Genomic DNA, 57,333 nt, shown 5'->3' on the forward strand with positions numbered 1-57,333 from the left:
GCCGCTCCCCTCGCCGGCGCAGGGCGGCCTCCAGGCCACGGGTGGCACGGGACATACCGGGATCGGCGGCGCCTCCGGGGACGGCCACCGCCGAAGGCCGAGGCCCATCGACTCCGCCGGCACTCGTGGCTTCACCCTCGACCGTCCCGGCCGATGTGTCCGATGCCGAGTCCGAGTCCAGGTCCGGGTCCGGGTCCGGGTCCGGGTCCGGGTCCGGGTCCGGGTCCGGGTCCGTCCGCCTCGCCCGCAGGGAGCGCCGCACGGGCTCGGGGTCGAGTCCGTCGGCCCGTGCTTCGTTGAGCAGGCGGGCGAACGTGTAGCGAGGGTCCGCGCCGAGGGCCATCTCCAGCGCCTGGTCCGCCTCAACGGTGTCGCCGAGCGACCAGGCCACCCAACCCACGAGTGCCAACGGCGCGGCGGCGTGTTCCCCGTAGGGACCGACGCACCGGCGTGCCAGCGCCCGCCACAGGCGCAGGGCGTGGACGGCCTCCTCGCCCTCCATCCACTCCGCCGCACGGTCTCTGGTCAGCCGGTCCTGGAGGCCAAGGATCAGCGACGCGGCCTCGTCGTGCGCCAGCAGCTCGTCGTCCTTGAGATCGGCCGCGAGCGCGTCGGCCGCCCCCGGCGCGTCCGCGAGGCGCCGCATGACCAGGTGGGCCAGATCCAGCGTCGCCGCCTCCACCTCCTTGCGGGGAGTCCCGGCGAGGATCCTCGGCACGAGGTCCATCGCGGCCGCGTCGAGGGCGCGCGTCTGGTCCGTGACGAGCGCTGTCTCCAAGGGGGCCAGACGCGCCCTCAACCTCCCCAGGGACCCGCGTACCTGAATGCCCGCGAAGGCTGCCGTGGCCGCCATCACCGAGGTGCCGTCGGTCTCGATCACATTGCCCTCCGCCGGGCAGCACTTCGCGCGGGCGCAGCAGTAGGACCAGTACCTTCCTTCCGAGAGGCACAGCGCTTCCGTGACCGGCACGTCGAGGGCGCCGCACTCGGTGCGCAGCAGCTGGGCCAGCGGCCTGAGCCACTGCATGATCCGCGGCCCCGCGTCGGGGCCCGGGGCCGAGGCGTCCTGGCAGAGGAACGCGACGACGCTGTCGGGGTGGCCGTCCCTGCGCTCGCACTCGCCGATCAGGCACTGGGCCATCTGTCGCGCCACGGCCTCCCAGTCCTCGGTGCGCTCGGGGATGCCGAGGCGCACACGACCACCGAAACGGCCCTTGTGCAGGGCGACCAGGACAATGCTGTCGTCGGGTCGGAACCCGAGCAAGTACGGGAGCGCCTCCGCGAGTTCACCTGCCGTGCGGAGGGTGATCTTTGCTTCGCCGGTCAGCCCGGCCGGCTCGCTGTGATTCGTCATGCGCCGACCATGCCCCGGAACGCAGCACTCCGGTTCGGCCTGTGGATAACCTCGATCAGGGACACGACAGGAGTTGTCCACAGCCGGCGGGCTCGTTCGCGTGATGTCAGTGCGATCGGGTTGCATGGGGGCATGAGCAACGAAGAGCTGCGGACAGCCGCCGATACCGTTCTCGCCCGCCTCGTCGGCGACCCGAGCGGCACGGCCAGACTGCGCGAGGACCAGTGGCGCGCCATCGAGGCCCTGGTCGCCGACCATCGACGGGCCCTCGTCGTGCAGCGCACCGGCTGGGGCAAGTCCGCGGTGTACTTCGTCGCGACCGCGCTGATCCGCCACCGCGGCGGCGGCCCGACCGTGATCGTCTCCCCGCTGCTCGCGCTCATGCGCAACCAGGTGGAGGCGGCGGAGCGTGCGGGCATCCGCGCCCGCACCATCAACTCGTCGAACACCGAGGAGTGGGACGCCGTGCGGGCCGACGTGGCGACCGGCGAAGTCGATGTGCTCCTGGTCAGCCCGGAGCGGCTCAACAACCCCGACTTCCGGGACAACGTGCTGCCCCAACTCGCCGCGGCCACAGGCCTGCTCGTCGTCGACGAGGCCCACTGCATCTCGGACTGGGGGCACGACTTCCGCCCCGACTACCGCCGCCTGCGCACGATGCTGGCCGATCTGCCGCAGGGCGTCCCCGTCCTGGCGACGACGGCGACGGCCAACGCGCGCGTGACGGCGGACGTGGCCGAACAGCTCGGCACCGGCTCCGGCTCCGACGCCCTGGTGCTGCGCGGCCCGCTCGACCGCGAGAGTCTCAGCCTCGGGGTCCTGCGGCTGCCGGACGCCGCGCACCGTTTGGCCTGGCTCGCCGACCATCTGGAGGAGCTTCCGGGCTCCGGGATCATCTACACCCTCACCGTCGCCGCGGCCGAGGAAGTCACGGCCTATCTGCGACAGTGCGGCCACACCGTGTCCTCGTACACGGGGAAGACGGAGAACTCCGATCGGCAGCAGGCCGAGGAGGACCTCCTCGCGAATCGTGTGAAGGCGCTGGTCGCCACGTCGGCGCTCGGCATGGGCTTCGACAAGCCGGACCTCGGGTTCGTCATCCACCTGGGCTCCCCGTCCTCGCCGATCGCCTACTACCAGCAGGTGGGCCGCGCAGGCCGCGGAGTCGACCACGCGGAGGTACTGCTGCTCCCGGGCAAGGAGGACGAGGCGATCTGGCGCTACTTCGCCTCGCTCGCGTTCCCTCCCGAGGAGCAGGTGCGGCGCACGCTGGACGTGCTCGCTCAGTCCGACAGGCCGCTCTCCCTGCCCGCGCTCGAACCCCTGGTGGAACTGCGCCGGTCACGCCTGGAGACCATGCTCAAGGTCCTCGACGTCGACGGCGCGGTGCACCGGGTCAAGGGCAGCTGGATCGCCACGGGCCAGCCCTGGGCCTACGACACCGAGCGCTACGCGTGGGTGGCCAAGCAGCGCGAGGCCGAGCAGCAGGCGATGCGGGACTACGCGACGACGGACGGCTGCCGCATGGAGTTCCTGCGCCGTCAGCTCGACGACGAGAAGGCGGTCCCGTGCGGCCGCTGCGACAACTGCGCGACGCCGCGGTTCTCCGACGCCGTCTCGCCCGAAGCACTGAACTCGGCGCGCGGTGAACTCGGGCGCCCCGGCGTCGAGGTGGAGCCCAGGAAGATGTGGCCCACCGGGCTCGCGGCCGTCGGCATCGACCTCAAGGGCCGCATCCCCGCCAGTGAGCAGACCGGGGCCGGCCGGGCGCTCGGCCGTCTGTCGGACATCGGCTGGGGGAACCGACTGCGCCCCATGTTCGCGCCGCAGGCCCCGGACGGACCGGTGCCGGACGACGTGGCGGGAGCCGTCGTCGAGGTGCTCGCCGACTGGGCCAAGGGGCCGGGCGGCTGGGCGTCCGGTTCCGCCGACGCCTCACCGCGCCCCGTAGGTGTGGTGACGATGGCGTCCCACACCCGCCCACAGCTCATCCAGTCCTTGGGCGCAGGCATCGCGCAGGTCGGCCGCATGCCGCTACTGGGCAGCGTCTCGTACGCGCCGGGCAGCGACACCGCGCACATTCCGCGCAGCAACAGCGCACAGCGGCTGCGCGCCCTCGACGGCACGCTGACGCTCCCCACCGAGCTGTCCGAAGCGCTCGCGCGCGCGGGTGGACCGGTACTGCTCGTCGACGACTACATGGAGACCGGCTGGACGCTGGCGATGGCCGCCCGGCTGCTGCGCCGGGCGGGCGCCGAGGCGGTGTTGCCACTGGTCCTGGCGGTACAGGGGTGAGGAACGCGTAGCGATCCAACCTTTGGGCAGGGATATTGGCGACGCATCGTCAGATACAGGAACGCGGTCCCAATTGCTCGTTGCCGTCTGCCACTACGACGGGAAGAATTGGAGCTGCTCCCGCGCGGCTCCCCGTGATCCGGTGGATGGTAGAGCTGTGTCGCAGTGCGCTCCCCAGTCCGACCCCGCCCTCAGTGTGGGCGTGTAGCCGAAGGGAGGACCGTGGCCTTCGGATTCGCTCCGTCCTCGGCGGTATCGATGTCCGCGTCCTTGATGCGCACCGAGAGGTCCGCCGATTCCGTCAACCGACCGACAAGGCTGCTCGAACCCGCGGAGTGGGCGGCAGCGGGCATCCCGCTGCTGCGCAACCCGCGCGAGGTCGTCAGCGGGCTGCACTCCCGCCACCGACCGATCCCACAGACCGTCGTCGTAGCCGTGCTCGACCCCGACGAGCGGCTGCGGGCCAGCGCCTCGTTCGTGCGCCACGAGAGCGCCACCGACGGCTGGACGTTCCGCAACGCCCTGCTGTCCCAGCTGCGCCGGGTGATCCCGCACGATCTGCGCCGCCGCACGCCGGTACGCACCGCGGTGATGCTGTACTGCCGCGAGGGGGACACCCGTTGGACGGAGGAGGACGGGGCCTGGATGTGGGGGCTGCGCGACGCGTGCACGCTGCACGGCCTGCGCTGCGGCGCGTACATCACGATGACGCGGGACGGCTGGCAGGTACTCGGAGAGGGCAGGGCCGGTCGGCGCCCGAGCGTGGGCTCCGTGGCCGAGGCCCTGGGGGCCGGGGAGCCGGCGGCGCCGCGCACCGGCGGCGCCGCGACGGAGGTGCTCCGCCGCGCCGCGGCGCGCTGAACGGCACGGCGGCCGTCGCACGCCCGCCTGCCGGACTCCCCGGACACCGCTTCGCGGTGCGGGCAGCCGGCAAGCGGCGCGTCAGACCCCGGCGCCCAGCAACGAGTTGATGCGCTCCGGATCGCCGCACACGACGAGCAGCGCACCGGCCCGGCCGAGCGCGATCGGCAGCGCTGTGGTGGCCACCTCATCGGCTCCGCCGTTCACGGCGACGACGACCACCGGACGGGACGCGGCGCGGCCCAGAGCGGAAGCATCGGCGTAGAAGACGTCGTCACGCGCTTCGTGCTGCGCCCAGTAGGAGTCCTCACCGAAGGACAGCTCGTGGGCCGCCCACGGATGCGGGTCACCGGTGGTGACCACCAGGACGTCGCCGGGCGCGCGGCCCGAGTCGAGCAGCATGTCGAGGGCCTCCTCCGCAGCGTCCAGTGCGCCCTCGACCGAAGCCGGGATGAGCTGGATCTGCGGCTGGGAAGCCGAAGTCGACGTGGCGGCAGGGGCGTTCGGCCCCGGCTTGTGGACACCCGCCGACTCGCGCGGGGTTCGCTGCGCGGGCGGCATGGGCCTGGAAGGACCCGGACGTCCGGGTCGCGGTGGCGCCGCGGGACGCGGGCCGGGTACGGGGCGGGGGGTCGACGCGGTACGGCCGCTGGTGGGCGTGGCGCGGGGACCCTGGGCACTCTCGGGAATCTGAGGCTCCTCGGGACTGAGAGGCATGAGCTGATATCTATCAAACGCAGGTGCGGCTCGCGTCAACGGGTGGCACGTCAGTGCGAGCGTGGCGGTCAGAAGTCGAAGCCGAGCTGGCCCTCGATCTCTGGAACGCCGACGTCCGCCCAACTGCGGGCCTTCTTGAGGTGCCGCCACTGGGGCAGCGCATCAAGATACGCCCACGAAAGCCGGTGGTACGGGGTGGGCCCCCGTTCCTCCAACGCGGCGCGATGCACCGGCGACGGGTATCCGGCGTTCGCCGCAAACCCGAAGTCTGCATGGTCGATGCCCAGTTCGGCCATCATTTTGTCGCGGCGGACCTTGGCGATCACCGACGCCGCGGCGACGGCAATGCAGGAACGGTCCCCCTTGATCACCGTACGAACCTGCCAGGGGGCACCCAGGTAGTCGTGCTTCCCGTCGAGGATGACCGCGTCCGGCTGCACAGGCAGGCCCTCGAGGGCGCGCACGGCGGCGAGCCGGAGGGCTGCCGTCATGCCCAGACCATCGATCTCCTCGTGTGAAGCATGCCCGAGGGCATACCCGGACACCCAGCTCTCCAGCTCGACCGCGAGGGTCTCGCGGCGCTTGGGGCTGATCAGCTTGGAGTCGGTGAGGCCATCCGGCGGACGGCGCAGCCCGGTGACGGCGGCGCAGACGGTGACGGGACCGGCCCAAGCACCGCGACCGACCTCGTCGACACCGGCAATGATCTTGGCACCGGTAGTGGCGCGCAGTGAGCGCTCGACGGTGTGAGTGGGTGCTTCGTACGGCATGGCGGCAAACAGCGTAGCCCGCCCGAGTACCGTCGCGACACCCGGCTCACCTCAATGCGCCTGGAGACGCAACAACGGGACCATCACGTGGTCGATCATCTCCACCAGATCCCCCTCCTCCCATTCGCTTCCGCACACCTTCGAGCGATACATCATCAGCGCCGGAATCACGTCACACACGCTCGCCTCGTCGACGTCCGGGCGCACCTCACCTCGCTCAACACCACGACGTACGACTTCCTTGATCAATTCGACGCTGGGCTCGATAACGCCTTCCGTGATCACACCGTGGAAGCGCTCGGCGGTGAGGGTGTCGCATTCGTGAAGCACGGAGCGCAGCGCGTAGCCGGGCCGGGAGTACATGGCCGCCCGCAACCGGCGACACAGCTCCAGCAGGTCCTCCCGCACGCTTCCGCACTCCGGCGCCGAGTCCAACGCGGGCAGTCCCGCCTGGAGCGCGTCGACGACGAGATCCTCCTTGGAGGGCCAGCGCCGATACACCGCGGCCTTGCCGGTCTGCGCACCCGCGGCGACGCCTTCCATCGTGAGGCCGTTCCAGCCGACCGTACTGAGCTGATCCAACGCCGCTTCCAGAATGGCCCGTTCGAGAACGGGGCCACGCCTGCGAAGCGCGGAGGCCGCCTGAGCGGGGGCGGCCGTCCGACGTGAACTAACCATCATCATCTCTCCGTTGAGCCGTCCGAGAGCGGTTCGGACGCGCGGCAGCGAGCTCAGCACACGCTCACGTGCACTGATGGGGAGCCACCACCGAGCATCTCAGGCTTCACCCCTTCCTTTCGACGGGTCGACGGCAAGGTTCTTCCGGCGCATGCCCAACTCCCGTAAAGAACGCTTGTGTTCACTATGACGCTGACGCTACGATCCCACACAGGGAACGTGACCGTTCTCTAATCATGCCCATGGGGGGTCGCTCGTGACACAGGATCAGATCCAGGCACATCCGGCTCCACCCAGCAAGCCCCGCGCCACCGCGCGCCCACGCCGACCCGGCATCGCTCTGACAGTGATCGCCGCATGCCAACTGATGGTCGTGCTCGACGCCACCATCGTGAACATCGCCCTGCCCCACATCCAGACGGCACTGGGCTTCTCCACCAACAACCTGACCTGGGTGATCAACGCCTACGCGCTCACCTTCGGCGGACTGCTGCTCCTGGGCGGCCGGGCCGGCGACCTTCTCGGGCGCCGCCGCATGTTCATCACCGGTATCGCCCTGTTCAGCCTCGCATCGCTCTTAGGCGGATTCGCCCAGGAGCCTTGGCAGTTGCTCGCGGCCCGCGCGCTCCAGGGCGTCGGCGGCGCGATCGCGTCACCCACCTCGTTGGCCCTCATCGCCACCACGTTCCCCGAAGGACCCGAGCGGAACCGGGCGTTCGGGGTCTTCGCCTCCGTCTCCGCCGGTGGCGGCGCCGTCGGGCTGCTCGCCGGAGGCATGCTCACCGACTGGCTGGACTGGCGCTGGGTGCTGTTCGTCAACGTACCCATAGGCGTACTGATCGCCCTCCTCGCCCCGCGCTACATCAACGAGTCGCAGCGCCACCCCGGCCGGTTCGATCTGCCGGGCGCCTTCGCCTCGACCCTCGGCATGGCCGCCCTCGTGTACGGATTCATCCGTGCCGCCTCCGAAGGCTGGAGCGACGGCCTCGCCACCGCGTCCTTCGGCGCGGCCGCGGTCCTGCTGATCGCCTTCATCGCCATCGAGAGGCGCACCAGCCAACCGATCACGCCTCTGAAACTGTTCAGGGACCGCAACCGGTCCGGCACCTACGCGATGATGCTGAGCCTCGCCGCAGCGATGTTCGGCATGTTCTTCTTCATCGTGCTCTTCGTGCAGAACGTGCTGCACTACAGCCCGGTCAAGGCCGGCCTCGCCTTCCTCCCGGTGACCGCCGCCATCGTGCTCGGCGCGGGGATCGCCACGAACCTGCTGCCCCGGCTCGGCCCCAAACCCTTCATGACCGTGGGCTGTCTGCTGACCGCCACCGGCATGGGCTGGCTGACCTTCATCGACCCCGGCAGTTCCTACGCCAGCGGCATTCTCGGCCCGATGCTCCTGTTCGGGTTCGGCATGGGCCTGAACTTCGTCACGCTGACCCTGACCGCGGTCTCCGGCATAGCCGACAGTGAGTCCGGCGCGGCGTCCGGCATGCTCAACACCACACAGCAGGTCGGCGGCGCCCTCGGCCTGTCGGTCCTCACCACGATCTTCAGCAGCGCCAGCGAGAGCGAGGCCAAGAAGCAGATCCCGAAGTTCCTCGCCGAGGGCTCACCGGAACAGAAGGCCGAGTTCGCCAGGACCCACCGGCTGCCCGCTCCGTGGAACGACTCGGTGCTCGCCCACGGCATCAGCAACGCCTTCATAGCGGCCGCCTCGCTGGCCGTGGTCGCGGCACTCATCGCCCTGTTCATCATCCAGGTGCGCAAGAGCGACCTGGATGCGCTGAGCGGAAAGTCCGGGGCCTCGGCCTGAGGGGCACTCCCCCGGACCCGTTCTGTGCTTTACGCGGTCGGCGCCCAGGCCGGCAGTGCCTCGGTCCGCCCGAGCCACTCGGCCGAGGGCGCCCCGTCCGCGCCGGAGGCGACGATGCCGCCCACGATCGCGCAGGTCGTGTCCATGTCGCCGCCGACCTGGGCCGTGCTCCAGAAGGCCCCCTCGAAGTCGCCGAGGCCTCGCGCCGCCGACCAGATGGCGAACGGCACGGTGTCGTGGGCGGTCGTCCTCCGGCCGCAGCCGAGGACCGCCGCCACCGTGGACGCGTCCCCGTAGTCGAGCATGTCCTTGGCGCGACGCAGGCCGGCGCCCACCGCGCTGCGCGGCACGAGCGAGATCACGCCGTCCAGCAGGTCCTGCGGCGTGGGCGGCCCCGCGGCATCCGCCACCAGCGCGGCCGCGGCCGCCACTGCCATCGCCCCCACGACGGCCTCCCGATGCTGGTGCGTCGGGTAGGCGGAGATCTCGGCCTGATGCGTGGCCTGCTCGGGGTCGTCGGCGTAATAGGCGCCGAGCGGCGCGATCCGCATCGCCGCGCCGTTCCCCCACGACCCCCGCCCGTTGAACAGCGCGGAGGCCAGGGTCCGCCAGTCCGCACCCTCCCGGACCTGTTGCAGCAGCCGGTTCACGGCAGGGCCGTACCCGCGGTCGACGTCCTGGCGCTCCGCGAACGATCGCGCCAGCTCATCCTGGTCGACACGCTCGCGAGCGGCCAGGACGGACACCACCGAGGCGGCCATCTCGGTGTCGTCGGTCCACTGCCATGTGCCGTCCGGCAGCGCGCGGGCCTTGAGCAGCGGATAGTTCGCAGGAACGAAGAATTGTGATCCCAGCGCGTCTCCCACGGAGAGTCCGCGCAGGCTGGACAGGGCGCGGTTCAAGCGCCCGTCGGGTGAGGAGTCAGCGGTCATCGCATCGACACTCTATCCGGTGACTCCGTACGATTCCGGTTCGCACCAGCGGTCAAAGGGGCGGTCCATTTTGTACTTTCCGTTCTCCCCGAGAACGAGCAACCGCATCTCCGCGTTCCCGGGGTTCGACAGCGACTCGAAATCCGCGACGGACCAGTGGAACCAGCGCATGCAGAACAGCCGCATGGTCAGCCCGTGCGTCACGAGCAGGACGTTCGGCGGATGGTCCGGGTCCTCGAAGCTGCGGTGCAGGCTCTCCAGGAACGCGCCCACCCGGTCATACACGTCCGCCCCCGACTCTCCCTGGGCGAACCGGTAGAAGAAGTGCCCGTAGGCGTCGCGATATGCCTTCTGCAGCCGTACGTCCTCGCGGTCCTGCCAGTTTCCCCAGTCCTGCTCCCTGAGCCGGGGCTCTTCCCGGATGCGTACGAGATCGGGGTCGAGCCGGAAAGCGCGGAAGGTCTCATGGGTGCGCCGGTACGGCGAGACGTACACGCTCACCCGCTCGCGTCCGAAGAGCCGCCGGAGGTCCTCGCCGGTGGTCTCGGCCTGGTGCCACCCCTTGTCGGTGAGCGTCAGGGCGTGATCGGGCTCGCGCTCGTAGATGGTGTCGTCGGCGTTGCCTTCGGATTCGCCGTGCCGGACAAGAACGATGCGCCGCGGTCGTGCCATGCACACGACCCTAGATCGCCGGGCGGTTTCGAGCACCCGTGCGGGTTGTCCGGCGGAGATCCCGAGGACCACAGCGGTCGACCGTCGTGCACGCGCGCGTAGTCACGCGTTCAGACCGTCCAGGTCGACTCCAGGTCGACGATGTCCCCCGTGATGGCCGCGATGTCGACATCCGTCTGGGCGCGCACCGAAAGCCGCTCCACCCGGTCGACCTGGTACTTGCCGTGCTCGGCCGCTGATCGCCACATGGAGAGGACCAGGAACTCGTCTCCCGGGGCGTCGCCGAACAGCCCCCGGACCATGCCGGGTGAACCGGCCATCGCCGGGTTCCACACCTTCTGCTGCATCAACGTGTAGTGCTCGGCCCGCTCGGCGTGCACCGTGCAGTGCGCCACCCGCACAACGTCCGCGTCCGTGAACCGCGGCTCGAACCCGGTCTTCACATCGAAGCGATGGTCGAAGAGCTTCACCTGGATGTTCTTGTACGTCCCCGATTGCGCGGCCGCAAGCCGGTCGTGGGAGCGCGCCATGAAGGAGTCGTAGAAGGCACGGCTCTCCCAGAAGCCGAAGACGTGGGCCACATCGGGCCGTTGCCTGCTCCAGCCTCCACCCTGACCTCGGAATCCCGGCTCTCCCAGAAGCCCCGCCCATTTCCGCTGTCCCCGCTCGAAACCCCGACGATCCACCACAGTGCAACGAATCCACTTGACCAGCACCGCGCCATCGTACGGCGCGGCGGCCACCTGCCGTGGTGGTCCCGAACCCACGGTCGAGACGCCTCCGAGGGGATGGTCGTGTTGTTGTCAGTGGGACCACGTAGCGTATCGGTAGCACTCAACATCGCACCGAGGAGGGGGAGTTCGGTGAGCAGCCTCCGCAAGGGGATCGAGAAGATCGAGATCGCGTTGAAGTGGGACCCGAGTCCGCTGGGTTCGCCGCCCCATGATCTGGACCTCGTCGCCGCTACGTACACGGGCGACGATCCGCACGGCAGCCCGGATTACATCGTCCACTTCGACAGTCGTTCGCCGGACGGGACCATCACGCTCAACCGGGACAGCAGGACCGGGCAGGGCTTTGGCTTCGACGAGGTGATGACGCTCGAACTGGACCGGCTGGCATCGCGGTACGCGCGCGTGGTCGTGGGCGTGGCCATCCAGCAGGGCGAGCAACAGACCGATGAGGCAGCCAGGGCGAAGGTGTTCGCGGACGTGCCGAACACCGCGGTGCGCATACGGGAGGGCTACACCGACCTGTCGGAACACGACTTCTCGACGGTCGGCGCCTCTCCTTCGACCACGATCGCTGAATTCGTCAGGGACACCGAGGGCGAATGGTCGTTCCAGGAGACGGTCCGCGGTTTCGACGGCGATCTGACGACCTTCGCCGCGGCGATGGGCTCTCTGTAGATGCGCTGACGGCTTCGCGGCCGAGTCCGCGCCGTCAACGCCGAGGGGCGGCGGAACCGTAATGGTTCCGCCGCCCCTCGGTTCAGGCGCTCAGCCCGGTCGGGCGCTCAGCCGGACCAGACGTTCAGCCGGATCAGCTGCAACCGCTGGTCGAGCCGCAGCCCTCGCAGATGTAGCAGGAGCCGGCCCGCTGCATCTTCGTGCCGCAGGAGAAGCAGAGCGGGGCGTCGGCCTGGATGCCCAGCTGCATCTCGACGAGCTCGGCGCTGGTGTGCGCCTGCTGCGGCACGGACTGCGCGGTGGCGTCCCCGGCCTTCGGCGTCTCGACGGCCTTCAACTCCTGGGCGCGGGGCGCCGACTGGGCCAGGGCCTCGACGTCGACCTCGTCCTCGTTCGGCTCGTAGGAACCTGTCTCCAGGTGACGCTGGCGCTCCTCGGCGGAGTGGATGCCGAGCGCGGAGCGCGTCTCGAAGGGCAGGAAGTCCAGCGCCAGGCGGCGGAAGATGTAGTCGACGATCGACTGCGCGATCCGCACGTCCGGGTCGTCCGTCATGCCGGCCGGCTCGAAGCGCATGTTGGTGAACTTCGAGACGTAGGTCTCCAGCGGCACGCCGTACTGGAGGCCGACCGAGACGGCGATGGAGAAGGCATCCATCATCCCCGCGAGGGTGGAGCCCTGCTTGGACATCTTCAGGAAGACCTCGCCGAGACCGTCGTCCGGGTAGGAGTTGGCGGTCATGTAGCCCTCGGCGCCGCCCACCGTGAAGGAGGTGGTGATGCCGGGACGGCCCTTCGGGAGGCGCTTGCGGACCGGGCGGTACTCGACGACCTTCTCGACGGCCTCGCGGATCGTCGCCTCGGTCTTCTCGGTGACCTCGGTCTTCTCCTGCTCCTTCTTCTTGGCGGAGAGGGGCTGGCCGACCTTGCAGTTGTCGCGGTAGATGGCGAGCGCCTTGACGCCCATCTTCCAGGCCTCGAAGTAGACCTCCTCGACGTCCTCGACGGTCGCCGTCTCCGGCAGGTTGACCGTCTTGGACAGGGCGCCGGAGATCCACGGCTGGATGGCCGCCATCATGCGGACGTGACCCATCGCGGAGATGGAACGCTCGCCCATGGCGCAGTCGAACACCTCGTAGTGCGCGGGCTTGAGGCTCGGGGCGTCGATCACATTGCCGTGCTCGGCGATGTGGGCGACGATCGCCTCGATCTGCTCCTCCTGGTAACCCAGGCGGCGCAGGGCCTGCGGCACGGTGCCGTTGACGATCTGCATCGAGCCGCCGCCGACCAGCTTCTTGAACTTGACCAGGGCGAGGTCGGGCTCGAGACCGGTGGTGTCGCAGGACATCGCGAGACCGATGGTGCCGGTCGGGGCGATGACGGACGCCTGGGCGTTGCGGAAACCGTTCTTCTCGCCGAGGCGGACGACGTCCTGCCAGGCCTCCGTGGCGGCGGCCCAGATCGGGGTGTCCAGGTCGTCGATGCGGACGGCCGCCGTGTTGGCGTCGGCGTGCTGCTTCATGACGCGCTGGTGCGGCGTGGCGTTCTTCGCGTAGCCCTCGTACGCGCCGACGACCGCGGCGAGCTCGGCCGAGCGCTTGTAGGACGTACCCGTCATCAGCGAGCTGATCGCGCCGGCGAGGGCGCGGCCGCCGTCCGAGTCGTAGGCGTGGCCGGTCGCCATGAGCAGGGCGCCCAGGTTCGCGTAGCCGATGCCGAGCTGACGGAAGGCGCGGGTGTTCTCGCCGATCTTCTGCGTCGGGAAGTCCGCGAAGCAGATGGAGATGTCCATCGCGGTGATGACCAGCTCGACGATCTTCGAGAAGCGCTCGACGTCGAAGGACTGGTGGCCCTTGCCGTCGTCCTTCAGGAACTTCATCAGGTTCAGCGAAGCGAGGTTGCAGGACGTGTTGTCCAGGTGCATGTACTCGCTGCACGGGTTCGAGCCGTTGATGCGGCCGGACTCCGGGCACGTGTGCCAGTGGTTGATGGTGTCGTCGTACTGGATACCGGGGTCGGCACAGGCCCAGGCGGCCTCGGCCATCTTGCGGAAGAGGGACTTGGCCTCGACCTCCTCGATGACCTCGCCGTCCATGCGGCTGCGCAGGCCGAACTTCGAGCCGGACTCGACGGCCTTCATGAACTCGTCGTTCACGCGGACCGAGTTGTTGGCGTTCTGGTACTGGACGGACGTGATGTCGTCGCCGCCCAGGTCCATGTCGAAGCCCGCGTCGCGCAGGGCGCGGATCTTCTCCTCTTCCGTCACCTTGGTCTCGATGAAGCCCTCGATGTCGGGGTGGTCGACGTCGAGGATGACCATCTTGGCCGCGCGGCGCGTGGCGCCACCCGACTTGATCGTTCCTGCGGAGGCGTCGGCACCGCGCATGAAGGAGACGGGACCCGAGGCGTTGCCGCCGGAGGAGAGCAGCTCCTTGGAGGAGCGGATGCGGGAGAGGTTCAGGCCGGCGCCGGAGCCGCCCTTGAAGATCATGCCCTCTTCCTTGTACCAGTCGAGGATCGACTCCATGGAGTCGTCGACGGACAGGATGAAGCAGGCGGAGACCTGCTGGGGCTGCGGCGTGCCCACGTTGAACCACACCGGCGAGTTGAAGCTGAAGATCTGGTGCAGGAGGGCGTAGGCCAGCTCGTGCTCGAAGATCTCGGCGTCGGCGGGCGAGGCGAAGTACTTGTGGTCCTCGCCGGCCTTCCGATACGTCTTCACGATGCGGTCGATGAGCTGCTTGAGGCTCACCTCGCGCTGCGGGGTGCCGACGGCGCCCCGGAAGTACTTACTGGTGACGATGTTGACCGCGTTCACCGACCAGAACTCGGGGAACTCGACGCCACGCTGCTCAAAGTTGACCGAGCCGTCGCGCCAGTTGGTCATGACGACGTCACGATGCGCCCATTCCACCTCGTCGTACGGGTGCACGCCAGGGGTGGTGTGGACGCGCTCGACACGCAGACCCTTGTTGGCCTTGGCTCCCTTGGCTCGGGAGCCTCGTGCCGGGCCGCTCGCCGTCTCTGTCATGCCGCCTCCCATATACTGGGCTAAAACGCCCTAAAGTGCCCGGATCTTCCCGCGCACGGTGTGTGTCTTGTATTGCGGACGCCGCTCTTGCCGCCCGCAACAGGTCTTTGGGGTCGCCGCCGCCCGGCCCGTGGCCGTCAGTCGGCGGCGTGGGCGGGCACCGGGACTTCTACAGTCCCTCCGGGCCCGCACTCGCTCTGTGTGCGCTCTCCGCCCGCGCCGTCCGTTTCGGCGCCGGGCGTCTGTTCCCTCAGTTCCGCGATCGCCGACTCGAAGTCCTCCAGCGAGTTGAACGCCCGGTACACGGACGCGAACCGCAGGTAGGCAACGAGGTCCAGCTGCTGAAGCGGGCCGAGTATGGCCAGGCCCACGTCGTGAGTGGTCAGTTCGGCGCTTCCGGTGGCGCGCACCGCCTCCTCGACCCGCTGGCCGAGCTGGGCGAGGGCGTCCTCGGTGACCGGACGCCCCTGGCACGCCTTGCGTACGCCGTTGATGACCTTGGTGCGGCTGAAGGGTTCGGTCACCCCGCTCCGCTTCACGACCATCAGTGAGCACGTCTCCACCGTCGTGAAACGACGGGAGCAGTCCGGGCACTGACGGCGTCGGCGGATCGACGTGCCGTCGTCGGTGGTGCGGCTGTCGACGACACGGCTGTCGGGATGCCTACAGAAGGGGCAGTGCATGAACTCCCAACCCTCCTTCACGGCACGACTCGATAGCCACGAGAGGCTGGTTCACGCCTCTCGAAGCAGCCCCAAGCATAGGCGATGACCACGACCAAGATGGACCGGGGACCACAACTTCTGGGCTGCGGATCCAATCCAACCACTACATCTGGGGTTCGGTCGCATTTTGAGCCCTAGCGCGTGTCGCGCGTGTCGCACGTGCGGAACGCATCGCACCAGGAGCGGCGGGGCCGCGTGGCGCCCGCATGCGTACCGGGCCACGACTCAAGAAAAAACGAGGGCGGTGCCTGGTCGGCGGAGAGGCGAGTGGCAGACTGGGAGACCCGCGGGCCGAACCTCGACTCCAGCGAAGAAGCGTACCGGATTGAGCTGAATTGCCGCTCCGCTTCGAGGTCGCCTTACACCCAGGTGCATGATCACGACAAGCAATCGACGGTTTTTCACTCGAACGTGTGTTTGGCGCAACCTTTCGAAAGGAACTACCGTTGGCTAGCTAGGGAGACATTCTCGAGAGGGGCCTACCGACGTGACCACGACCGCAGACAGTGCCACCATCACTGCCCAGGGCCACGCCCAGGGCCGACTCGAGCCGGTGCATGCCATGAATGACGCAGCCATGAGTCAGGAGGGCCCCAAGCCGGGGCGCTCGCTGCCCGGCCGGCCCCCAGGGATCCGCGCCGACAGCTCGGGGCTCACGGATCGGCAGCGCCGCGTGATCGAGGTCATCCGTGACTCGGTGCAGCGTCGGGGATACCCGCCGTCCATGCGGGAGATCGGCCAGGCGGTCGGCCTGTCCAGCACCTCGTCGGTCGCGCACCAGCTGATGGCGCTCGAGCGCAAGGGCTTCCTGCGCCGCGACCCGCACCGCCCGCGCGCGTACGAGGTCCGTGGCTCGGACCAGCCCAGCGCGCAGCCCACGGACACCGCGGGCAAGCCCGCCGCCTCGTATGTGCCCCTGGTGGGCCGGATCGCCGCCGGCGGCCCGATCCTCGCCGAGGAGTCGGTCGAGGACGTCTTCCCGCTGCCCCGCCAGCTCGTCGGTGACGGTGAGCTGTTCGTCCTGAAGGTCGTCGGCGACTCGATGATCGAGGCCGCGATCTGCGACGGGGACTGGGTCACGGTCCGCCGCCAGCCCGTCGCGGAGAACGGCGACATCGTCGCCGCGATGCTCGACGGCGAGGCAACCGTCAAGCGCTTCAAGCGGGAGGACGGCCACGTCTGGCTCCTGCCGCACAACTCCGCGTACCAGCCGATCCCCGGTGACGAGGCGACGATCCTCGGCAAGGTGGTAGCCGTTCTGCGGCGCGTGTGACGCTCCTCCCTGACCGGGCCCCGGGACCAACTGCGCCGGTTCCGGGGCCCAGCGCTGTCCGCGCCAGGCCCTGTGCGTGCGGGCCGAGTACTACTCCGCGTCCGCCTTCTTCGCCGCCGCGTCGATCGACGAGAGCGAGCGCCGCACCTGGTTCCGGTCCGTCGTGAACCAGAAGTCCGGCATCGAGGCCTTCAGATAGCTGCCGTAGCGCGCAGTCGCCAGGCGGGGGTCCAGGACCGCGACCACACCGCGATCGCCCGTTGCCCGAATGAGGCGGCCCGCGCCCTGCGCCATCAGCAGCGCCGAGTGTGTCGCGGCCACGGCCATGAAGCCATTGCCACCAGCTTCCTCGACCGCCTTCTGGCGCGCGCTCATCAGCGGGTCGTCCGGCCTCGGGAACGGGATCTTGTCCATCACGACCAGCTGGCAGTTCGGGCCCGGTACGTCCACGCCCTGCCACAGTGACAAGGTCCCGAACAGACAGGTCTCAGGATCCGCCGCGAAGGCCTTGATCAGCTCGCCCAGAGTGTCCTCGCCCTGCAACAGGATCGGGAATTCCGGAATCCGCGTGCGCAGTTCCTCGGCTGCCGCCTGGGCTGCCCGCATCGACGAGAAAAGGCCGAGCGTACGGCCGCCGGCCGCCTGGATCAGCTCGCTCAGCTCGTCCGTCATGTCCGTGCGCGTGCCGTCACGCGTCGGCTTCGCCAGATGCTTGGCAACGTAGAGGATGCCCTGCTTGCGGTACTCGAACGGCGATCCGACGTCGACGCCCTTCCAGACCGGCAGGTCCTCGCCCTCGATGCCTTCGGGAGCGAGGCCCATGGAGGCGCCCACCCCGTTGAAGTCGCCGCCCAGCTTCAGCGTCGCCGAGGTCAGGACGACAGAGCGGTCGGTGAAGAGCTTCTCCCGCAGGAGGCCGGACACCGACATGGGGGCGACGCGCAGGGACGCGCCGAAGCGGTCGTGCCGCTCGTACCAGACGACGTCCCACTCCGAGCCGTTCGCGATCCGCTCCGCCACGTCGTGGATCGTCTCCACGGCGGCGAGGGCCTGCTTGCGGACGGCGTCCTCGTCCTGGACCGACTTGTCGCGCGTGGTGCCGATCGCGGTGATCACCGTACGGGCCGCGTCGCGCAGGGCCATGAGCGCGTAGCCGAGGTCCTCGGGGACTTCCTCCAGGCGGCCGGGCAGGGCCAGCTCCATGACCCGCTCGAAGCCTTCGGAGGCGGTCTGCAGCTGGTCTGCCGCCTTCTCGTTGACGAGCTTCGCCGCGCGTCTCACCGCCCGGGTGACCTGGCCGGGGGTCAGCTCCCCCGTCGCCACCCCGGTCACCCGCGAGACGAGCTCGTGCGCCTCGTCCACGATCAGCACCTCGTGCTGCGGCAGGACCGGCGCGCCTTCGATGGCGTCGATCGCGAGCAGCGCGTGGTTCGTCACGATGACGTCGGCGAGCTTGGCGCGCTCCCGTGACATCTCGGCGAAGCATTCCTGGCCGTAGGCACACTTCGACGCTCCCAGGCACTCGCGCGAGGAGACCGAGACCTGCGACCAGGCCTTGTCCGAGACGCCGGGCGTCAGGTCGTCCCGGTCTCCGGTCTCCGTCTCGTCCGCCCAGTCGCGCATGCGCAGCAGGTCCTGGCCCAGCTTGCTGGTGGGCGCGGCCGCCTCGAACTGGTCGAAGAGGCCCCCTTCCTCCTCCTGCGGTACGCCCTCGTGGAGGCGGTGCAGACACAGATAGTTCGACCGGCCCTTGAGCATCGCGAAATTGGGGCGGCGCCGGAGCAGTGGGTGCAGCGACTCGACCGTGCGCGGCAGGTCCCGCTCCACGAGCTGGCGCTGCAGCGCCAGTGTGGCGGTCGCCACGACGACGCGCTCCCCGTGAGCCAGGGCCGGCACGAGGTAGCCCAGCGACTTACCTGTACCGGTGCCCGCCTGGACGAGCAGATGGGAACCGCCGTCGATCGCCTCGGCGACGGTCTCGGCCATGGTGACCTGGCCAGGGCGCTCCGTGCCGCCGACAGCGGTGACGGCGGCGTGCAGGAGCTCGGGGAGTGAGGGCTTCGTCATAGCTCGACCACCCTAAACGGACCCACTGACAATCCCGCGATCACGGCTGATGCAGCGGATTGGCGACGGTGCCGTGCACGGCCGCGTGCGGGCGGTCGGCCCGGTCGCGGTAACCGTCGAGGTGCAGTCGGTTCCGATTGAGGCACAGGCGCTCGATCTGCGGGGTGAGCAGGTCGAACATCTCGTACCGCTCCTTGAGCTCCGGGAAGCGCGCGTGGTGGCGCAGGATCTCGGCCCGCACCAGGGCCCAGAACTCGTCCTCGGGGAGACCGAGTTGCTCCTCGTACAGCGGCGCCAGATAGCGAAAGACGCCCACGAAGAGTCCCGAGTGGATGAACTGGGTCAGGAACGCGGGGTCCTCGGTGAGCAGGACCTCGCGCACGTCGTCGGGCATGGAGTCGTGCTCGGGCAGCGCCTCCGAGCTGATGTTGACATCGTCCACGAAGTCCTTGACCGCGAGCCGCACGGGCACGTCCTGGTCGTCGAAGACGACGATGGTGTTCTCTCCGTGAGGAGAGAAGACGGTTCCGTAGCGGTAGAGAAAGCGCAGCAGTGGGGGCAGCAGGGCGGCGAAGAGCCTGCGGAGCCATGCCTTCGGTTCCAGGCCCGAGCGGGCGACGAGCTCCGCGACGAACGCGCGCCCTTCAGTGTCGATGTGCAACAAGGAGGCGAGCGTTCGGGCGCGCTCTCCAGGCGCGAGCTGCCGGGAGAGGGGCTCGCGCCAGATCGCGCCCAGCAATTCCTTGTACTGGTAGGGGACTTCGTCGAGCCCGTCGTACAGCGGGTGTTCCACGGTCACGGATGCGATCTCGCCCAGCAGGACGACGCCGCATTCGTCACGCAAGAAGGGGTCGGCATCGCGCAATCCGTGCACCCATGTGGTGACGGCAGGCGCGGCCCAGGTGCGCTCCGTCGGAAGACCGCGCCACACAAGGGTGTTGAAGATGGAGAGCGGCAACTTCACGGTGTGCCGGTCGGGACGCGCCGTGTTCAGGAACGTACGGATGGACTGCTGGGGCAGGCGCAGATCACCGTCAGTGGGCAGCGGAACGATGTCGTTCGTGGCGATGGACGGCGCGAAGAGCGGCAGCACGATGTCGTCCCACTGCCAGGGGTGCACCGGGAGATAGAGATACGCCGCCGGGTCCAGGCCGCGCGACCGGAGCGCCTGCTCGAACAACTTCCGGGTCGGTTCGTCGAGTTCACCGGCGTAGAGGGAGGCAGGGTCCTCCAGACCCGCGACGCCTCGGTAGGTGGCGAGGCCGGTGTGCACGGCGAGCCACGGGAGGCGGGTGGGGCGGCGCGATTCCGGTGCCCAGCGTGAGGTGTCGGTCGCGGAGAACCCGAGACGCCCCTTGTTCAGTACGAGCCAGGGGTGGCCGGTCTGGTGTCCCTCGAGTTCGGCGTATCCGAGGTCGGCCAGCTGCGAGGCGGTGAGCGCCGTGTGGTCGAGGCGGGCGTCGGCGGCGAGGGTGACGGTGAGTTCGCGGATGAGATGGCCGAGGGTGCTGCCGTCGAGGCCGAGGGCGTGCTTGGCGCGGAGGAGGAAGGTGAGCGGGTCGTTGAGGGGCTCGCGCGCCACGCGTCCGCCTTCGGCGGGGGCCGTTCCCGCTGTCCCGACCGGCTCGGTTTCCGCCTTTCCGGCCGGCCCGTCCTTGCCCGGCAGACCGGGTTCCCACTCCAGACTCGCCTGGTCGACCTGCCAACTGCCGTACGCGCCGCGGCGGGCGCGGAAGTGGAAGGTGCCGCCGGTCCCCCTCGCATCGGCGCCGCTCGCGTCGATCCCGTCCCCGTCGGCCCCGTCCCCATCGGTCCCGTCGGTCCGACCGGCAGCAGGGAGGTGCAGGGCGTAGGGGCGAAGGCCGGGGCCGGCCGGGGCGAGGGCCGTCGGTCGCAGGATGTCCTCGTAGGCGAATTCGCCGATCAGCTTGGCCAGCAGCCTGGCGCCCGCCCTGTCCCAGTTCCCGGATGTGAGCTCGGGCGGGTCGTACAGCTCGGTCGGCTCTTCGGAACTCGGGGCGACGGACGGATTCGGCACAAAGACTCCTCGGACGGGAACCGGATCGGGTCGAGGTTCGTTACAGAGAGTGACTGGGCTGGAGCACGTTGCGCAGGGCGCGGTCACGGACCATGAGCGCGGCCCTCTTGTCGGGGAGGTCCACCTCGGCGAAGAAGCGGAATCCCGCGCCCAGGAAGGCGGAGACGGAGGGGGTGTTGCGAAGGTCGGGTTCCGCGATGACGCGCGCGCAGCGCGGGCGATGATCGAGTACGAGGTCGGCGACGGCTTTGAGCAGCGTGGTGCCGAGTCCTCGTCCGCGGTCGGCGACGCCACCGATGAGGAGGTGGATTCCGGTGTCGTGCGGGCGGGCGGGGTAGTGGCGGGCCAGCGGGTCGAGGTCGGCGCGGTAGATCTCCCAGTAGCTCATGGGCGCGCCGTCGAGGACGCCGAGGCAGGGCACGCTGCGTCCGTCGCCGTCGAGTTGGGGCACCAGGTGGTCCGCGGTGACGGTGTCGGCTCCCGCCAGCTCCCAGAAGGCGGCCACGGCGGGGTCGTTCATCCAGCGGCTGATGAGTGCCAGGTCTCGCTCGATGCGCACCGGGACCAGCTGGAACACGCCTGAGGGAGTGGTGACCGGTCCCCACTCCCTCACGTCGTCCAGCAGGTCGTGCTCGGTCAGGGCCGTGGGGTCGGGGGTGAGTCGGTGCCCGCCGTCCTGCTCCGCGATGAGCGCGAGCAGTTCGTCGGGGAGACGCAGGTCCAGGGTGTCCTGGAAGTCGGCGCTGTCCGCGCCGTCCGCGCTCCGCGTGTGCTCCGCGTTCTCAGTGACCTCCGCACCTTCCGCGCCTTCCGTAGGTGGGGCGGGGACGTGGGGGCCGGCGGTGGGAGTGGTGTCGGCGTCGGTGCTCGCATCGGTGGGAGGCACGGCGACGCTCCTCTCAGGTACGACGGGATTGAAAGGGGTTGGCGATGGTGACGTAGACGGACTGGGTGTCGACGGGGCCGACGAGTTCGTCGAGGCCGTGCAGCCGGGTGAGCATGTTGGCCTTGCAGCGCAGCGTGGGCGAGTCGAGCAGCAGGCTCGGCAGTGTGCTGCGCTGCCGGTGCGGACCGGCGGCGGCTTCGCCGAGGAAGCGGCGGAACGCGGCGATCAACAGCTGTTCGTCGGCGAGCCGTTGGGAACCGAAGGCTCCGATCAGGCCGAGGACGTTGTTGATGGCGAGGTAGTAGGCGAACCGCTCGTCGGTGACGTCGTCGTCGACGAAGGTGTCGCTGTGCGTGCCGATGCCGGGCAGGCGCCGGTCGAGTTCGGCGCGGCGGGACTCGCGGAAGTAGTAGCCCTGGTTGTCCCGGGAGCGCCCGCCGACGGGCCAGCCTTCGGCGTCCAGGAGCACCAGGGTGTTCTGCTGGTGGGCCTCCAGGGCGACACCTGCTTCGCCGTCGAGCCAGAGCACGGGGCGTACGACGTGTTCCAGATACCGCAGGAACCACTCGGCGGACACGGCTCCGCGGGGCCGTCCGGTGCGGGCCGCGAGCCGGGTCACGGTGTCGGCGAGGCGGGAGCTCATGGCCGGGTGGCCGGTGCGGTCGGCCGGGTCGGCGGTCGGCCTGGGCGAGACGAAGCCGGCGACGCACACCGCGTCGTCGTGGGAGCGGAAGGGGTTGGTGCGGATCATCACGTCCAGGCCCGGCACCGGTTCGCCGCCCGGGGCGTCGACGGCGAGCCAGGCCGGGTCGCGGACGGCGTCGAACCCGGGGTGCGCGGCCTGCCACTGCGCGGCGAGACCGGTGCCGAGGAGCCGGTGGACCTCGACGCCCCGGTGGAGTTCCTTGCGGAGGTTCTCCCGGCGGGAGTTGGTGATCCGCAGGCCGAGGGAGAGCTTGAGCATGGCCGGCGCACCGGGCCGGTACAGCGTGCGGACGGAGGAGGTGGGGAACCAGGGCTCACCGTGCGGGCCCAGGTCGCGCAGCAGGCCGGCGTCCAGGAGAGCGGCACTGTCGGGGCGCTCACGCAGTTCGCGCAGCTGCCATGGGTGCACGGGCAGCGCAGCATGCCCTGCGGGCAGCGGGAGCCCCGGTCCTGCCAGTTGGGAGGTGAGGTCGGCTGCGGTGCGGGCGCCGCCTTGTTCGGTCCAGGCCGAGTCGTGGGCGAGGACGTCCGGGGCCACGGCGATCCAGTGCAGGGGGAAGGAGCCACGCAACTCCGGTGAGTAGAGGCCCGCTTCGGCATCGGAGAGCCCTTCGCGGCTCTTCGGAGTCGGGTGCAACGGATGCCCGAGGAGCAGCGCCTGCTCGGCGGCGAGGAAGGGGTCGGCCTGGTCCTCGGGGCTCCGGCGGCGGTCCGCGATGAAGTCGGTGGTGCGGCGCATCGAGTCGGCGACGCGGACCACCAGTTCGCTGCTGTCGCCTCCGGGATCGCGGGCTCCCTGGGCGGGGCCACCGGAGGAGGCAGGGGCGTCGGCTTCGCCGTGGGCCGACTCCCTGCTCAGGAGGGCGGCGAGCGCGACGGCGTCCACGCCGGGGGCGTGCGGCGGCGCGTTCTCCAGGCAGGGCAGGCCGAAGCGGTGCCATCCGGAGAGCGACCAGTAGTGGACCGGGACCTGGAGGACGGTGCCGCTCGCGGGCAGTGGGATGCGGAGCGTACCGAAGGAAGGAGGAGCGATGTTGTTCTCGCGCACCCAGCAGCGCAGCAGGTTCTCGACCGCTGCCACCTGGGCGGCAGCCGCGGGGTCCGGGTGTTCCAGGAGATCTTCGACGCGGGTGCTGGGACGCCCGGCCTCCTGGTCGCCGCCCTGCTGCCGCGGGATCGAGTCGCGCTCCTGGGCGCGCGGGGCTTGCGTGTCACAGGATCCGCCGGCGGTGGGACGGGAACGGCCGTCGGATGCGGGGGTGGCGTTCAACTGGCTTCCTTGCGTGGGGTGGTGGGCTCCATGAGGCGGGACTCCGGCCGGTCCGGCGTGCCACTGCCGTCGCTGGTCATGGTGTGTCGTCGGGCGCTCCTACGACTCGTGACGGCGGGTGCGGGCGACGGCCGCCAGGGCGTCCGCGAGCCGGTCCACGATGGCCGCGGCCTGCTCGTCGGTGATGGTGAGGGGTGGCAGCAGGCGTACGACGCTGGAATGGCGGCCACCGAGTTCGACGATCAGGCCGCGGTGGAGGCAGGCGTCGCGCACGGCGGCGGCGAGTTGGGGTGCGGCCGGGAGCGGGGCGGGCCCGGCAAGCAGCGGGTCGTCGTCGAGTTCCACCGCGGTGGGAGCGGGGACGGCGCCGTCCGGGTCGACGAGCTCCACGCCGATCATCAGGCCACGCCCGCGGACCTCGCCGACGCACGCGAACTCGTCGGACAGTCGCCGCAGTTGGTCGAGCATACGGGCGCCAAGGGTGGCGGCGCGCTCGGCGAGGGCGTTCTCGCGGACGTACGAGAGGGTGGCGGCACCCGCGGCCATGGCGAGCTGGTTGCCGCGGAACGTGCCGGCGTGCGCCCCCGGCGGCCATACGTCGAGGTCGTCGCGGTAGACGATCACGGCGAGCGGCAGGCTGCCTCCGATGGCCTTGGACAGGACCATGACGTCGGGCACGACACCGCTGTGCTCCACGGCCCAGAAGGCGCCGGTGCGGCCGACGCCGGTCTGCACCTCGTCGACGACCAGCGGGATCGAGCGGTGCTCGGTGACGGCTCGCATCCGGCGCAGCCAGGCGTCGGGGGCGGGGATGACGCCGCCCTCCCCCTGCACCGGTTCGAGGATCATGCCCGCCGGCTGCGGCACCCCGGACTTGGTGTCGTCGAGGAGCGATTCGGTCCAGCGGGCGGCGAGTTCGGCGCCGCGCGGGCCCCCGATGCCGAAGGGGCAGCGGTAGTCCTGCGGATACGGCAGACGCGTGACACGGACGTCCTGCGCCCCACCGGACGCTTCGAGCGCCCCTGCGGTCATCCCGTGATAGGCGCCCGCGAAGGAGAGCAGTCCCGAGCGCCCGGTGGCGGTGCGGACCAGTTTCAGCGCGGCTTCGACGGCATCGGTGCCCGCGGGACCGCAGAACTGGATGCGGGCCCGATCGGCCAGGCCTGGCGGCAGCGTGTGGAACAGCTCCGTGGTGAACGCGTCCTTGACCGGGGTCGCCAGGTCGAGGACGTGCAGCGGTGCGCCCGAGTCGAGCACCTTGCGGATGGCCTCGAGCACCACCGGGTGGTTGTGGCCGAGCGCGAGGGTCCCCGCGCCGGACAGACAGTCGAGATAGCGGCGGCCGTCGGCGCCCTCGATGGTGAGCCCGCGGGCCCGTACCGGCACGATCGGCAGGGCGCGCGCGTAGGTGCGCGCCGCGGACTCCCGCGCGCACTGACGGCGCAGGATCCCCTCGTGCGCGACGGTGTCGCGGACAGGGTCCCTGGGTGTCCCCCCGCCATACGGGGCCGGCACCGTCACGGTCTCAGGCTCGGTCACAGGCACAGGATCGGTCACCGCCACGGCTGTTGGTCCTCCTGCTGGATATACGGCCGAAAAGGCCCCTCGACTCACCGATCGGCGGGGCGCGTCGGCGCGCACTGAACACCGACTGCGGTTCCCCCGTACGTACCAACGACGGGACGGGCACGGGAACACGGCTCGTAGGGGACTCATGAGCAGACCTTTGCCAGGTGTCCGCGGTGCCGGCGGAGCACCGCAGCCGCCGCTCTTCCACCGCAGGCCCAGGACGCGCTGCCCCGTAACGAGCCGTACCGGCCGGAAGATCCCTCCGTGACGGAACCGTTGCTGTTCCGTCGGCCGTCCCCGACGGCACCGGCATAGGGTGGTGTGCCGTTCGGAGACGAGGTCTCGACCCGACTCCACCGCACACGTACGGCAGTTCAACCTTTTCGAAGCCCAGGGGGATTCACAACATGCGACCCATACGCCCGCAGTTCGCCGCGCGCCGCACTCGAGGCGCGCGAAGCAGAACGTCCCCCGTGGCGGCGGCGGTCGCGCTCGGTGCTGTGCTCGTTCTGACCGCCACGGCGTGCGGCTCGGGCGAGAACAACGCGAACGACAAGCCGACTGCCTCGGCATCCGCGGGCGATGGCAAGTTCAAGATCCCGGACGACATCCAGGACCGGCTGAAAGAGCACGGGATCGACCCGGACAAGTGGAAGGACGGCGAGTGGAAGAACTGGGACAAGGACCAGTGGCTGCGTGAGGCGCAAGACTTCGTCAACCCGATCATCGACGGGCTGTGGGACAGCAACCGGATGCGGGACGCCGACAAGCCCACCGGGGGCGAGGTCGACGAGAACGACCTCTCCGGCGACCAGGGTGTGACGGACCCGGAGCCGAAGCCGGTGGCGGCCGCGGGCGTGTCCACTCCGTACCACGCGAACGCACCGTACGCGGGCAAGCTCTTCTTCGACGGCCCCAAGGGTTCGATGGTCTGCTCGGCGACCGTGGTCACCGACCCCGCGCACCCCGGCCGGTCCAACATGCTCTGGACGGCGGGCCACTGTGTGCACGCGGGCAAGAACGGCGGTTGGTACCGCAACATCGCCTTTGTGCCCTCGTACAACGACAGCGGCAAGTCCGCGCAGGAGCTGCAGAACGCACCCAGGAACGAAGTCGCGCCGTACGGCGTGTGGTGGGGCGACGCGGCTCTGACGTCCGACCAGTGGATCGCGCAGGGCGGCCCGAGCGGCGGGGCGGGCGCTTCGTACGACTTCGCAGTGATCCATGTGACGCCGGAGAAGGGCGGCACCACCAAGTCCCTTGAGGAGACGGTGGGTTCGGCGCTGCCGGTGAACTTCAACGCGCCGGCGGTGCCGAAGGTCTCGCAGCTGACCGCGAAGGGCTACCCGGCGGCGGCACCGTTCGACGGGCAGAAGCTCTACCAGTGCGCGGACAGGCCGGGCCGTCTTTCGCTGAACGACGCGGACCCGACGATGTACCGCATCGGCTGCACCATGACGGGCGGTTCGTCCGGCGGCGGCTGGGTCGCGCAGGGATCCGACGGCAAGCCAGCCCTGGTGTCCAACACCTCGATCGGCCCGGTGACGGCGGGTTGGCTCGCGGGCCCGCGGCTCGGCAAGGAGGCCAAGGGGATCTACGACTCGGTGAGCAGGAAGTTCGCCGGGCAGTAAGCACGCGCCGCGCAGGCGGCGGGCCCCATGGCTGAGCCTCTCTCCGGTCGACCGGAGAGAGGCTCAGCCATGTTCGGTACTTCTTCGGTACTTCTTCGGTACTTCTTCGGTACGAGCCGTCAGCCCGCGACCGCCGCCGGAACGTACGGCGCGAGTTCCGCCGCGAGTTCCTCGTGCACGCGTGCCTTCAGGAGCGTGCCCTCGGGGGTGTGCTCCTCGGAGACCACCTCGCCGTCGGCGTGCGCCCGCGCGACCAGCTGGCCGTGCGTGTACGGCACGAGGGCCTCGATCTCGACCGCGGGGCGCGGCAGTTCGGCGTCGATGAGCTCGAGCAGCTCCTCGATGCCCTGACCCGTCCGGGCCGAGACGGCGATCGAGCGCTTCTCCACGCGCAGTAGCCGCTGCAGCACCAACGGGTCCGCCGCGTCCGCCTTGTTGATCACCACGATCTCGGGCACGTCGGTCGCGCCGACGTCGCGGATGACCTCACGTACGGAGGCAAGCTGCTCCTCCGGTGTCGGGTGCGAACCATCGACCACATGCACGATCAGGTCGGAGTCACCGACCTCCTCCATGGTCGAGCGGAACGCCTCGACGAGGTGGTGCGGCAGGTGTCGTACAAAACCGACCGTGTCGGCCAGCGTGTACAGCCGACCGCTCGGGGTCTCGGCCCGGCGCACGGTCGGGTCCAGAGTGGCGAACAGCGAGTTCTCCACCAGTACGCCCGCGCCCGTGAGGCGGTTGAGGAGCGAGGACTTGCCGGCGTTCGTGTATCCGGCGATGGCCACCGAAGGCACCTTGTGCCTGCGGCGCTCCTGGCGCTTGATGTCGCGGCCGGTCTTCATCTCCGCGATCTCACGGCGCATCTTCGCCATCTTCTCGCGGATCCGACGCCGGTCCGTCTCGATCTTGGTCTCACCGGGACCACGCGTGGCCATGCCGCCACCAGAACCGGAGGAGCCACCGCCACCCATCTGCCGGGACAGCGACTGACCCCAGCCGCGCAGCCGCGGCAGCATGTACTGCATCTGCGCGAGCGCGACCTGCGCCTTGCCCTCTCGGGACTTGGCGTGCTGGGCGAAGATGTCGAGGATCAGGGCGGTCCTGTCGACCACCTTGACCTTGACGACGTCCTCGAGGTGGATGAGCTGGCCGGGGCTGAGCTCACCGTCGCACACGACGGTGTCCGCTCCGGTCTCGAGCACGACGTCGCGCAGCTCCTGGGCCTTGCCCGAGCCGATGTACGTCGCCGCGTCCGGCTTGTCGCGGCGCTGGATGACTCCGTCGAGCACGAGCGCGCCCGCCGTCTCGGCGAGGGCGGCGAGCTCCGCGAGGGAGTTCTCCGCGTCATGAACCGTTCCCGACGTCCACACGCCGACGAGCACCACGCGCTCCAGGCGGAGCTGTCGGTACTCGACCTCGGTGACGTCCTCGAGTTCGGTGGAGAGGCCCGCGACACGGCGCAGAGCCGCGCGCTCGGAGCGGTCGAACTGATGACCGTCCCGCTCTCCGTCGATCTCGTGGCTCCAGGCGACGTCCTCTTCCATCAGGGCATCGGCCCGAAGGCTCTCGGTGTGGTTCTGCACCATGTTCTGCGCGTCCTGGGAAGGGGAAGAAGAGGAGGTCATTGGATCCTTACGTCTGTGGGATTCGGGATACGCGACGGGTGTCCCACCCGTCATCTCTGACAACGCCCGGCCTGCTCCGGGGATTCCCGCGAGCGCCGATCCGGTGGCCCGCGCCGTCGACGTCGACGATATTCGCACGGTACGGGCCGTCTCGTCATCTGGATTGATTCCCCGTGTCAGTGCTTCGACACCGGGTCGGACTTCCAGTCCGGATGGCCCGGCATGGGCGGCGTCTTCTTCCCGTAGAGCCAGGCGTCGAAGAAGCCGCTCAGGTCCCGCCCCGTCAGCTGCGAGGCGAGCCTCACGAAGTCCGCGGTCGTGGCGGTGGAGTCACGGTGCGTGCTCACCCACGTGCGCTCCAGGCGCTGGAAGGCGTCCGCGCCGATCTCCTGACGCAGGGCGTAGAGGACGAGGGCGCTGCCGTCGTAGACGACCGGCCGGAAGATGCTGATCTTCCCGTCGCTCGTGGGCTTCTTGGGCGCGGCGGGCGGTCCACCGTTGGCGCGCATGGCGTCGGACGCCCGGTAGGCGGCGCGCATCCGCTTCGCCATGGGCCGGTCCGCCTTCTCCTGGGCGTACAGGGACTCGTACCAGGTGGCGTGGCCCTCGTTGAGCCACAGGTCGGACCAGGTGCGGGGGCTGACGCTGTCGCCGAACCACTGGTGTGCCAGCTCATGGACCATGATCGACTCGACGTACCACTTCGGGTACGCGGGTTCCTTGAACAGGTCTCTCTCGAAGAGAGAGAGCGTTTGCGTCTCGAGTTCGAAACCGGTGGACGCCTGGGCGATGAGCAGCCCGTAGTTCTCGAAGGGGTAGTTGCCGACCTTCCCCTCCATCCAGGAGATCTGGCCGGGGGTCTTCTTGAGCCACGGCTTCAGCGCCTTGGCGTCCTTGGCCGGCACGACATCACGTACGGGAAGTCCTTGCGGGCCCTCCTGGTGCAGCACCGCGGAACGGCCGATGGAGACCTGGGCCAGCTCTGTGGCCATGGGGTGGGCGGTGCGGTAGGCCCACTTCGTGGCTCCTCCTTGTCGCGTTTTCGCGACAGGGAGACCGTTGGCGACAGCCGTGTACCCCTTGGGGGCGGTGACCCGGAAGGTGAAGTAGGCCTTGTCGGAGGGGTGGTCGTTGGACGGGAAGACGCGGTGTGCGGCGTCGGCCTGGTTGGCCATCGCGAGCCCGTCCTTGGTGCGCACCCAACCGACTTCCTTCTTGCCGGGCCTCGGGTCGCTGGTGTGCCGCACGGTGATGTTCAGCGGTTGGCCGGGAGCCACGGCCGCGGCGGGCGTGACGACCAGGTCCTCGCCCTTGCTTGCGTAGTGCGCCCGCGCCCCGTTGACCGTCACCGAACGCACGGTGCCGTGCGAGAAGTCGAGGTTGATCCGGTCGAGCCAGGAGGTCGCCCGCGCGTCGATCTTGGTGACGGCGTCGAGGGGCTTGCCGTTGTCACCGTGGTACGTGAAGGAGATGTCGTAGTCGGTGACGTCGTAGCCGGGATTGCCAAGATGCGGGAAGAGCCGGTCGCCGATGCCGAGCGGCTCGGCGGGTGCGGCCGCGGCGACAAGGGCGAGCGAGGCGCCGACGGCCAGAAGCGCGGCGACGCGGGGCGTTCGGGAGCTGAGCAGCATGAACTACGGCTATCAGCGCGCGCCTCGGCGCACGGTGCGGCACGCGCCGCACCACCCGAACGAGGGTCCCGGGTGGGCCTACAGGGCGCCTGCCGCCGCGTGCCGCGTGCGCCCCACGTCGTACACGCCCGGCACGTTCCGCATCGCCCGCATGAGGCCCTGGAGGTGTGCGGCGTCCGGGAGCTGGAGCGTGTAGGTGTGCCGGACGCGGCCCTGGTCGGGCGGGTCGACGGTCGCCGAGATGATGGCGACGCCCTCCAGCGCTATGGCTTCGGTCAGGTCGGCCAGCAGATGGGGACGGCTGAACGACTCGGCGATCAGGGTCACCCGGTACTCGGCTGCCTCCGCGTCCGCCCAGCGCACACCGACCTCCGCGCGCCCCGCATCCTTCATGCGCGCCACTCCTGAGCAGGAGACACGGTGCACGGTGACGACGCCGCCGCGCACGGCGAACCCGGTCACCTCGTCGGGCGGTACGGGCGTGCAGCAGCCCGCGAGGCGCACCGTGGCGCCCGGTTGGTCGACCACGGCGTTCGCCGCGGAGGGCCGCGCCGAGGGGCCGCTGTAGGGCGCGCGGGGCGCCGAGGCGGGCGCGCTCGGCCCCTCCGGGTGGGTGGCGAGCCAGCGGCGGATGGCGATGCGGGCGGCGGGCGTACGGGCGTGGTCGAGCCAGGCGACCGACGGCTCGGACGCGGCGCTGCCCTCCACCCCCGCCATGAGCAGCTGGACGGTGTCACCGTCACCGAGGACCGTACTGAGCGTCGCCAGGCGGCCGTTGACCCGCGCGCCGATGCAGGCGTGGGCGTCCTCCCCGTACTGCGCGTACGCGGCGTCGACACAACTGGCGCCGGCGGGGAGGCCGATGGAGCCGCCGTCGGGCCGGAAGACGGTGATCTCACGGTCCTGGGCGAGGTCCTCGCGCAGCGTCGACCAGAAGGTGTCGGTGTCCGGCGCGGACTGCTGCCAGTCGAGCAGCCGGTTCAGCCAGCCAGGGCGCGTGGGGTCGGCGCGCTCGCCTGCGGTGTCCAGGTGCTCCTCTCCGGAGGGCGTGTACGGATTGCCGAGCGCCACGACGCCCGCCTCCGCCACCTTGTGCATCTGGTGCGTACGGATGAGGACTTCGGCGACCTCGCCATCCGCGCGGGCGACCGCGGTGTGCAGCGACTGGTACAGGTTGAACTTCGGTACGGCGATGAAGTCCTTGAACTCCGAGACCACCGGCGTGAAACAGGTGTGCAGTTCGCCGAGGACGCCGTAACAGTCCGCGTCCTCGGACACGAGGACCAGAAGGCGTCCGAAGTCGGCCCCGCGCATCTCGCCGCGCTTGCGCCGCACCCGATGGACGGACACGAAGTGCCGCGGCCTGATGAGGACTTCGGCGCTCAGACCTGCCTCGCGCAGTACTGAGCGCAGCTCGGTGGCGAATCCCGCGAGGGAGTCCTCGGTCTGCTGCGCGTAGGCCGTCATGAGCTCGCGCGTCTGCCTGTACTCCTCGGGCCGCAGGATCGCGAACACGAGGTCTTCGAGCTCGGTCTTCAGGGCCTGCACGCCCAGCCGCTCGGCGAGCGGGATCAGGACGTCGCGGGTGACTTTGGCGATCCGTTCCTGCTTCTCCTGGCGCATGACGCCGAGGGTGCGCATGTTGTGCAGGCGGTCGGCCAGCTTGATCGACATGACGCGCACGTCGTTCCCGGTCGCGACCAGCATTTTGCGGAAGGTCTCGGGTTCTGCCGCCGCCCCGTAGTCGACCTTCTCCAGTTTGGTCACGCCGTCGACGAGATAGGCGACCTCCTCGCCGAACTCCTTGCGCACCTGGTCGAGCGTGACCTCGGTGTCCTCGACGGTGTCGTGGAGCAGGGATGCGGTCAGCGTCGTGGTCTCCGCGCCCAGCTCGGCGAGGATCAGCGTCACCGCGAGCGGGTGTGTGATGTACGGCTCACCGCTCTTGCGCATCTGGCCGCGGTGCGAGGACTCGGCCAGTACGTAGGCGCGATGCAGGGGCTCCAGGACGGAGTCGGGGTAGTGGGCCCGGTGGGCCTCCGCCACGTGGCCGATCGCGTCCGGGAGGCGGCCGCGGGCGGTGGGGCCGAGGAACGCGGCGCGGCCGAGACGTCGCAGGTCGATCCGGGGGCGGCCACGTCGACGCGGCGATCCGGGCGTGATCGGTCCCGGGTTCGCGGGGTTGGTCGCCTCCGCACTCATGAGCACCTCCGGCATTGTCGACCGGCGGCGGGCTGGCGGCGGCACCCGTCCGGACCGGTGCTTGATGCTACCGAGCCCATCACGTGGCGCAGTCCCGCTCTCGCCGAGCGTGAAACGGATCACCCATTCGAGCGAAGGTTCACTGGTTTACGGTTTCGACTGCCGCGAACCAGTCGGTGTCGAGCCGACCTTCCGCGACGATCACGGCGGGACCGGTCATCTCGATCTCGCCGTCCGCACGCTCGGTGATCGTCAGCCTGCCTCCGGGCAGATCGATCTCGTACGTGACAGGGGCCCCGGTCACCGCGGGGTTCAGGCCGTCCCTGCGGGCGGTCGCGACGGCCACGGCGCAGGCGCCGGTGCCGCAGGAGCGGGTCTCGCCTGAGCCCCGCTCGTGCACGCGCATGGCGACGTGCTGCGGGCCGCGGTCGACGACGAACTCGACGTTCACACCCTCCGGGTACGCGTTCGCCGGCGCGAACGAGGGCGCGTCGTACAGGGTGCCCGCGTGCGCGAGGTCGGCCACGAAGGCGACCGCGTGCGGGTTCCCCATGCTCACGTTCGTCGCGGGCCAGGTCCGCTCGTCGACACGGACCGTGACGTCGCCCTCGGGGAGCGTCGCCCTGCCCATACCGACCGTGATCAGGCCTTCCTTGTCGATGTGGACCGCCTTGACGCCGCCTCGGGTGGCCACGGCGAGGTCTCCCTCGCCGACGTGTCCCGCGTGCTGGAGGTAGCGGGCGAAGACCCGCACTCCGTTGCCGCACATCTCGGCCACCGAGCCGTCGCCATTGCGGTAGTCCATGAACCACTCCGCCTCGTCGGCCATGTGCCGCGCCTCGGGGTGCGCGGCGCTGCGCACGACATGGAGCACGCCGTCGCCCCCGATGCCGGCCCGACGGTCGCACAGTGCGGCGACGGCGGTCGGCGAGAGCGCGATGGCGTTCTCCGGGTCCGGGATGATCACGAAGTCGTTCTCGGTCCCGTGACCCTTGAGGAAGGTGCTCATTTCTCGATCGTACGAGATCGGTCCGACAATCCGGTCGGCGGAGTGCCGCATGGGGGTGCGGAACGCGGTCAGCGGAGCCGTGCCACGCGCCACACGGCGAGCACCGCGACGGCCGCGACCACGACGACGTACGCGCCCACGACCCGCCAGTCCGGCCATCGGCCCGAGCCGCGCGACGGCAGTCCCGGCAGCGTGTAGCCCACCCTGCGGGCCGCCATCATGCCCCAGCCAGCGGCGCAGGAGCTGATCAGGAGGCCGAGCATCGCCACGACCGCGCCGCCGTCGCCGAATTCGAAGAAGAGCGGGAACGCGAACATCAGGGAGCCGATCGTGGCCAGCATCACGATGGGTGCCAGCTGCCAGATGCGGAGCCTGCGCTGCGGGCGCAGCTCGACCTCGACCTCTTGGCCCTCGTCCTGCGCGGCGAGTTCCTCCGGGGTCGGGCCGTCGGCGATCACGCCGTCGACGCCCGCCTCAGGACCATCGGTACTGAGCTGCTCTCCGCCTGGTGCGGTGTCACGAGGGCCGGCCTCCATCGCCACGCGCCCTCCCACTCCGGACTCCACTGGTCGATCGATGGTCGATGATGGCACGCCCACAGAGGCCGCGATGACGGGCGGAGCGTCCCGATGCCATCACGTGATCAGGCTGTAACCGGTCGTTCGACCAACGACATTGCGCGAGCCGGGAGTTCCCCGCGTTCCGCCACGGCCCCACTGAGCCAATGCACCCGCGGGTCACGCCGGAACCACGAGTCCTGACGGCGCGCGAAGCGCTTGGTGGCGCGGACGGTCTCCGCGCGCGCCTCGTCCAGCGTGCACTCTCCCGCGAGCGCCGCGAGCACCTGCTGGTAGCCGAGGGCGCGCGACGCCGTACGCCCCTCGCGCAGCCCCTGACCCTCCAGCGCGCGCACCTCGTCGACGAGGCCCGCCTCCCACATACGGTCCACGCGCGTGGCGATGCGTTCGTCGAGTTCGGGCCGTGCCACGTCCACGCCGATCTGGACGGTGTCGTAGACGGAGTCGTGTCCCGGCAGGTTGGCGGTGAACGGTTTGCCGGTGATCTCGATGACCTCAAGGGCGCGGACGATGCGTCGGCCGTTGCTCGGCAGGATCGCCGTGGCCGCCTCCGGGTCGGCGGCGGCGAGGCGCGCATGCAGGGCGCCGGAGCCGCGCAGCCGGAGCTCGTCCTCCAGGCGGGCGCGGACCTCGGGGTCGGTGCCGGGGAACTCCATCTTGTCGACGGCGCCCCTTACGTAGAGCCCTGATCCACCGACGAGGACGGGCCAGCGGCCCGCCGCGAGCAGTCGGTCGATCTCCGCGCGGGCGAGGCGCTGGTACTCGGCGACGCTGGCTGCCTCTGTGACGTCCCAGATGTCCAGGAGGTGGTGCGGCACACCGGCACGCTCCTCGGGCGTCAGCTTGGCGGTGCCGATGTCCATCCCCCGGTACAGCTGCATGGAGTCGGCGTTGACCACCTCGCCACCGAGTTCCCTGGCGAGGAACACGCCTAGATCTGACTTTCCTGCCGCGGTCGGCCCGACGACGGCGATGACCCGCGGGGCGGGAGCTGCGCTACTCACCGCCCCAGTCTCGCAAACCCGGGCACCTGTTCACGAATGAGCGACGTGACGCCACAGGTTCGGGTTCGTTGCCTGTTGCGAGGTTCCAGCCGCCGGTTTCGAGAGCCGGCGCCCCGGTCGCCGCAATGGGACGCACCGGGTAGGGCGGGATTTCGCCCACACGAGTAACGTATGGAGATGAAATGGGCGTTTTTGCCAGGTTTCGCCGGAAGGCCAACGCTGCGGACGAGGCGTCAACCGCCGAGGCCCAGGTCGCCACTCTGACGGCCGATCCGGAGGTGGCGGACGCCGAGGAGTCCACCGAGGCCGCCACGGCTCCCGCCGCCGAGCAGGAGGCCACGGAGGCCGCAGCCGACGGCGAGACGACCGAGGGCGCCGTGGCGGAGGGCGTGGAGATCCCGAAGCAGCAGTCCGCGGAGCAGGCCGCCGACAACGAAGCCAGTGAGGGCGCCCGCAAGTAGCTCCCGAGAGCTCGGTGCGACGGAAGGTGCAGCGATGGGCTTCCTGGACTCGTTGAAGGCCAAGTTCGGCCCCTTCAAGGGCAAGGCCTCGGACCTCGCGCGGCAGCACGGGGACAAGATCGACCAGGGCTTGGACAAGGCCGGCAAGATGGTCGACGAGAAGACCAAGGGCAAGTACCGCGACAAGATCCAGATGGGCACGGACAAGGCGAAGGACGCCGTCGACCGAATGTCCGCGACGGAGGGCAAGAACGCCAAGGACACCGACGGTGGGAACACCCCGCCATCGCCCCCTTCCGCGCCATCGTGACCCCGCGCTTCCCACAGACGGCGACGGCCGCGAACCCATGGGGTTTCGCGGCCGTCGCCGTCTGTGGGGCGTTTCGCACTAGGTGACCGGAGTTTGAAGACAGGCCCTACGTCCAGGACGCCACGAAATAGCCCACTCCGTAGGGTGCGTCCTCGTACAGGAGACGGCCCGTGCCGGCCCGCTTGCCCCAGGCGGCGCTGAGGAGCTGCCACGGGGCGCGTCCTGAGATCTTCAGTTCGCGGGCGAGGTCGGCGTCGAGGTTCGCGAGCGTGCCGTCGGCGTCGAGGTCGCGCAGAGCCGCCGCGATGGCCGCGTCGACACCCTCGGCGCGCTCGTCCAGGTAGCCGGGGGCCTTCAGTGTGCGGCAGGCCGTGCCGTCGCCCATGACGAGGAACGCGACGCGCTCCGCTCCGGTCCCGCTCTCCGCGAGGCGGAGCGCACCATCAGCGTGGTCGAACGCCGAGCCGTCACCCGCCACCTCGTAGCCGCGCACCTCACCGGTCCATCCCGCGCGCGCGAGCAGCCACGCGCCTACGGAGAGGGACGGCGGGAGCGTCGCCTCCACGGCGTCGGACGGCGCCGTACCCAGATGCACATCGAGGTCGACGCCGAAGGGGCGGAAGGAGCCGCGTGCACCCGGCTCGTGGATGCCCGTGCGCGGGCCCTCGCCGATGACCCACACCAGGTCGGGCTCCGCCGCGAGCAGCGCCGCGATCGCCTCGTCGCAGGACGCGCGCGCGGCGTCCAGTTCCGGAGCCGCTCCCGCGGCGACCTCGGGCACGAGCAGGGGCGGACACGGGCAAGCGGCAGCGGCGACAAGCATGATCGGCAGCCTACTGGGCGCCCGCCACGCACGGGAAAGGCGGCCGTACTCCACCAGGCCGCACTCCACCAGGAGGCGAGGCCGGTCAGTCGACGGCGCATCCCCCGGTCATCGCGGGCAGCGGCTCGGGAACGCCGATCTGCGGGAGGCCCAGCAGCACGCCCTGCTTCTTGTCCTGCTCCTCCTGGTTGCGCTTCTCCCACGCGTCACCCGCGCGCGTGCGGCGCACGTTCAGGACGTCGCCCTCGGCGAGCAGGTGGTGCGGAGCGGCGTACGTGATCTCGACGGTCACGACGTCTCCGGGGCGCACCTCGGCCTCGGGCTTGGTGAAGTGGACGAGGCGGTTGTCGGGGGCGCGGCCGGAGAGGCGGTGGGTGGCGCCGTTCTTGCGGCCCTCGCCCTCGGCGACCATGAGCTCCAGGGTGCGGCCGACCTGCTTCTTGTTCTCCTCCCAGGAGATCTCCTCCTGGAGGGCGACAAGACGCTCGTAGCGCGCCTGGACGACCTCCTTGGGGATCTGCCCCTCCATGGTCGCGGCCGGGGTTCCGGGGCGCTTGGAGTACTGGAAGGTGAAGGCGTTGGCGAAGCGGGCCTCGCGCACGGCGTGCATCGTCTGCTCGAAGTCCTCCTCGGTCTCGCCGGGGAAGCCCACGATGATGTCGGTGGAGATCGCCGCGTCCGGCATGGCGGCGCGGACCTTGTCGATGATGCCGAGGAAGCGCTCCTGGCGGTACGAGCGGCGCATCGCCTTGAGGACCGTGTCCGAACCGGACTGCATCGGCATGTGCAGCTGCGGCATCACGTTCGGCGTCTCGGCCATGGCGGCGATCACGTCGTCCGTGAAGTCGCGCGGGTGCGGGGACGTGAAGCGCACGCGCTCCAGGCCCTCGATGCCGCCACAGGCGCGCAGCAGCTTGCTGAAGGCCTCACGGTCGCCGATGTCGCTCCCGTAGGCGTTGACGTTCTGGCCGAGCAGCGTGATCTCGGAGACGCCCTCGCCGACCAGGGCCTCGATCTCCGCGAGGATGTCGCCCGTCCTGCGGTCCTTCTCCTTGCCGCGCAGCGCCGGGACGATGCAGAAGGTGCAGGTGTTGTTGCAACCGACCGAGATGGACACCCAGGCCGCGTACGCGCTCTCGCGGCGGGTGGGCAGCGTGGAGGGGAACGCCTCAAGGGACTCGGCGATCTCGACCTGGGCCTCCTCCTGGACGCGAGCGCGCTCCAGGAGGACGGGCAGCTTGCCGATGTTGTGCGTGCCGAAGACGACGTCCACCCAGGGCGCCTTCTTCACGATGGTGTCGCGGTCCTTCTGGGCGAGGCAGCCGCCCACGGCGATCTGCATGCCCGGGCGCGACACCTTCCTGGGGGCAAGGCGACCGAGGTTGCCGTACAGCTTGTTGTCAGCGTTCTCCCGCACCGCGCACGTGTTGAAGACCACGACGTCGGCGTCGCCGTCGGAGCCCTCGGGGGCGCGCACGTACCCCGCCCCCTCCAGCAGGCCCGACAACCGTTCCGAGTCGTGGACGTTCATCTGACACCCGTAGGTGAGTACTTCATAGGTCTTGGGTGAACGGTCGTCCACGGCCGGACGCGGGTCGCTGCTGCTCATGACAACAAGGGTATGGGGTTCCCGGAGTGCTTCTGTGGCGCCGTCCTCGTCCTCCCCGCGCCGTGGCAACGGCGTCACCGAACGTGACCACAAGGGGACGTTCCGAACCTGGCCACCGCGCGCCCCCAGCTGGCAGGATCACGCCATGCCGCAGCCGCCCCTCCGCGTGACCCGCCGCAGCGCCCTCATGGGTTCAGTGGCCGGACTCGTGGTGTTCGGCCTGCTGTTGTGGTGGCTGCTGCCGCTCGGCGAGCAGTCACCCCGGGGCCAGGTGACCTTCAGCACCGGCGCGCGCACGGGCGTCTACGAGAGGTACGGCAAGCTCCTCAAGCGTGCCGTGGATCGCGACCTGCCCGACCTGGGGGTCAATCTCACCGGCAGCCAGGGCTCCTGGGAGAACGTGGAGCGGGTGGCCACCGGAAAGGCCGACTTCACCATCGCCGCGGCGGACGCGGTCGCCAAGTACCAGTCCGAGGGCCGGGCCGGCGCGGACCGGCTGCGCGGCTGCGCCCGCCTCTACGACGACTACATGCAGCTCGTCGTGAAGCGGTCCTCATCCGTGCGGAAGGTCGCCGACCTGCGCGGCATGAAGGTGGCGGTGGGCGGTCGGAGTTCGGGGGTCCGGCTGATCGCCGAGCGGATCCTGAAGGCTGCGGGGCTCGACGTCCACAAGGACGTCACCGAGGTGGGCATCGGCATAGACGCCATGCCGCGCGCCCTGGAGTCCGGTGAGATCGACGCGTTCTTCTGGTCCGGGGGTCTGCCCACCAACCACGTAAGGGAATTGTCCGAGGACGCCCCGATCCGGCTCGTCGAACTCGGCTCGCTGGTCGACAAATTGCACGCCATGGGCGGCTACTCGCGCTACTACCGGGCCGCCGTGATGCCCGCCGACGCCTACCCGGCGGCCCAACAGGGCGAGCCCGTCAACACGTTGGCGGTGGCGAACCTGCTGGTGACGACCGACCGGGTGGACCCTGAGCTGACCGAGGCGGTCACCCGCACCGTCATCGACAGCCGCGATCACATCGGGGCGAAGGTGCACGCGGCCCAGCTCGTCGACCTCAGAACGGCCGTCTACACCGACCCCCTCACCCTCCACGAGGGCGCGCGCCGCTACTACCTCTCGGTCAAGCCCTGAGCGGCCGTCTCCCGGCCTGAACCGTTCCCCCCGCGGCTCGCTTCGCCGCCCGCCTCCACGGCCCCCTGAACAGGCACCGGCGCCGTCCTGGGCACCCGCAGCGTCACCTCCAGGCCCTGCGGTTCACGCCGCGCGTACCCGAGGGAGCCGCCGCCCGCCGTCAGCAGGGCCCGCGAGATGGACAGACCGAGGCCCGAACCCTTGATGTTCTGGTGCTGCCCGCTGCGCCAGAACCGGTCGCCGATCCGGGCGAGTTCCTCTTCGCTCAGGCCCGGCCCGCCGTCCGCGACCTCGATCACCGTCGCGTCGCCGGTGGCCTTGGCCGTGACGGTCACCTGCTCACCCTCGGGCGTGAACTTCAGGGCGTTGTCGACCACGGCATCCAGGGCGCTGGACAGCGCGACCGGATCGGCCCAGCCGGTCACCGCAGGGCAGTTGGCCACGAGTCGTACGCCCTTCTGGTCCGCCAGCGGGCGCCAGGCCTCCACCCGCTCGGCGGCCAGCTCGCCGATATCGGTGAGCTGAAGGTCCGCGGCGGCGTGCTCGGCCAGGGCCAGGTCGAGCAGGTCGTCGAGGACCCGGCCGAGGCGCTTGCCCTCGGCCTTGACCGACCCGATCTCCTCGTTCCCCTCCGGCAGTTCGAGCGCCAGTACGTCTATGCGCAGCATCAGGGCGGCGAGCGGGTTGCGTAGCTGGTGCGAGGCGTCGGCGACGAAGGCGCGCTGCTGCTCGAGCACGTCCTCGACGTTGTCCGCCATCTCGTTGAACGACCGGGCCAGACGCCGAAGTTCCGGTGGGCCGCCGGCCGCCGCGACCCGCGACTTCAGCCGCCCTGTGGCGATGTCGTGGGTCGTCGCGTCCAGAACTCGTACGGGCCGGAGCACCCAGCCGGTCAGCCGCAGCGCGGCGCCCACGGCGAGCAGCATCGCGGCCACCTCACCGGCGCCGATGACCAGCCAGCCGCGCAGTGTCTTGCTGCGCATCGCTCCGGTCGGCGATTCGGTGACCACGACCGCGACGACGTCCCCGTCCCGGATGACGGGCGACGCGACCACGAGCCTGCCGCGCTGCCACGGCCACACCTGCGGCGGATTGTGGCTGCCGCGCGAGTACAGCGCCTCGTCGAACGCGGCACGCAGCACACCGTCGGAGCCGGGCGGCGGCACTCGGAAATCGCCGGGCGCACGCCCCATGGGCTCCTCGTCCCGGTAGAAGACGCCCGCCTTGATGCCGTACACCTCGTGGTAGCGGGCGAGTTCGGTGCGCAATGTCTGCTGCCGCTCGTCGCTCACCAGCTTCTCGCCCTTGCCCGCCTTGTCCGGGCGCGTGGTCACGAACTGCGCGAGGGAAGCGAACCGCGCGGTGTCGTCGATGCGGTCGACGACCACCTTCTGCTGCTCGGCGGAGGCGACGCTCACGGCCAGCGGAAAGCCGAGTGCGAGCAGCACGCCCGCCATGAGGACGATGAGCAGGGGAAGAAGGCGGGCACGCACGCCAGGACTCTACGGCTTCTGTTACGCGGCCGGGGCGACGAGCCGGTAACCGACTCCCCGCACGGTCTCGATGAGCGTGGGCATGCGCAACTTGGAGCGCAGTGAGGCGACATGCACCTCCAGGGTGCGCCCGGTGCCCTCCCAACTGGTCCGCCACACCTCGCTGATGATCTGCTCCCTACGGAAGACGACGCCCGGACGCTGCGCCAGGAGCGCCAGCAAGTCGAACTCCTTACGGGTGAGTTGAACCACCTCTCCCGCGATCGCGACCTTACGGGTGGGCAGATCGATGCTGACGTCCCCGAACTGCACCTCGTGGTCGACGGTGGCGGCGGGTTCCTCCTGCACGGTGCGGCGGCTCACCGCATGGATGCGGGCGAGCAGCTCCCCTATGTCGTACGGCTTCACTACGTAGTCGTCCGCGCCGAGATTGAGCCCATGGATGCGCGACCGCACGTCCGCGCGCGCGGTCACCATGATCACGGGTGTCGTGGTGCGCTTGCGGATCCTGCCGCACACCTCGTAGCCGTCCAGGTCGGGCAGGCCCAGATCGAGCAGCACGACACCGAAGGCGTCCGCCTCGGGCACCAGCGCCTGCAGGGCCTCCTCACCGCTGCGCGCGTGCCGTACCTCGAAGCCGTGCCGGGACAGGACCGCCGAAAGGGCACCGGCCACGTGGTCGTCGTCCTCGACGAGAAGCAGTCTCATTACGCCCCCTCACCTCTCCCGCACGATTCATCAAGGCATCCACTCCGAAAAGTAAGGACGACGTCAAGAGCCTTCCGGTTACGGCCGTGTTCCGTTATGCAGCCGGTATGAGCGCCCCGCGCCCCCTTCACGCATAGTGTCCGGTTGCGGCCGGATCGTTATGCTCAATTTCCCCTCAGATGTAATGACGCTGGTCGTACGGGGTTACTACTGTCCTCCCAACCGAGGAGGACGGAGCAAGACCCCGATGACCGAAGTTTCGGTGACCAAGGACGCCACTCCCCCTGCGGGCGACGCACTGGTCGCACTGAGCCGAGTCAACAAGCACTTCGGCGCGTTGCACGTGCTCCAGGACATCGACCTGACCATCGCGCGAGGTGAGGTCGTCGTCGTCATCGGCCCGTCGGGCTCCGGCAAGTCGACGCTGTGCCGCACGATCAACCGCCTGGAGACCGTCGATTCCGGCGACATCACGATCGACGGCAAGCCGCTGCCCCAGGAGGGCAAGGAACTGGCACGCCTGCGCGCTGACGTGGGGATGGTCTTCCAGTCCTTCAACCTCTTCGCGCACAAGACGGTGCTGGAGAACGTGACGCTGGGGCAGGTCAAGGTCCGCAAGGCGGACAAGAAGGCGGCCGAGGACAAGGCGCGTGCGCTCCTCGACCGGGTCGGTGTCGCCGCGCAGGCCGACAAGTACCCCGCGCAGCTCTCAGGCGGCCAGCAGCAACGCGTCGCCATCGCACGGGCGCTGGCGATGGACCCGAAGGTGATGCTCTTCGACGAGCCGACGTCGGCGCTCGACCCGGAAATGATCAACGAGGTCCTGGAAGTGATGCAGCAGCTCGCCCGGGACGGCATGACGATGGTGGTGGTCACGCACGAGATGGGCTTCGCCCGCTCCGCGGCCAACCGCGTCGTCTTCATGGCGGACGGCCGGATCGTCGAGGAGGCCGTCCCCGACCAGTTCTTCAGCAATCCGCGCAGCGACCGGGCCAAGGACTTCCTGTCGAAGATCCTGCACCACTAGACGCGCGCCCCGCGCGGGGCCGCAACTGGCGCCCCGCGCGCGCGTGTTGCCTTTTCCCTACTGCCGAATCTGCCGACACGAAGGATGTTCACCATGAAGCTCCGTAAGTCCGCCGCAGCGGCCGCTGCCGTCGCCGCGCTCGCGCTCACCGCCACCGCCTGTGGCGGCGAGTCCGGCAACGCCGGTGACAAGCCCGCCGGGGCCTCGGGTGGCAAGAACCAGCCGAAGCTGCCCACGTACGCGGTGAAGAGCGATGTGAAGGTCGACTCCGCGACCCTGAAGAAGGCCCAGAAGGCCGGCAAGATCGTCATCGGTTCCAAGGACGACCAGCCGTACCTGGGCTTCCAGGACTCCAGCGGCAAGCGCTCCGGCTTCGACATCGAGATCGCCAAGATGGTCGCGGCCGACCTCGGGTTCAAGGCCGACCAGATCACGTTCAAGACGATCGACTCCGGCGTGCGCGAGACCACCATCTCCAAGGGCGATGTCGACCTCTACGTAGGCACGTACACGATCAACGACGAGCGCAAGAAGCAGGTCGGCTTCGCGGGCCCGTACATGCAGGCCGGCGCCGACCTCCTCGTCCGGAGTGCCGAGAAGGGCATCACGGGCCCGACGTCCCTGAAGGGCAAGAAGGTCTGCTCCATCAAGGGCTCGACCCCGCTGCAGGAGATCAAGAAGCCCAAGTACGGCGCCGAGACCGTCGAGCTGGCGAAGTACTCCGAGTGCGTGCAGCAGCTGCTCAACAACGAGGTCGACGCCGTCACCACCGACGACGCGATCCTGAAGGGCTACGCCGCGCAGAACCCGAAGAAGCTCAAGGTCGTCGGCAAGCCCTTCACTGAGGAGCCGTACGGCGTCGGCATGGGCAAGGACGACAAGGCCCTGCGCGACGCGGTCGCCGACGCCCTGGAGGCGCACGAGAAGAACGGCGACTACAAGAAGGCCTACGACGCGACGCTCGGCCTCTCCGGCGCCGAGTACACCGAGCCGCCGGCCCTGGAGCGCTACTGAGCGCTGCTGAGCGTTCAGCGCCCCTGAGCGTCCAGCCGCCTGTCTCTCGCAGGCAGTGAGTTGACCGTGTCCCTGTCGCCGTCACACCGAGCACGACGTCCGTGACGGCGTACGGGGCGCGGCTCCCCCTGCCCGACCGCTGCCGCCCCACGAGGAACTCCCCGTGAATGTACTGCTCGACCACCTTTCGGAATTCCGCGAGGGATTCCTCGGCACCATAGGCCTGACCCTGGCCAGTGGCCTCCTCGCGATGCTGCTCGGCACGGTCCTCGCCGGCTTCCGGGTCTCGCCCGTACCGCCCCTGCGGTACTTCGGCACCGCCTGGGTCACGCTGTTCCGCAACACCCCGCTGACGCTGCTGTTCCTCGTCATCTGGTTCGCGGTGCCCCAGGTCCTCGACTTCGGCTTCAGCCCGTGGGTCAAGGCCCTGATCGTGCTGAGCTGCTACACCTCGTCGTTCGTCTGCGAGGCGGTGCGCTCCGGCATCAGCACCGTGCCGCTCGGGCAGGCCGAGGCGGCGCGCTCGATCGGCATGTCGTTCTTCCAGACGCTCGGCCTGATCATCCTGCCGCAGGCGGTGCGCACCGTGCTGCCGCCGCTGAGCTCCATCTTCATCGCGCTGACCAAGAACTCGGCCATCGCGGGCGCCTTCAGCGTCACCGAACTGTTCGGCTGGCAGAAGCTGTTGAGCGACCAGGGGTACCCGATCGCCTGGGTCTTCCTGTGGGTGGCACTCGGCTACCTGGTCATCACCTTCGCCATCAGCATCTTGTTCCGGGTGCTCGAGAGGACCCTGGAGGTCGCCCGATGAGTGCCAGCGTTCTCTACGACGCCCCGGGCCCCAAGGCCCGCACGCGCAACCGGCTCTACACCGTCGTCGGTACGCTCGCGGTCGTCGGCCTCATCGTCTTCGTGGTCGCGCAGCTCGCGTCCAAGGACCAGTTCGCCGCCGCCAAGTGGGACATCTTCAACTACGCCAACGTCCGGGTGGCGATCCGTGACGGCATCCTGACCACCCTGAAGGTCTTCGCCGCCGCGGGCGCGCTCTCGCTGGTGTTCGGCGTCGTCCTGGCGGTGGCCCGTTACTCGGACCACCGGCCGATCCGCTGGTTCGCAACAGGCTTCATCGAGCTGTTCCGCGCCATCCCGCTGCTGATCACCATTTACGCCCTGTGGGTTCTTTTCCTCACCTACAAGAGCGACCTGGGCGTCATCGGCGAGAACAACGCCTTCTGGGCGCTGGTGATCGGCCTGACGGTCTACAACAGCTCGGTTCAGGCCGAGGTGCTGCGGGCCGGTTTCCAGGCCGTGCCGCGCGGCCAGGTCGAGGCGGCCTACGCGCTGGGGCTGCGCAAGTATCAAGTGATGACCATGCTGCTGCTGCCGCAGGCGATCCGCTCGATGCTGCCGACGATTATCAGCCAGCTGGTGGTCACCCTCAAGGACACCTCGCTCGGCTACATCATCACGTACGCGGAGCTCCTGTACGCGGCCCGCAAGCTGGCCAACAACACGCTTGTTGAGGGCGAATACCCGTACGTTCCGGTACTCGTCGTGACCGGCACGATCTACGTCCTGATGTGTCTGGCCCTGTCCGGGCTCGCCAACTGGATCGAGCGGCGCGGCCGCCGCGCCAAGACCGGCATCAAGGTGGCCGCGGCCGCCGAACCCGTCGCCGAGGGTGGCCTGATGGACGCCGCGGACCTGCCCGGCGGGGCCGGCCACGGCGCGGCCGCCTCCGAGGCCGCCACCGAACGGCCGCAGACCGATGACCGATCCGAAGGACCCGGTTCGCCAAGGAGTTGACCCGACCCCGGGCGCGGGGCCTGAGCTGCACGGCGGCAGTGGCGTGATCGCCACTGCCGCCGTCACTTGACGCAAGCACCGGCAATGGGTTGCATACGCTCTGTGAACGCGCACCCCGCTCCAACTGCCCGTCCTTGTACGTCCAGTACGCCGCCCGTGCCTTGGCACGGGGCACTTTCCGGCGGGTCTCTCGGGGCGGGAGGGGCCGCGCCGTGGACCCGGTGATCGTCGTAGGCGCGGGTCCCGTCGGGCTCGCGCTGTCCCTCACCCTCGCGCGGCACGGCGTACCCTCCGTGATCCTCGACGAGGGCCCCGGCAAGGACGAACAGCGACCCGCCCGCACGGTGGTGCTGCGCGAGGACACCGCGGCGCTGGCCGAGCGGCTCGCGGGTACGTCGTTCGAGGGGATCGGCACCCGCTGGACCGGCTGGCGCTCCATGCGCCGCAAGCAAGTGATGGGTGTGCTCACCTTCGGTGAGCAGAGCGCGAAGGGTGAGCCGGGAGCATCCGGTGGACCGGGGGCACCCGGCGGGCCGGTATCGCCCGCCGAAACTCTGCCCGCACCGCTGCACATCGCCCAGCACGATCTGACCGACGCCCTGCGCAGGGCCGTCGACGCCGAACGGCTCATCAAGGTCGCCGTCGACAGCCGCCTCGACTCGCTCGAGGAGGAGAAGACGGGCCTGACCGCACACACCCGCGGGAAGAAGGGCACGTGGTGGCGCGGCAGTTACCTCGTGGGCTGCGACGGGCCGCGCTCCACGGTCCGCAAGCTCCTCGACATCCGCTTCCCCGGCCGCACCGCCGTGGAACGGCACGCGGTCGCCGCGCTGCGTGCGGAACTTCCGTGGCCCGGTGAGGCGTTGCTCCATCGGAACCCTCCGTGGCGGGCCTCGGGCCGCTCGGGCTCGGAGGTCGTCGGCCGCCCCCTCGCCGACGGCGTCTGGCGCCTGGACTGGCTGCTGCCGCCCCGCAGCGACCTGGTCACCCCGGATGTCCTCGTGACCCGCATCCGGGAGACCCTCGCGGGCTGGTGCGGAGGCCCCACGCCGCCGTACGAACTGCTCGACACCGGAGTCCATACGGTCCATCACCGGCTCGCCCGCCGCTGGCGCGTGGGCCGCGTCTTCCTCGCGGGGGACGCGGCGCACCTGCTGGGCGCGCTCGGCACACAGGGCCTGGACGAGGGACTGCGCGACGCCGACAACCTCGCCTGGAAGCTGGCCCTCGCCTGGCACGACGGGGCGCGCTCCGCCGCCGACGCGCTGCTCGACAGCTATCAGGCCGAGCGCCGTGCCGTGGTGGCCGGGCGGCTGCGCGCCGCGGACCAGGCGCTGCCGATACTGCGCGGTGGTGGCGGGCTGCGGGCGTACGTCCCCGGTGCCGCGCGGGGGCACGACGGGCTGCTCACGGACGGTCACTTGGGGCACGGGCCGCTCGGCGCGCCGGGGGCGTACTCCGACTCGCCGCTCGCGCCTGCGCGCTCCGAGTCGCAGGTGGAGGTCGGCACGGCGATCGGCGCGCTGATCGCCGATGTCGAAGTGACCGCGCCCGACGGCTCGTTCGTGCGCCTGCGGGACCGGCTCGGCCGCGGGCCGCTGCTCGTCGTCCTCGTCGCCCCCGGGACCGGGGTGTGGGAGCGCAAGCACTGGATGTCGGCGGGTCTGATGCCACGGCTCGCGGCGGCCGTCGCGGCACTCCCCCACGAGGCCGAGCTGCTCGTCGCGGAGCGTTACCCACAGGCCGCGGCGCACACGGTGCTGCTGATCCGGCCCGACGGTCACCTGGTCACCGCGCTGACCGGCGTGCGTCCGGCGGAGCTCTACGAGGCGGCGCGCACGGCCCTCGCCAGGCCCGCGGAGGAGAAAGGTCCGGTGAAGAGCGGCGCCGGCCGCTGAACCGCTCGCCTACCGGTCGGTGAGTTGACCGTCTCCTGCCCCCATGGTGTACTCCGGAGCGTGACGGTCGACACCGATGTACGCCTGTGGCGGAGGGTCCATATGGACCTCATCCGCTACGCGGGCTGTGTGTGTCACCCCTCCTGCTGAATTCGCATCCCTTCCTTTCACGCGCCCGTCGTCCTTCGTCGTCAGCGGCGCGTGCTGCTCGCGATCTCTCAGGACGGTACTGGTGTCCAGTTTCACGCAATCCGCTCCCGCGCAATCCGTTGCGCATTCCCGTACGGCTCCTTCCCGTACGCCGTCGGCCGCGCCCACGCAGGCCGACCTCCTCGCATTCGTCCGCCGCGTCGCTCAGGACCGCGACCTGATCGCCTCGCTACCGCTCGATCCGGAGGGCCGCACATGGGTGCGGCTCGAAGGCCCCGACGGCAGCGAGGCCTGGCTCATCGGCTGGCCGCCGGGCACCGGCACGGGCTGGCACGACCACGCCGAGTCCGTCGGCGCCTTCCTGACCGCGGGCGGCGCGCTCACGGAGAACTCGCTCGCCGCCCGTCTTCCCACCGACGGCTGGAAGACCCTGGAACTCTCCGAGGACGTCGACAGGAAACGGCAGTTGACGGCGGGTGAGGGACGCGCCTTCGGCCGCCATCACGTGCACGAGGTCCTGAACGAGTCCCCCACCGAGCACGCCGTCTCGGTCCACGCCTACTACCCACCGCTCCCCCGGATCCGGCGCTACAGCCGCACCGGTCCCGTGCTGCGTCTGGAGTCGGTGGAACGCCCGGAGGACTGGCAGTGAGCGCCTCACCGGTGGGCATCGACGAGCTTCTCGAGCGGGTCCGCTCCGGGTTGGACCGGGTCGAGGCACGGGCCGCCTTCGACGCGGCGTCCCGTGGCGAGGCACTACTGGTCGACATCCGGTACGCGGAGCTGCGGGAGCGCGACGGCCTGATCCCCGGGGCCCTTGTGGTCGAGCGCAACGAACTGGAGTGGCGCCTCGACCCCCGTGGCAGCCACCGCGCCGCGGAGGCCACCGGTCACGACCTGCGCGTCGTGGTCGTCTGCAACGAGGGCTACGCGTCGAGCCTCGCCGCCGCCTCCCTGCACCAACTGGGCCTGCACCGTGCGACGGACCTGGTGGGCGGCTTCCAGGCCTGGCGAGCGGCGGGACTGCCGGTCACGGAGGTGTGAGGCAGCAGACCGTGGTGGTCCGGGGGCGCGAGGAGCGGGGCGCGCTGGTCCGGGGGCGCGAGAGTGCGGCACTCCGGCTCCCGGCTCCCGGCTCCCGCGGAGTCGGGAGCCGGATTCAAAATCGGAGTCGCTACTCTCCGAACCCCAAGTCCTCGGTTTCCTCCCCCTCTTCCTCCAACGCCTGCCGCACCACTCGCAGCGCCATGCCCTCCGGATACCCCTTGCGGGCGAGCATCCCCGCGAGGCGGCGCAGCCTCTTGTCGCGGTCGAGACCTCGCGTGGAACGGAGCTTGCGCGCGACGAGTTCGCGCGCGGTCTCCTCCTCCCGCTCGGAGTCGAGCTGCCCGACCGCCTCGTCGATCACCGTCGAGTCCACGCCCTTGGTTCGCAGCTCACGGGCGAGCGCCCGGCGGGCGAGCCCCCGGCCGTGGTGCCGCGACTCCACCCACGCGTCCGCGAAGGCGCTGTCGTTGATCAGCCCCACCTCTTCGAACCGGGTGAGCACCTCGTCCGCCACGTCATCGGGGATCTCGCGCTTGCGCAGCGCGTCGGCCAGCTGCTTGCGCGTGCGCGGAGTCCCGGTGAGCAGACGCAGACAGATGTTCCGCGCCCGCTCAGCCGGGTCTCCTGACGGCGCCCCCCGCTCGGCCCTCGACGAGTCAGGGGGGCCGTCGTCCTGTGCGGCGCCGGGCGGATCCCCGAATCCACCCCGGCGCCGACGCCCACGCGGTCCGGCCCCGCCCCGGTCGCGTCCACCACGGCGCGGCCTGTCCGCCGCGCCGCTCCCCGCTTCGACGTCGTCCCCGGCCTCGCCGTACGCCATGTCGTCATACGCCCCGCCGCCCCCGCTCCCCCTGCCCTCGGGAACGGCGGAGCGTACGTCGTCATCGGCCCAGTCGGTTCGTCGTGTCACGGCGGATTAGCTCTTGGCCGCCGCGGCCTTGGACTTGGCCGCCTTGGGCGCGGGCACCGTCTTGGCCGCGTCCTCGGCAGGAGCGGCCTCTGCCGCCGCCGCGTCCGTGCCCGCAGCCGGCTCGCTGCTCGGCTCCTCCGGGCGGACACCGACGCCCAGCTTCTCCTTGATCTTCTTCTCGATCTCGTTGGCCAGGTCGGGGTTGTCCTTCAGGAAGTTGCGCGCGTTCTCCTTGCCCTGGCCGAGCTGGTCGCCCTCGTACGTGTACCAGGCACCGGCCTTGCGGACGAAGCCGTGATCCACGCCCATGTCGATCAGGCCGCCCTCGCGGGAGATGCCGTGCCCGTAGAGGATGTCGAACTCGGCCTGCTTGAAGGGCGGCGCGACCTTGTTCTTGACGACCTTGCAGCGGGTGCGGTTGCCGACCGCGTCCGTGCCGTCCTTCAGGGTCTCGATACGGCGGATGTCGATACGCACCGAGGCGTAGAACTTCAGCGCGCGACCACCGGTCGTGGTCTCGGGCGAGCCGAACATGACGCCGATCTTCTCGCGCAGCTGGTTGATGAAGATCGCGGTGGTCTTGGACTGGTTGAGCGCACTGGTGATCTTCCGCAGCGCCTGGCTCATCAGGCGGGCCTGCAGACCCACGTGCGAGTCACCCATCTCGCCCTCGATCTCCGCGCGCGGCACGAGCGCGGCGACGGAGTCGATGACGATCAGGTCGAGGGCGCCGGAGCGGACCAGCATGTCGACGATCTCGAGAGCCTGCTCGCCGTTGTCCGGCTGGGACAGGATCAGGTTGTCGATGTCGACGCCGAGCTTCTTCGCGTACTCGGGGTCGAGCGCGTGCTCTGCGTCGATAAAGGCCACCTGGCCGCCGGCCTTCTGCGCGTTGGCCACGGCGTGCAGGGTCAGAGTCGTCTTACCGGAGGCCTCCGGGCCGTACACCTCCACCACGCGGCCACGCGGAATGCCACCGACGCCGAGCGCGACGTCGAGCGCGGTCGACCCGGTGGGGATGACCTCGATGGGCTCATTCGGCCGCTCGCCCATGCGCATCACTGCGCCCTTGCCGAATTGCCGTTCAATCTGTGCGAGCGCGGCGTCGAGCGCCTTCTCGCGGTCGGTTCCTGCCATGGGTTCCACCCGGTTTGCTTGAGTCGATCGCTTCACGCCAAAGACGCTAACGCCTGCCACTGACAATCGGCCTCGACGCCTGTCTCGCCTGTGGATAACTCGAGGCTCCTCGCCCGGCCACCTTCCCCGAATCCCTTGGAAACACTGGGAAAAGTAGCTCTGGACACTCCATAAGAATGGATGTTCGATTTTGGTGTCAAGCGCACCACGCGGGTCGGTGCGCCTCGGCTACCGTGGCTCCGCATGACCCACACAGCGATCGAGATCACCGCAGAACTGGTCCAGGAACTGCTCCACGAACAGCACCCCGACCTGGCCGATCGCCCCGTGAGGCTCGGCGCCCGCGGGTGGGACAACCAGCTGTGGCGGATCGGCGAGGACCTCGCTGTCCGGTTGCCCTGGGCCACCGGGTCCGCGGACGCGCTGCTGCGCAAGGAGCACGCCTGGCTCCCCGCTCTCGCCCCGTGTCTCCCCCTGCCCATTCCCGTCCCCCAGCGCCTCGGTGAGCCCTCCGAGCGGTTTCCCCACCCCTGGATCGTCACCACCTGGGTACCGGGATCGCCTGCCGACCGGGCCCCCGCCACCGCCGCCGGGTCGGCCGACACACTGGCCGCCTTCCTGTCGGCTCTTCACCAGCCGGCCCCCGAGGGGGCGCCGACCGGCCGCAACCGTGGGGGTCCGCTGGCCGAGCATGCCGAAGAGGTCACCCAGCAACTCGCCGAGGCCACCGGGCACGGCCTGATCCCCGATCCGGACGCCGTCCTCGCGGTCTGGGAGGACGCCGCCGGTGCGCCTGAGTGGTCGGGCCCGCCGCTGTGGCTCCACGCCGACCTGCATCCGGCCAACCTCCTCACCGCGGACGGCACGTTCTGCGGCGTGATCGACTTCGGTGACCTCTGCGTGGGCGATCCGGCCTGGGACCTCGCCGCCGCCTGGTTGCTGCTGCCGGACGGCGCCATCGAGCGCTTCCACAGCGCCTACCGGCCGGCCCCCGATGCCGCCACCCTGCGCCGCGCCCGCGGCTGGGCCGTCATGAAGGCCCTGGTCTGCATCCTCATCGGGCACGCCGGCGACCAGGACCGCCCCGGCGGCAAACCCTCCTGGGGACCGCCCGGACATGCCTCGCTGCGCCGCCTTGTCGCATCGGCCGCCCACTGACACACGCGTACTCCCCGCGTCGTACGGCGAGTGTCTTCAGCCGGACGACGACCACGAGGACACATGTGACGAGTCTTGTCACATGGCCACCCACGCGAACCGAGCTCCCACCCTCCGCCCCGCTGAGCGCCTTTGCTACGCGACCGGCGCGGCCCTGGTCGCGTCCGGCCTCGTGCACCTCGTCGTCTTCGGAGTCGACGGCGGCCCCTGGAGCGGGCCGGTCTCCTGGCGCAAGCCCATCACCTTCGGGCTCTCCTTCGGCCTGACACTCATGGCCATCACCTGGGTGACCTCGTACCTCAAGGTCGGCGCCCGGCTGCGCGGCACCCTGCTCGCGGTGTTCGCCGCGGACTGTGTCCTGGAGGTCGCCGGAATCACCCTTCAGGCGTGGCGCAAAGTGCCGTCGCACCTCGACATGGAGACCGCCTTCGACAGTGTCGTCTCCATGTCCCTCGCGGTGGGCGGCGGCATCCTGGTGGCACTCCTGACGTCCTTCGCCGTCGTGTCCTTCAGGAACCGGCCGGGCGGCCCTACAGGGATGCCCCTCGCCGTGCGCACCGGGTTCGCCGTCCTTCTGGTGGCCCTCGCGTCCGGCGCGGCGATGATCGCGCGCGGTGTCGTCCTGACGCGGACCGGGCACCAGGAGGCGGCCTACCACTCGACGGCCGCTCTCAAGCCGCTGCACGGTGTCAGCCTGCACGCGGTGCTGGTGCTTCCGGCCCTGGCCTGGCTCATGTCCCGCACGACCTGGAGCGACCGCCTCAAACTGCGCGTCATGTACGTTGCGGCCGGCTGCTACGCGGCCGCTGTTCTCGCGTCCGCGCTCTGGGCAGCCGTCACGTACTGAGGGGAGCTACTGGTCCTTGGGACCCGGCTCCTTCACCACGCGTCGCATCCGCACCCAGAGAGACGCCCCTCGCCTGCGGTGCCCGTGCACGCGCGGGTCGTCGGTGACGTCGTAGCGCTTCACGTACGCCCCCAGGAACGCCTGCAGCGTCGCGACGGCCGGGATCGAGATCAGGGCACCGACGGCCCCCAGGAGCGCGGTGCCCGCGATGACCGAGCCGAAGGCGACCGCCGGGTGGATGTCCACCGTCTTCGCGGTCAGCTTCGGCTGCAGCACGTAGTTCTCGAACTGCTGGTACACGACTACGAAGATGAGCACCCACAGCGCGTACCAGGGATCCACGGTGAAGGCGATCAGCATCGGCAGGGCGCCCGCCAGGTACGTGCCGATGGTCGGGATGAACTGCGAGACGAGTCCCACCCACACCGCGAGCACGGGCGCGTACGGGACGCCGAGCGCCGCGAGCAGGACGTAGTGCGCGACCCCTGAGATCAGCGCCATAAGGCCACGCGAGTAGAGATACCCACCGGTCTTGTCGACGGCGATCTCCCAGGCGCGCAGCACCTCGGTCTGCTTGGCGGGCGGCAGGACCGAGCACAGCGCACGCCGCAGGCGCGGGCCGTCGGCCGCGAAGTAGAACGAGAACAGCAGAACCGTCAGAAGCTGGAACAGCCCGCCGAGCACCTGCGTGGAGACATCCAGGACGCCGGTGGCACTGTTCTGGACGTACTTCTGGAGCCAGTCCGAGTGCAGCAGGCTGTCCTGTACCTCGACCCTGTTGAGATCCGTGTGGAACGTGTCGTTGACCCACCTGATGAGCTGGTCGAGGTACATCGGGAAGTCGTCGAACATGTCCACGATCTGGCCCGCGAGCATCGACCCCATGAGCACGACGAAGCCCGCGCTCACGATCGCCACGGCCAGAAACACCAGGAAGGTGGCGAAGCCCCGGCGCAGCCCCCGCGCAGCCATCCTGCTGACCGCGGGCTCCACGGCGAGCGCCAGGAAGAACGCGATCAATACGTTGGTCAGCAGCCCGATCAGCTGGTGGAAGGCCCAATAGCCCAGCTGGAAGCAGGCGATGAGGGCCAGGGCGAGCACCATGGCGCGCGGCAGCCAGCGCGGCATCCCCGCGCGCGGGGTCGGCGCAGGGCCCGGCGGCCGCTCGGGCGGCTTGGTGCCGGGCGGCGCGGCGTCGTCCGCCACCTGGAAGGTTTCGTCTGTCGGTGCCACGCTGCCAGTCTCGCCCACGCCGCCGACAATCGTCGGCCGCCCCCGTTCCGTCACTCTTCAGCGCTTCTCGTCCGGTACGTCCATCGCTGTGCACACGACACGCCAGACGTCCTTGGCCTCCCAGCCCACGTCGAGCGCCTGGTGGACCGTTCGCCCGCCGAGCCCCGCCATCACATGATCACGCGCGAATGTGTCGGCGTAACCGGATCCGAAGTGATCCGTCATTCGCTGCCAGAAGACCGTCAACCGCATGCGTCCAGTATCCCGCCCCTGAGAGTGCAGCCGTGCTCGGGAGGCTTGTCGAGAACGCTTTCCGTCCTACGGTCGGTGCATGGCCGAAACCGGAGCTTCCCCACTCCCCCCGTCGCCCCCGGCACGCTCCCCGCTCTCCCGTGCCGAGACATTCATCTGGCTGACCGCACGCATCCTTGAGCAGCGCCGCTTCGCCTATCACTTCCTGGATGGCTCCCCCACGGCGGCCGACGCCGTCGAGACGGCGCTGAGCGCGTACCGCAACGAGGACGAGGGCTACGGGCACGCCCTCGAACCGGACCTGCGAGGTCCGGTCAGCCAGCCCCTGCACACCGGGCACGCGCTGCGCGTCCTCGACTCGATCGGGCGGTGCTCGGGTCAGCGCGTGGAGCGCGTGTGCCGCTACCTGACAGCCGTCTCCACCCCGGAAGGCGCGCTTCCGGCGGTGCATCCCAGCCAACGCGGCTATCCCTGCGCCCCGTTCATCCCGATCGTGGACGACCCGCCGAGCGAGTTGCTCGCCACCGGGCCCGTCGTCGGCCTGCTGCACCGCAACGAGGTGTGGCACGCCTGGCTGTTCCGGGCGACCGACTTCTGCTGGTCGGCCATCGAGTCCCTGAAGACGTCCCACCCGTACGAGGTCCAGGCCGCGGTCGCCTTCCTGGACAGCGCACCCGACCGCCCGCGCGCGCGGGTCGCCGCCGACCGGCTCGGCCGCCTCGTGCGCGAGCAGCGGCTCGCGGTGCTCGATCCGGAGCGCAGGGAGGACTACCCGGTCGCGCCCGGCTACGCGCCGGACGAGCACCATTTCCCGTACGACTTCGCCAAGGCGCCCGAGTCGCTGGCCCGCTCCTGGTTCACCGACGAGGAGATGGCCCGTTCGCTCGACCACCTGGTGAGCGAACAGCAGGAGGACGGTGGTTGGCCGATCAATTGGCGACAGTGGGCGTCGACGATCTCCATGGAGGCACGCCCCATGGTGACCATCGACGCACTGCGCACACTGCGCGCTTACGGACGTCCTTTGTAGTGCCACCGTTGCCGTCTGTAGTGCCACCGTTGTCGTCGCACGGCCCTCTGTAGTGCCGCGTTCCCCTCAGCGATCCGCGTCGCGCAGGAGCAGCGCCGCGATGGCCAGAGCCGTGCCGCGCGGTGAGGGCAGTTCGATGCCGGTCCACTCGGCGATCTTCGCCAGCCGGTTGTCGACCGTGTTCGGGTGCAGGCCGAGTGCTTCGGCGGTCGCCCTGCGGTCCTGTTGGTGGGTCAGATGCGTGCGGAGTGTCTCCAGGAGCTCCGGCCGCTCGGCGACGGGGTCGAGGAGGGCGGCGATGAGGTGGCTGCTCTCGTTGCGCCGGGAGAGGTGGTACTCGAGCAGGACGTCGTCAAGGCGGTGCAGGCCCGGTGGCAGGCCGCACGCGCGCGTGATGCGCAGGACCTCGGTCGCGGTGCGGGCCGCGTCGGGTATGAGCTCGGGGCCGTCCGCCCGCACCGCGGCCACCCGTACGGGCAGGCCGCTCGCCCGGCTCAGGTGGTGCGGCAGGTCGTCGGGCGGAGGGCAGTCCTTCGGGACGACGACCCGTCCCCCGTCGCCGTCCAGGAGGGTGAGCACCTCCGCACCGAAGGTGCGGTCCAGGACGCTCTGCAGCCGGCGCAGCCTGCGGCGCACCGCGACGGGCCCCTCCGAGGGAGCCGCGTCCGTACCGAGTGCGAGCACGTGGGCGGGCCCCGTAAGCCGGAGCTGGTCGAGGAGCACGTGCCCGGGCGGGACCATCCCGTCGAGCAGCCCGCGCACCAACGACCGCTGCTGCGCGTGCTGTTCGGCCTCAAGGGCGGACCGTTCGTCCAGGTAGGTCTCGGCGACCGATCCGACGACTCCGGGCTGGGCCCGCAGCAGGAGGTCGACGAGTTCGACGAGGGCCGCCTCGTCGCCGGGCTCCGCCGCTTCGCGCAGCGCCCGCCACAGGACGTAGGAGCCGAGCGCGTGTGTGCGCAGCAGGAGGTGCAGCGGCATGCCCTCCTCGGCGCGCTGAGCGGCCCTCTCGCGGAACAGCCGGTGACTTCCGGGCTGCTGCGCGTCCGGGTCGCCGACGTGGCGCAGGAACAGCCGTACGCCGTACCGCGCGGTCGCCGCGACCTCCAGGTCCTTCACGTCGTCCGGCAGTTCCGCGTAGCCGGGGAGTTCCTCGAAGGCCTCCCTGGCCATGCGCCGCGCCAGTTCGTTGACGCGCGGCTCGCAACGCGCGGCGAGAGAACGCGCTTCCGGGGACAACGTCACGGGGCCTCCCGACATCGGCTACAGGGCGCCCCATTGTGACGCGTCACAGCACAAGGACAACCGGGATGTGACGCCAAGCGCTGTTCCGGGCCTCCCTGTGCGCCTTGACTCGGGGAACGCCGAGGAATCACCCCTACCCGGAGGAACCGCGCCCATGACCGAGCACAAGACCGCACCGGAGACAGCCTCGCGGAAGCTGGTGGACTACGCCGCCTACGCGGACCGGGTCTGGCAGGGGTCGGAGACGCTGCTCCCGCACTTCTCGGGCGCCTACACGGGGGACGAACTGGTGCGGCTGAGCCCCCGTGTGGGCTTCTTCCCCGCCTTCGCCAACGTGGCCGTCTTCGACACCGGTGACGGTGCGGTGCTCGTCGATTCGGGCGACTTCCGTACGGCGGAACGACTGCACACGGCGGTCAAGGGGTTCGGAGCGGGCCAGGTGCGCTCCGTGGTGTACACGCACGGGCACGTGGATCACGTCTTCGGAGTGTTCCCCTTCGACCAGGAGGCGGAGAACACCGGCACCGCACGCCCCGAGGTGGTGGCGCACGAGGCCGTGTCCGCCCGCTTCGACCGCTACATCCGGACGGCCGGCTACAACTCGTGGATCAACCGTCGGCAGTTCGGCGTGCCCTCCCTGGAGTGGCCCACCACGTACCGCTACCCGGACACCGTCTACCGGGACCGGCTGACGTTCCGCCGCGGCGAGCTGACCTTCGAGCTCGTCCACGCGCGCGGGGAGACCGACGACCACACCTACGTATGGGTGCCGGAACTCAAGGCCCTGTGCACGGGCGACCTGTTCATCTGGAACACGCCGAACGCCGGCAACCCGCAGAAGGTGCAGCGCTACCCCGAGGACTGGGCGCGGGCCCTGCGCTCCATGCAGGAGCTGGGCGCGGAGCTGCTGCTGCCGGGGCACGGCGTGCCCATCATGGGCGTCGAACGCGTGAACCGCGCCCTGGATGACACCGCGCGCTTCCTGGAGTCGCTCTGCGAGCAGACACGGGAGCTGATGAACGCGGGTCACCGGCTCGACACCGTCATCCACGAGGTAAAGGTCCCCGAAGAGCTCCTGTCCCGCCCGTACCTCCACCCCGCCTATGACGAGCCGGAGTTCGTCGTCCGGAACCTGTGGCGCCTGTGGGGCGGCTGGTACGACCAGAACCCGGCCCACCTCAAGCCCGCCCCGGAGGCGGCCGTCGCGGCCGAGTACGCGCGCGCGGCGGGCGGCGCCGCGGCACTGGCCGAGCGGGCACGGGAACTGCTCGCGGCGGGCGACGCACGGC

The 57,333-nt window shown here is 70.0% G+C and carries 50 protein-coding genes (1 of these 50 only partly in view); 21 read left to right on the plus strand and 29 right to left on the minus strand.

The features are described from left to right. The coding region (locus tag OKJ99_RS30345; RefSeq protein ID WP_326021138.1) for a DUF4192 domain-containing protein at positions 1-1,354 on the minus strand (1,354 nt) is incomplete at its 3' end. A gap of 132 nt (positions 1,355-1,486) precedes the next feature. Here OKJ99_RS30345 and OKJ99_RS30350 point away from each other — a divergent pair. Further along, complete coding sequence (locus tag OKJ99_RS30350; RefSeq protein ID WP_326021139.1) at positions 1,487-3,649, plus strand: RecQ family ATP-dependent DNA helicase; 2,163 nt, start codon at positions 1,487-1,489, stop codon at positions 3,647-3,649. 222 nt (positions 3,650-3,871) lie between these two features. After that, a complete protein-coding gene (locus OKJ99_RS30355; protein WP_326021140.1) occupies positions 3,872-4,510 on the plus strand; it encodes a hypothetical protein in 639 nt (212 codons plus the stop codon). Positions 4,511-4,591: 81 nt separating this feature from the next. On the opposite strand, the gene OKJ99_RS30360 is transcribed toward OKJ99_RS30355, so the two are convergent. The 3 genes from OKJ99_RS30360 to OKJ99_RS30370 form a co-directional block, all read right to left on the minus strand. After that, positions 4,592-5,227: a hypothetical protein gene (locus OKJ99_RS30360; protein WP_326021141.1), complete on the minus strand. Its 636-nt coding sequence runs from the start codon at positions 5,225-5,227 to the stop codon at positions 4,592-4,594. A 68-nt stretch (positions 5,228-5,295) separates the two neighbouring features. After that, complete coding sequence (locus OKJ99_RS30365) at positions 5,296-5,997, minus strand: ribonuclease HII (protein ID WP_326021142.1); 702 nt, start codon at positions 5,995-5,997, stop codon at positions 5,296-5,298. 51 nt (positions 5,998-6,048) lie between these two features. After that, complete coding sequence (locus OKJ99_RS30370) at positions 6,049-6,675, minus strand: TetR/AcrR family transcriptional regulator (protein WP_326021187.1); 627 nt, start codon at positions 6,673-6,675, stop codon at positions 6,049-6,051. A gap of 271 nt (positions 6,676-6,946) precedes the next feature. On the opposite strand from OKJ99_RS30370, the gene OKJ99_RS30375 reads away from it, so the two are divergent. Continuing rightward, the gene (locus OKJ99_RS30375; protein WP_326021188.1) at positions 6,947-8,488 is read left to right on the plus strand and encodes an MFS transporter; all 1,542 of its coding nucleotides are present in this window, start codon (positions 6,947-6,949) and stop codon (positions 8,486-8,488) included. A gap of 29 nt (positions 8,489-8,517) precedes the next feature. Here OKJ99_RS30375 and OKJ99_RS30380 read toward each other — a convergent pair whose 3' ends face one another. The 3 genes from OKJ99_RS30380 to OKJ99_RS30390 all read right to left on the minus strand — a co-directional run bounded on the left by OKJ99_RS30380 (position 8,518) and on the right by OKJ99_RS30390 (position 10,808). Then, entirely contained in the window at positions 8,518-9,420 is a 903-nt protein-coding gene (locus OKJ99_RS30380; protein WP_326021143.1) for an ADP-ribosylglycohydrolase family protein, read from the minus strand. Positions 9,421-9,432: 12 nt separating this feature from the next. Beyond that, positions 9,433-10,092 (minus strand): histidine phosphatase family protein, encoded by a 660-nt coding sequence (locus tag OKJ99_RS30385; RefSeq protein ID WP_326021144.1) that lies wholly within the window; start codon positions 10,090-10,092, stop codon positions 9,433-9,435. Between the two features lie 110 nt (positions 10,093-10,202). Beyond that, positions 10,203-10,808, minus strand: a complete 606-nt coding sequence (locus OKJ99_RS30390; protein WP_326021145.1) for a YdbC family protein — start codon at positions 10,806-10,808, stop codon at positions 10,203-10,205. A 147-nt stretch (positions 10,809-10,955) separates the two neighbouring features. Here OKJ99_RS30390 and OKJ99_RS30395 point away from each other — a divergent pair, with 147 nt between their 5' ends. Beyond that, positions 10,956-11,501 (plus strand): TerD family protein, encoded by a 546-nt coding sequence (locus OKJ99_RS30395; protein WP_326021146.1) that lies wholly within the window; start codon positions 10,956-10,958, stop codon positions 11,499-11,501. A 133-nt stretch (positions 11,502-11,634) separates the two neighbouring features. Here the strand turns inward: OKJ99_RS30395 and OKJ99_RS30400 are convergent, their stop codons facing one another. Together OKJ99_RS30400 and nrdR are read right to left on the minus strand one after the other, a co-directional pair. Then, positions 11,635-14,529, minus strand: coding sequence for a vitamin B12-dependent ribonucleotide reductase (locus tag OKJ99_RS30400; RefSeq protein WP_326021147.1), 2,895 nt, complete (start codon positions 14,527-14,529; stop codon positions 11,635-11,637). Positions 14,530-14,666: 137 nt separating this feature from the next. Continuing rightward, positions 14,667-15,212 carry a transcriptional regulator NrdR gene (gene nrdR / locus OKJ99_RS30405; protein ID WP_326021189.1) on the minus strand — a complete coding sequence of 182 codons (546 nt, stop codon included), beginning with the start codon at positions 15,210-15,212 and terminating at the stop codon, positions 14,667-14,669. 529 nt (positions 15,213-15,741) lie between these two features. Between nrdR and lexA the strand changes: the two genes are divergently transcribed. After that, positions 15,742-16,527: a transcriptional repressor LexA gene (gene lexA / locus OKJ99_RS30410; RefSeq protein ID WP_326021148.1), complete on the plus strand. Its 786-nt coding sequence runs from the start codon at positions 15,742-15,744 to the stop codon at positions 16,525-16,527. A 90-nt stretch (positions 16,528-16,617) separates the two neighbouring features. Here lexA and OKJ99_RS30415 read toward each other — a convergent pair whose 3' ends face one another. The 5 genes from OKJ99_RS30415 to OKJ99_RS30435 all read right to left on the minus strand — a co-directional run bounded on the left by OKJ99_RS30415 (position 16,618) and on the right by OKJ99_RS30435 (position 25,008). Continuing rightward, on the minus strand, positions 16,618-18,594 hold the full coding sequence (locus OKJ99_RS30415; RefSeq protein ID WP_326021149.1) for an ATP-dependent DNA helicase: 1,977 nt from the start codon (positions 18,592-18,594) through the stop codon (positions 16,618-16,620). Between the two features lie 40 nt (positions 18,595-18,634). Continuing rightward, the gene (locus OKJ99_RS30420) at positions 18,635-20,632 is read right to left on the minus strand and encodes an IucA/IucC family protein (RefSeq protein ID WP_326021150.1); all 1,998 of its coding nucleotides are present in this window, start codon (positions 20,630-20,632) and stop codon (positions 18,635-18,637) included. Between the two features lie 40 nt (positions 20,633-20,672). Then, on the minus strand, positions 20,673-21,518 hold the full coding sequence (locus OKJ99_RS30425; RefSeq protein WP_326021151.1) for a GNAT family N-acetyltransferase: 846 nt from the start codon (positions 21,516-21,518) through the stop codon (positions 20,673-20,675). 13 nt (positions 21,519-21,531) lie between these two features. Beyond that, entirely contained in the window at positions 21,532-23,493 is a 1,962-nt protein-coding gene (locus OKJ99_RS30430) for an IucA/IucC family protein (RefSeq protein WP_407700795.1), read from the minus strand. Between the two features lie 99 nt (positions 23,494-23,592). Beyond that, positions 23,593-25,008, minus strand: coding sequence for a diaminobutyrate--2-oxoglutarate transaminase family protein (locus OKJ99_RS30435; protein ID WP_326021191.1), 1,416 nt, complete (start codon positions 25,006-25,008; stop codon positions 23,593-23,595). A gap of 461 nt (positions 25,009-25,469) precedes the next feature. On the opposite strand from OKJ99_RS30435, the gene OKJ99_RS30440 reads away from it, so the two are divergent. After that, the gene (locus OKJ99_RS30440; protein WP_326021152.1) at positions 25,470-26,693 is read left to right on the plus strand and encodes a trypsin-like serine peptidase; all 1,224 of its coding nucleotides are present in this window, start codon (positions 25,470-25,472) and stop codon (positions 26,691-26,693) included. A gap of 119 nt (positions 26,694-26,812) precedes the next feature. Here OKJ99_RS30440 and hflX read toward each other — a convergent pair whose 3' ends face one another. The 6 genes from hflX to miaA all read right to left on the minus strand — a co-directional run bounded on the left by hflX (position 26,813) and on the right by miaA (position 34,745). Then, entirely contained in the window at positions 26,813-28,321 is a 1,509-nt protein-coding gene (gene hflX / locus OKJ99_RS30445) for a GTPase HflX (RefSeq protein WP_326021153.1), read from the minus strand. Positions 28,322-28,497: 176 nt separating this feature from the next. After that, entirely contained in the window at positions 28,498-29,952 is a 1,455-nt protein-coding gene (locus OKJ99_RS30450) for a M1 family metallopeptidase (protein WP_326021154.1), read from the minus strand. 78 nt (positions 29,953-30,030) lie between these two features. Further along, a complete protein-coding gene (locus tag OKJ99_RS30455; RefSeq protein ID WP_326021155.1) occupies positions 30,031-32,154 on the minus strand; it encodes a RelA/SpoT family protein in 2,124 nt (707 codons plus the stop codon). 139 nt (positions 32,155-32,293) lie between these two features. Beyond that, the gene (gene dapF, locus OKJ99_RS30460; RefSeq protein ID WP_326021156.1) at positions 32,294-33,163 is read right to left on the minus strand and encodes a diaminopimelate epimerase; all 870 of its coding nucleotides are present in this window, start codon (positions 33,161-33,163) and stop codon (positions 32,294-32,296) included. Between the two features lie 68 nt (positions 33,164-33,231). Then, a complete protein-coding gene (locus tag OKJ99_RS30465) occupies positions 33,232-33,699 on the minus strand; it encodes a hypothetical protein (protein WP_326021192.1) in 468 nt (155 codons plus the stop codon). Positions 33,700-33,806: 107 nt separating this feature from the next. Then, positions 33,807-34,745 carry a tRNA (adenosine(37)-N6)-dimethylallyltransferase MiaA gene (miaA, locus tag OKJ99_RS30470; protein ID WP_326021157.1) on the minus strand — a complete coding sequence of 313 codons (939 nt, stop codon included), beginning with the start codon at positions 34,743-34,745 and terminating at the stop codon, positions 33,807-33,809. 182 nt (positions 34,746-34,927) lie between these two features. Between miaA and OKJ99_RS30475 the strand changes: the two genes are divergently transcribed. Continuing rightward, positions 34,928-35,206: a hypothetical protein gene (locus OKJ99_RS30475; protein ID WP_326021158.1), complete on the plus strand. Its 279-nt coding sequence runs from the start codon at positions 34,928-34,930 to the stop codon at positions 35,204-35,206. Positions 35,207-35,240: 34 nt separating this feature from the next. After that, a complete protein-coding gene (locus tag OKJ99_RS30480; RefSeq protein ID WP_326021159.1) occupies positions 35,241-35,516 on the plus strand; it encodes an antitoxin in 276 nt (91 codons plus the stop codon). 106 nt (positions 35,517-35,622) lie between these two features. Here the strand turns inward: OKJ99_RS30480 and OKJ99_RS30485 are convergent, their stop codons facing one another. Together OKJ99_RS30485 and miaB are read right to left on the minus strand one after the other, a co-directional pair. Beyond that, positions 35,623-36,339 carry a class III extradiol dioxygenase subunit B-like domain-containing protein gene (locus tag OKJ99_RS30485; protein ID WP_326021160.1) on the minus strand — a complete coding sequence of 239 codons (717 nt, stop codon included), beginning with the start codon at positions 36,337-36,339 and terminating at the stop codon, positions 35,623-35,625. Positions 36,340-36,424: 85 nt separating this feature from the next. Next, positions 36,425-37,948 (minus strand): tRNA (N6-isopentenyl adenosine(37)-C2)-methylthiotransferase MiaB, encoded by a 1,524-nt coding sequence (gene miaB / locus OKJ99_RS30490; RefSeq protein WP_326021161.1) that lies wholly within the window; start codon positions 37,946-37,948, stop codon positions 36,425-36,427. A gap of 145 nt (positions 37,949-38,093) precedes the next feature. On the opposite strand from miaB, the gene OKJ99_RS30495 reads away from it, so the two are divergent. Beyond that, a complete protein-coding gene (locus OKJ99_RS30495; protein ID WP_407700796.1) occupies positions 38,094-39,089 on the plus strand; it encodes a TAXI family TRAP transporter solute-binding subunit in 996 nt (331 codons plus the stop codon). Here the strand turns inward: OKJ99_RS30495 and OKJ99_RS30500 are convergent. Continuing rightward, positions 39,068-40,582: a sensor histidine kinase gene (locus OKJ99_RS30500; RefSeq protein ID WP_326021162.1), complete on the minus strand. Its 1,515-nt coding sequence runs from the start codon at positions 40,580-40,582 to the stop codon at positions 39,068-39,070. The two genes, OKJ99_RS30495 and OKJ99_RS30500, sit on opposite strands and share 22 nt — an antisense overlap. 21 nt (positions 40,583-40,603) lie before the next feature. After that, positions 40,604-41,290, minus strand: a complete 687-nt coding sequence (locus OKJ99_RS30505; RefSeq protein WP_326021163.1) for a response regulator transcription factor — start codon at positions 41,288-41,290, stop codon at positions 40,604-40,606. A gap of 247 nt (positions 41,291-41,537) precedes the next feature. On the opposite strand from OKJ99_RS30505, the gene OKJ99_RS30510 reads away from it, so the two are divergent. The 8 genes from OKJ99_RS30510 to OKJ99_RS30545 all read left to right on the plus strand — a co-directional run bounded on the left by OKJ99_RS30510 (position 41,538) and on the right by OKJ99_RS30545 (position 48,229). Beyond that, positions 41,538-42,317, plus strand: a complete 780-nt coding sequence (locus tag OKJ99_RS30510; protein WP_326021164.1) for an amino acid ABC transporter ATP-binding protein — start codon at positions 41,538-41,540, stop codon at positions 42,315-42,317. Positions 42,318-42,410: 93 nt separating this feature from the next. Beyond that, positions 42,411-43,331: a glutamate ABC transporter substrate-binding protein gene (locus OKJ99_RS30515; protein WP_326021165.1), complete on the plus strand. Its 921-nt coding sequence runs from the start codon at positions 42,411-42,413 to the stop codon at positions 43,329-43,331. Between the two features lie 163 nt (positions 43,332-43,494). Beyond that, positions 43,495-44,142, plus strand: coding sequence for an amino acid ABC transporter permease (locus OKJ99_RS30520; RefSeq protein WP_326021166.1), 648 nt, complete (start codon positions 43,495-43,497; stop codon positions 44,140-44,142). Beyond that, positions 44,139-45,137, plus strand: a complete 999-nt coding sequence (locus OKJ99_RS30525) for an amino acid ABC transporter permease (RefSeq protein ID WP_326021167.1) — start codon at positions 44,139-44,141, stop codon at positions 45,135-45,137. Before OKJ99_RS30520 ends, OKJ99_RS30525 begins: the two co-directional genes overlap by 4 nt. Before the next feature lie 212 nt (positions 45,138-45,349). Then, positions 45,350-47,035: an FAD-dependent monooxygenase gene (locus tag OKJ99_RS30530; RefSeq protein ID WP_326021168.1), complete on the plus strand. Its 1,686-nt coding sequence runs from the start codon at positions 45,350-45,352 to the stop codon at positions 47,033-47,035. Positions 47,036-47,137: 102 nt separating this feature from the next. Continuing rightward, entirely contained in the window at positions 47,138-47,185 is a 48-nt protein-coding gene (locus tag OKJ99_RS43800) for a hypothetical protein (protein WP_375915856.1), read from the plus strand. An 82-nt stretch (positions 47,186-47,267) separates the two neighbouring features. Further along, positions 47,268-47,837 (plus strand): cupin domain-containing protein, encoded by a 570-nt coding sequence (locus tag OKJ99_RS30540; protein ID WP_326021169.1) that lies wholly within the window; start codon positions 47,268-47,270, stop codon positions 47,835-47,837. Beyond that, entirely contained in the window at positions 47,828-48,229 is a 402-nt protein-coding gene (locus OKJ99_RS30545) for a rhodanese-like domain-containing protein (RefSeq protein ID WP_407700797.1), read from the plus strand. The genes OKJ99_RS30540 and OKJ99_RS30545 overlap by 10 nt, the downstream gene beginning before the upstream one ends. 130 nt (positions 48,230-48,359) lie before the next feature. Here the strand turns inward: OKJ99_RS30545 and recX are convergent, their stop codons facing one another. Beyond that, positions 48,360-49,142, minus strand: coding sequence for a recombination regulator RecX (gene recX, locus OKJ99_RS30550; protein ID WP_326021171.1), 783 nt, complete (start codon positions 49,140-49,142; stop codon positions 48,360-48,362). A gap of 6 nt (positions 49,143-49,148) precedes the next feature. Then, on the minus strand, positions 49,149-50,279 hold the full coding sequence (gene recA, locus OKJ99_RS30555; protein WP_326021172.1) for a recombinase RecA: 1,131 nt from the start codon (positions 50,277-50,279) through the stop codon (positions 49,149-49,151). Positions 50,280-50,522: 243 nt separating this feature from the next. Here recA and OKJ99_RS30560 point away from each other — a divergent pair, with 243 nt between their 5' ends. Beyond that, positions 50,523-51,437: an aminoglycoside phosphotransferase family protein gene (locus tag OKJ99_RS30560; protein WP_326021173.1), complete on the plus strand. Its 915-nt coding sequence runs from the start codon at positions 50,523-50,525 to the stop codon at positions 51,435-51,437. An 82-nt stretch (positions 51,438-51,519) separates the two neighbouring features. Then, positions 51,520-52,284 (plus strand): hypothetical protein, encoded by a 765-nt coding sequence (locus tag OKJ99_RS30565; RefSeq protein ID WP_326021174.1) that lies wholly within the window; start codon positions 51,520-51,522, stop codon positions 52,282-52,284. A 6-nt stretch (positions 52,285-52,290) separates the two neighbouring features. Here OKJ99_RS30565 and OKJ99_RS30570 read toward each other — a convergent pair whose 3' ends face one another. Next, positions 52,291-53,517, minus strand: coding sequence for an AI-2E family transporter (locus OKJ99_RS30570; RefSeq protein WP_326021175.1), 1,227 nt, complete (start codon positions 53,515-53,517; stop codon positions 52,291-52,293). A 57-nt stretch (positions 53,518-53,574) separates the two neighbouring features. Then, positions 53,575-53,769, minus strand: coding sequence for a DUF3046 domain-containing protein (locus OKJ99_RS30575; protein ID WP_326021176.1), 195 nt, complete (start codon positions 53,767-53,769; stop codon positions 53,575-53,577). Between the two features lie 79 nt (positions 53,770-53,848). Here OKJ99_RS30575 and OKJ99_RS30580 point away from each other — a divergent pair, with 79 nt between their 5' ends. Continuing rightward, complete coding sequence (locus OKJ99_RS30580; RefSeq protein WP_326021177.1) at positions 53,849-54,799, plus strand: hypothetical protein; 951 nt, start codon at positions 53,849-53,851, stop codon at positions 54,797-54,799. Between the two features lie 66 nt (positions 54,800-54,865). On the opposite strand, the gene OKJ99_RS30585 is transcribed toward OKJ99_RS30580, so the two are convergent. Then, positions 54,866-56,044: a PucR family transcriptional regulator gene (locus OKJ99_RS30585; RefSeq protein WP_326021178.1), complete on the minus strand. Its 1,179-nt coding sequence runs from the start codon at positions 56,042-56,044 to the stop codon at positions 54,866-54,868. A 154-nt stretch (positions 56,045-56,198) separates the two neighbouring features. On the opposite strand from OKJ99_RS30585, the gene OKJ99_RS30590 reads away from it, so the two are divergent. Next, on the plus strand, positions 56,199-57,333 hold the 5' portion of the coding sequence (locus OKJ99_RS30590) for an alkyl sulfatase dimerization domain-containing protein (RefSeq protein WP_326021179.1). Its footprint extends 269 nt past the window's final position; only the first 1,135 of its 1,404 coding nucleotides appear in the window; its start codon is at positions 56,199-56,201; its stop codon lies beyond the right edge, outside the window.

The organism is Streptomyces endophyticus, assembly GCF_035798155.1.
In the GTDB taxonomy this organism is placed as follows: domain Bacteria; phylum Actinomycetota; class Actinomycetes; order Streptomycetales; family Streptomycetaceae; genus Streptomyces; species Streptomyces endophyticus.

Excerpts from the sequence above, each read along its gene's own strand:
- OKJ99_RS30350 (WP_326021139.1), top strand. The coding sequence starts at position 1,487 with ATGAGCAACGAAGAGCTGCGGACAGCCGCCGATACCGTTCTCGCCCGC.
- OKJ99_RS30575 (WP_326021176.1), bottom strand. The coding sequence starts at position 53,769 with ATGCGGTTGACGGTCTTCTGGCAGCGAATGACGGATCACTTCGGATCC.
- OKJ99_RS30400 (WP_326021147.1), bottom strand. The coding sequence starts at position 14,529 with ATGACAGAGACGGCGAGCGGCCCGGCACGAGGCTCCCGAGCCAAGGGA.
- OKJ99_RS30485 (WP_326021160.1), bottom strand. The coding sequence starts at position 36,339 with ATGCTTGTCGCCGCTGCCGCTTGCCCGTGTCCGCCCCTGCTCGTGCCC.
- OKJ99_RS30495 (WP_407700796.1), top strand. The coding sequence starts at position 38,094 with ATGCCGCAGCCGCCCCTCCGCGTGACCCGCCGCAGCGCCCTCATGGGT.
- OKJ99_RS30415 (WP_326021149.1), bottom strand. The coding sequence starts at position 18,594 with ATGACGAAGCCCTCACTCCCCGAGCTCCTGCACGCCGCCGTCACCGCT.
- dapF (WP_326021156.1), bottom strand. The coding sequence starts at position 33,163 with ATGAGCACCTTCCTCAAGGGTCACGGGACCGAGAACGACTTCGTGATC.
- OKJ99_RS30505 (WP_326021163.1), bottom strand. The coding sequence starts at position 41,290 with ATGAGACTGCTTCTCGTCGAGGACGACGACCACGTGGCCGGTGCCCTT.
- OKJ99_RS30515 (WP_326021165.1), top strand. The coding sequence starts at position 42,411 with ATGAAGCTCCGTAAGTCCGCCGCAGCGGCCGCTGCCGTCGCCGCGCTC.
- OKJ99_RS30455 (WP_326021155.1), bottom strand. The coding sequence starts at position 32,154 with ATGAGTGCGGAGGCGACCAACCCCGCGAACCCGGGACCGATCACGCCC.
- hflX (WP_326021153.1), bottom strand. The coding sequence starts at position 28,321 with ATGACCTCCTCTTCTTCCCCTTCCCAGGACGCGCAGAACATGGTGCAG.
- OKJ99_RS30465 (WP_326021192.1), bottom strand. The coding sequence starts at position 33,699 with ATGGAGGCCGGCCCTCGTGACACCGCACCAGGCGGAGAGCAGCTCAGT.
- nrdR (WP_326021189.1), bottom strand. The coding sequence starts at position 15,212 with ATGCACTGCCCCTTCTGTAGGCATCCCGACAGCCGTGTCGTCGACAGC.
- OKJ99_RS30365 (WP_326021142.1), bottom strand. The coding sequence starts at position 5,997 with ATGCCGTACGAAGCACCCACTCACACCGTCGAGCGCTCACTGCGCGCC.
- OKJ99_RS30370 (WP_326021187.1), bottom strand. The coding sequence starts at position 6,675 with ATGGTTAGTTCACGTCGGACGGCCGCCCCCGCTCAGGCGGCCTCCGCG.
- OKJ99_RS30580 (WP_326021177.1), top strand. The coding sequence starts at position 53,849 with ATGGCCGAAACCGGAGCTTCCCCACTCCCCCCGTCGCCCCCGGCACGC.
- OKJ99_RS30560 (WP_326021173.1), top strand. The coding sequence starts at position 50,523 with ATGACCCACACAGCGATCGAGATCACCGCAGAACTGGTCCAGGAACTG.
- recA (WP_326021172.1), bottom strand. The coding sequence starts at position 50,279 with ATGGCAGGAACCGACCGCGAGAAGGCGCTCGACGCCGCGCTCGCACAG.
- miaB (WP_326021161.1), bottom strand. The coding sequence starts at position 37,948 with ATGAGCAGCAGCGACCCGCGTCCGGCCGTGGACGACCGTTCACCCAAG.
- OKJ99_RS30480 (WP_326021159.1), top strand. The coding sequence starts at position 35,241 with ATGGGCTTCCTGGACTCGTTGAAGGCCAAGTTCGGCCCCTTCAAGGGC.
- OKJ99_RS30380 (WP_326021143.1), bottom strand. The coding sequence starts at position 9,420 with ATGACCGCTGACTCCTCACCCGACGGGCGCTTGAACCGCGCCCTGTCC.
- OKJ99_RS30565 (WP_326021174.1), top strand. The coding sequence starts at position 51,520 with ATGGCCACCCACGCGAACCGAGCTCCCACCCTCCGCCCCGCTGAGCGC.
- OKJ99_RS30360 (WP_326021141.1), bottom strand. The coding sequence starts at position 5,227 with ATGCCTCTCAGTCCCGAGGAGCCTCAGATTCCCGAGAGTGCCCAGGGT.
- OKJ99_RS30475 (WP_326021158.1), top strand. The coding sequence starts at position 34,928 with ATGGGCGTTTTTGCCAGGTTTCGCCGGAAGGCCAACGCTGCGGACGAG.
- OKJ99_RS30525 (WP_326021167.1), top strand. The coding sequence starts at position 44,139 with ATGAGTGCCAGCGTTCTCTACGACGCCCCGGGCCCCAAGGCCCGCACG.
- OKJ99_RS30385 (WP_326021144.1), bottom strand. The coding sequence starts at position 10,092 with ATGGCACGACCGCGGCGCATCGTTCTTGTCCGGCACGGCGAATCCGAA.
- OKJ99_RS30440 (WP_326021152.1), top strand. The coding sequence starts at position 25,470 with ATGCGACCCATACGCCCGCAGTTCGCCGCGCGCCGCACTCGAGGCGCG.
- OKJ99_RS30450 (WP_326021154.1), bottom strand. The coding sequence starts at position 29,952 with ATGCTGCTCAGCTCCCGAACGCCCCGCGTCGCCGCGCTTCTGGCCGTC.
- OKJ99_RS30510 (WP_326021164.1), top strand. The coding sequence starts at position 41,538 with ATGACCGAAGTTTCGGTGACCAAGGACGCCACTCCCCCTGCGGGCGAC.